At 60.7% G+C, this 56,754-nt stretch carries 52 protein-coding genes, 1 tRNA gene and 1 pseudogene (1 of these 54 only partly in view); 23 read left to right on the top strand and 31 right to left on the bottom strand.

The genetic code is table 11. The features are described 5' to 3' along the window. The 3 genes from BUE92_RS00735 to BUE92_RS00720 all read right to left on the bottom strand — a co-directional run. On the bottom strand, positions 1–305 hold the 5' portion of the coding sequence (locus tag BUE92_RS00735) for a low molecular weight protein tyrosine phosphatase family protein (protein ID WP_073521540.1). 22 nt of this gene lie to the left of the window's left edge; only the first 305 of its 327 coding nucleotides appear in the window; its start codon is at positions 303–305; its stop codon lies beyond the left edge, outside the window. 373 nt (positions 306–678) lie between these two features. Then, entirely contained in the window at positions 679–1,113 is a 435-nt protein-coding gene (locus BUE92_RS00725) for a DUF6678 family protein (RefSeq protein WP_073521538.1), read from the bottom strand. 99 nt (positions 1,114–1,212) lie between these two features. Further along, entirely contained in the window at positions 1,213–1,668 is a 456-nt protein-coding gene (locus BUE92_RS00720; RefSeq protein ID WP_073521537.1) for a hypothetical protein, read from the bottom strand. A 328-nt stretch (positions 1,669–1,996) separates the two neighbouring features. Between BUE92_RS00720 and BUE92_RS00715 the strand changes: the two genes are divergently transcribed. Beyond that, complete coding sequence (locus BUE92_RS00715; protein WP_073521536.1) at positions 1,997–3,211, top strand: aldose 1-epimerase family protein; 1,215 nt, start codon at positions 1,997–1,999, stop codon at positions 3,209–3,211. 229 nt (positions 3,212–3,440) lie between these two features. Next, the gene (locus tag BUE92_RS00710) at positions 3,441–3,956 is read left to right on the top strand and encodes a GNAT family N-acetyltransferase (RefSeq protein ID WP_073521535.1); all 516 of its coding nucleotides are present in this window, start codon (positions 3,441–3,443) and stop codon (positions 3,954–3,956) included. Positions 3,957–4,143: 187 nt separating this feature from the next. Here the strand turns inward: BUE92_RS00710 and BUE92_RS00705 are convergent, their stop codons facing one another. The 3 genes from BUE92_RS00705 to BUE92_RS00695 are packed head-to-tail and all read right to left on the bottom strand — an operon-like array spanning position 4,144 to position 5,475. Further along, positions 4,144–4,764: a LysE family translocator gene (locus BUE92_RS00705; RefSeq protein WP_073521534.1), complete on the bottom strand. Its 621-nt coding sequence runs from the start codon at positions 4,762–4,764 to the stop codon at positions 4,144–4,146. A gap of 58 nt (positions 4,765–4,822) precedes the next feature. Next, positions 4,823–5,071 carry a DUF6429 family protein gene (locus BUE92_RS00700; RefSeq protein WP_073521533.1) on the bottom strand — a complete coding sequence of 83 codons (249 nt, stop codon included), beginning with the start codon at positions 5,069–5,071 and terminating at the stop codon, positions 4,823–4,825. Between the two features lie 50 nt (positions 5,072–5,121). After that, complete coding sequence (locus BUE92_RS00695) at positions 5,122–5,475, bottom strand: VOC family protein (RefSeq protein ID WP_073521532.1); 354 nt, start codon at positions 5,473–5,475, stop codon at positions 5,122–5,124. Positions 5,476–5,661: 186 nt separating this feature from the next. On the opposite strand from BUE92_RS00695, the gene BUE92_RS00690 reads away from it, so the two are divergent. Further along, entirely contained in the window at positions 5,662–6,435 is a 774-nt protein-coding gene (locus BUE92_RS00690; RefSeq protein ID WP_032902433.1) for an SDR family oxidoreductase, read from the top strand. Positions 6,436–6,504: 69 nt separating this feature from the next. Further along, positions 6,505–7,410: a LysR family transcriptional regulator gene (locus BUE92_RS00685; protein ID WP_073521531.1), complete on the top strand. Its 906-nt coding sequence runs from the start codon at positions 6,505–6,507 to the stop codon at positions 7,408–7,410. Positions 7,411–7,467: 57 nt separating this feature from the next. On the opposite strand, the gene BUE92_RS29170 is transcribed toward BUE92_RS00685, so the two are convergent. The 15 genes from BUE92_RS29170 to BUE92_RS00610 form a co-directional block, all read right to left on the bottom strand. Continuing rightward, positions 7,468–8,955 (bottom strand): methyl-accepting chemotaxis protein, encoded by a 1,488-nt coding sequence (locus BUE92_RS29170; protein WP_073521530.1) that lies wholly within the window; start codon positions 8,953–8,955, stop codon positions 7,468–7,470. Positions 8,956–9,139: 184 nt separating this feature from the next. Continuing rightward, positions 9,140–11,287 carry a TonB-dependent siderophore receptor gene (locus BUE92_RS00675; RefSeq protein WP_073521529.1) on the bottom strand — a complete coding sequence of 716 codons (2,148 nt, stop codon included), beginning with the start codon at positions 11,285–11,287 and terminating at the stop codon, positions 9,140–9,142. Between the two features lie 220 nt (positions 11,288–11,507). Then, positions 11,508–12,269, bottom strand: coding sequence for a PIG-L deacetylase family protein (locus BUE92_RS00670; protein ID WP_057975790.1), 762 nt, complete (start codon positions 12,267–12,269; stop codon positions 11,508–11,510). Between the two features lie 388 nt (positions 12,270–12,657). After that, positions 12,658–14,817, bottom strand: a complete 2,160-nt coding sequence (gene glgX / locus BUE92_RS00665) for a glycogen debranching protein GlgX (protein WP_073521528.1) — start codon at positions 14,815–14,817, stop codon at positions 12,658–12,660. A gap of 121 nt (positions 14,818–14,938) precedes the next feature. Continuing rightward, entirely contained in the window at positions 14,939–15,208 is a 270-nt protein-coding gene (locus tag BUE92_RS00660) for a DUF2934 domain-containing protein (RefSeq protein WP_073521527.1), read from the bottom strand. A gap of 23 nt (positions 15,209–15,231) precedes the next feature. After that, on the bottom strand, positions 15,232–17,982 hold the full coding sequence (locus tag BUE92_RS00655) for a malto-oligosyltrehalose synthase (protein ID WP_073521526.1): 2,751 nt from the start codon (positions 17,980–17,982) through the stop codon (positions 15,232–15,234). Continuing rightward, positions 17,979–20,063: a 4-alpha-glucanotransferase gene (malQ, locus tag BUE92_RS00650; RefSeq protein WP_073521525.1), complete on the bottom strand. Its 2,085-nt coding sequence runs from the start codon at positions 20,061–20,063 to the stop codon at positions 17,979–17,981. Before malQ ends, BUE92_RS00655 begins: the two co-directional genes overlap by 4 nt. Continuing rightward, on the bottom strand, positions 20,060–21,805 hold the full coding sequence (gene treZ, locus BUE92_RS00645) for a malto-oligosyltrehalose trehalohydrolase (RefSeq protein WP_073521524.1): 1,746 nt from the start codon (positions 21,803–21,805) through the stop codon (positions 20,060–20,062). The genes malQ and treZ overlap by 4 nt, the downstream gene beginning before the upstream one ends. A 31-nt stretch (positions 21,806–21,836) precedes the next feature. Further along, positions 21,837–23,393, bottom strand: a complete 1,557-nt coding sequence (gene glgA / locus BUE92_RS00640) for a glycogen synthase GlgA (RefSeq protein ID WP_073521523.1) — start codon at positions 23,391–23,393, stop codon at positions 21,837–21,839. Between the two features lie 479 nt (positions 23,394–23,872). Then, entirely contained in the window at positions 23,873–24,826 is a 954-nt protein-coding gene (locus BUE92_RS00635; protein ID WP_073521522.1) for a D-2-hydroxyacid dehydrogenase family protein, read from the bottom strand. Positions 24,827–24,851: 25 nt separating this feature from the next. After that, entirely contained in the window at positions 24,852–25,853 is a 1,002-nt protein-coding gene (locus BUE92_RS00630; protein ID WP_073521521.1) for an alpha/beta fold hydrolase, read from the bottom strand. Positions 25,854–25,898: 45 nt separating this feature from the next. Continuing rightward, positions 25,899–26,342, bottom strand: a complete 444-nt coding sequence (locus tag BUE92_RS00625) for a YqaA family protein (protein WP_073521520.1) — start codon at positions 26,340–26,342, stop codon at positions 25,899–25,901. Positions 26,343–26,345: 3 nt separating this feature from the next. After that, on the bottom strand, positions 26,346–26,792 hold the full coding sequence (locus BUE92_RS00620; RefSeq protein ID WP_073521519.1) for a DUF411 domain-containing protein: 447 nt from the start codon (positions 26,790–26,792) through the stop codon (positions 26,346–26,348). 93 nt (positions 26,793–26,885) lie between these two features. Further along, positions 26,886–27,344, bottom strand: coding sequence for an SRPBCC family protein (locus tag BUE92_RS00615; protein WP_073521518.1), 459 nt, complete (start codon positions 27,342–27,344; stop codon positions 26,886–26,888). A 133-nt stretch (positions 27,345–27,477) separates the two neighbouring features. Further along, on the bottom strand, positions 27,478–28,473 hold the full coding sequence (locus tag BUE92_RS00610) for an aldo/keto reductase (RefSeq protein WP_073521517.1): 996 nt from the start codon (positions 28,471–28,473) through the stop codon (positions 27,478–27,480). Positions 28,474–28,588: 115 nt separating this feature from the next. Here BUE92_RS00610 and BUE92_RS00605 point away from each other — a divergent pair, with 115 nt between their 5' ends. Beyond that, the gene (locus tag BUE92_RS00605) at positions 28,589–29,500 is read left to right on the top strand and encodes a LysR family transcriptional regulator (RefSeq protein ID WP_073521516.1); all 912 of its coding nucleotides are present in this window, start codon (positions 28,589–28,591) and stop codon (positions 29,498–29,500) included. Here the strand turns inward: BUE92_RS00605 and BUE92_RS00600 are convergent. Next, on the bottom strand, positions 29,497–30,402 hold the full coding sequence (locus BUE92_RS00600) for an AraC family transcriptional regulator (protein WP_073521515.1): 906 nt from the start codon (positions 30,400–30,402) through the stop codon (positions 29,497–29,499). The two genes, BUE92_RS00605 and BUE92_RS00600, sit on opposite strands and share 4 nt — an antisense overlap. A gap of 103 nt (positions 30,403–30,505) precedes the next feature. On the opposite strand from BUE92_RS00600, the gene BUE92_RS00595 reads away from it, so the two are divergent. From BUE92_RS00595 to BUE92_RS00570, 6 genes are all read left to right on the top strand, one after another. Then, positions 30,506–31,066, top strand: coding sequence for a carboxymuconolactone decarboxylase family protein (locus BUE92_RS00595; protein ID WP_073521514.1), 561 nt, complete (start codon positions 30,506–30,508; stop codon positions 31,064–31,066). A 39-nt stretch (positions 31,067–31,105) separates the two neighbouring features. Continuing rightward, positions 31,106–32,167, top strand: a complete 1,062-nt coding sequence (locus tag BUE92_RS00590; protein WP_073521513.1) for an acyl-CoA dehydrogenase family protein — start codon at positions 31,106–31,108, stop codon at positions 32,165–32,167. After that, entirely contained in the window at positions 32,164–32,967 is an 804-nt protein-coding gene (locus tag BUE92_RS00585) for an ABC transporter ATP-binding protein (RefSeq protein WP_073521512.1), read from the top strand. The genes BUE92_RS00590 and BUE92_RS00585 overlap by 4 nt, the downstream gene beginning before the upstream one ends. After that, on the top strand, positions 32,954–34,153 hold the full coding sequence (locus tag BUE92_RS00580) for an ABC transporter substrate-binding protein (protein ID WP_073521511.1): 1,200 nt from the start codon (positions 32,954–32,956) through the stop codon (positions 34,151–34,153). Before BUE92_RS00585 ends, BUE92_RS00580 begins: the two co-directional genes overlap by 14 nt. Then, entirely contained in the window at positions 34,150–34,911 is a 762-nt protein-coding gene (locus tag BUE92_RS00575) for an ABC transporter permease (protein ID WP_073521510.1), read from the top strand. The genes BUE92_RS00580 and BUE92_RS00575 overlap by 4 nt, the downstream gene beginning before the upstream one ends. 162 nt (positions 34,912–35,073) lie before the next feature. Next, positions 35,074–35,268, top strand: coding sequence for a hypothetical protein (locus BUE92_RS00570; RefSeq protein WP_073521509.1), 195 nt, complete (start codon positions 35,074–35,076; stop codon positions 35,266–35,268). 10 nt (positions 35,269–35,278) lie between these two features. Here the strand turns inward: BUE92_RS00570 and BUE92_RS00565 are convergent, their stop codons facing one another. Beyond that, positions 35,279–35,659 (bottom strand): fe2+ zn2+ uptake regulation protein, encoded by a 381-nt coding sequence (locus BUE92_RS00565; RefSeq protein ID WP_073521508.1) that lies wholly within the window; start codon positions 35,657–35,659, stop codon positions 35,279–35,281. Between the two features lie 238 nt (positions 35,660–35,897). Between BUE92_RS00565 and pvdQ the strand changes: the two genes are divergently transcribed. From pvdQ to pgeF, 3 genes are all read left to right on the top strand, one after another. Next, the gene (pvdQ, locus tag BUE92_RS00560; protein ID WP_073521507.1) at positions 35,898–38,177 is read left to right on the top strand and encodes a bifunctional acylase PvdQ; all 2,280 of its coding nucleotides are present in this window, start codon (positions 35,898–35,900) and stop codon (positions 38,175–38,177) included. Positions 38,178–38,391: 214 nt separating this feature from the next. After that, positions 38,392–38,465, top strand: a tRNA-Cys gene (locus BUE92_RS00555). Between the two features lie 233 nt (positions 38,466–38,698). Further along, positions 38,699–39,430, top strand: a complete 732-nt coding sequence (pgeF, locus tag BUE92_RS00550; protein ID WP_073521506.1) for a peptidoglycan editing factor PgeF — start codon at positions 38,699–38,701, stop codon at positions 39,428–39,430. Positions 39,431–39,523: 93 nt separating this feature from the next. On the opposite strand, the pseudogene BUE92_RS00545 reads toward pgeF, so the two are convergent. After that, positions 39,524–40,094: pseudogene (locus BUE92_RS00545) on the bottom strand (DJ-1/PfpI family protein). A gap of 359 nt (positions 40,095–40,453) precedes the next feature. Between BUE92_RS00545 and BUE92_RS00540 the strand changes: the two are divergent. Next, the gene (locus BUE92_RS00540) at positions 40,454–41,173 is read left to right on the top strand and encodes an META and DUF4377 domain-containing protein (protein ID WP_256673918.1); all 720 of its coding nucleotides are present in this window, start codon (positions 40,454–40,456) and stop codon (positions 41,171–41,173) included. Positions 41,174–41,391: 218 nt separating this feature from the next. Then, on the top strand, positions 41,392–41,559 hold the full coding sequence (locus tag BUE92_RS28405; protein WP_178380668.1) for a hypothetical protein: 168 nt from the start codon (positions 41,392–41,394) through the stop codon (positions 41,557–41,559). 50 nt (positions 41,560–41,609) lie between these two features. On the opposite strand, the gene BUE92_RS00535 is transcribed toward BUE92_RS28405, so the two are convergent. Then, on the bottom strand, positions 41,610–42,551 hold the full coding sequence (locus tag BUE92_RS00535) for an aromatic alcohol reductase (RefSeq protein WP_073521504.1): 942 nt from the start codon (positions 42,549–42,551) through the stop codon (positions 41,610–41,612). Between the two features lie 96 nt (positions 42,552–42,647). Here BUE92_RS00535 and BUE92_RS00530 point away from each other — a divergent pair, with 96 nt between their 5' ends. The 4 genes from BUE92_RS00530 (at position 42,648) to BUE92_RS00520 (ending at position 45,517) form a co-directional block, all read left to right on the top strand. Beyond that, the gene (locus tag BUE92_RS00530) at positions 42,648–43,097 is read left to right on the top strand and encodes a winged helix-turn-helix transcriptional regulator (protein WP_034127533.1); all 450 of its coding nucleotides are present in this window, start codon (positions 42,648–42,650) and stop codon (positions 43,095–43,097) included. Between the two features lie 122 nt (positions 43,098–43,219). After that, complete coding sequence (locus BUE92_RS00525; protein ID WP_073521503.1) at positions 43,220–43,828, top strand: LysE family translocator; 609 nt, start codon at positions 43,220–43,222, stop codon at positions 43,826–43,828. 354 nt (positions 43,829–44,182) lie between these two features. Then, positions 44,183–44,440, top strand: coding sequence for a hypothetical protein (locus BUE92_RS28400; protein ID WP_178380667.1), 258 nt, complete (start codon positions 44,183–44,185; stop codon positions 44,438–44,440). Positions 44,441–44,533: 93 nt separating this feature from the next. Next, positions 44,534–45,517: a GlxA family transcriptional regulator gene (locus BUE92_RS00520; RefSeq protein ID WP_073521502.1), complete on the top strand. Its 984-nt coding sequence runs from the start codon at positions 44,534–44,536 to the stop codon at positions 45,515–45,517. Positions 45,518–45,627: 110 nt separating this feature from the next. Here BUE92_RS00520 and BUE92_RS00515 read toward each other — a convergent pair whose 3' ends face one another. The 5 genes from BUE92_RS00515 to BUE92_RS00490 form a co-directional block, all read right to left on the bottom strand. Continuing rightward, a complete protein-coding gene (locus tag BUE92_RS00515; protein ID WP_073521501.1) occupies positions 45,628–46,875 on the bottom strand; it encodes an NAD(P)/FAD-dependent oxidoreductase in 1,248 nt (415 codons plus the stop codon). 2 nt (positions 46,876–46,877) lie between these two features. After that, positions 46,878–48,449, bottom strand: a complete 1,572-nt coding sequence (locus tag BUE92_RS00510) for an aldehyde dehydrogenase (NADP(+)) (RefSeq protein ID WP_073521500.1) — start codon at positions 48,447–48,449, stop codon at positions 46,878–46,880. A gap of 134 nt (positions 48,450–48,583) precedes the next feature. After that, a complete protein-coding gene (locus BUE92_RS00500; RefSeq protein WP_073521498.1) occupies positions 48,584–49,531 on the bottom strand; it encodes a dihydrodipicolinate synthase family protein in 948 nt (315 codons plus the stop codon). Positions 49,532–49,569: 38 nt separating this feature from the next. Further along, positions 49,570–50,496 carry a 4-hydroxyproline epimerase gene (locus BUE92_RS00495; protein ID WP_073521497.1) on the bottom strand — a complete coding sequence of 309 codons (927 nt, stop codon included), beginning with the start codon at positions 50,494–50,496 and terminating at the stop codon, positions 49,570–49,572. Positions 50,497–50,507: 11 nt separating this feature from the next. Then, on the bottom strand, positions 50,508–52,133 hold the full coding sequence (locus BUE92_RS00490) for an APC family permease (protein WP_073521496.1): 1,626 nt from the start codon (positions 52,131–52,133) through the stop codon (positions 50,508–50,510). A gap of 187 nt (positions 52,134–52,320) precedes the next feature. Between BUE92_RS00490 and BUE92_RS00485 the strand changes: the two genes are divergently transcribed. Both BUE92_RS00485 and treS read left to right on the top strand, forming a co-directional pair. After that, on the top strand, positions 52,321–53,109 hold the full coding sequence (locus BUE92_RS00485) for an AraC family transcriptional regulator (RefSeq protein ID WP_073521495.1): 789 nt from the start codon (positions 52,321–52,323) through the stop codon (positions 53,107–53,109). Positions 53,110–53,294: 185 nt separating this feature from the next. Then, positions 53,295–55,358 carry a maltose alpha-D-glucosyltransferase gene (treS, locus tag BUE92_RS00480; RefSeq protein WP_073521494.1) on the top strand — a complete coding sequence of 688 codons (2,064 nt, stop codon included), beginning with the start codon at positions 53,295–53,297 and terminating at the stop codon, positions 55,356–55,358. A gap of 126 nt (positions 55,359–55,484) precedes the next feature. Here the strand turns inward: treS and BUE92_RS00475 are convergent, their stop codons facing one another. Next, the gene (locus BUE92_RS00475; RefSeq protein WP_073521493.1) at positions 55,485–55,907 is read right to left on the bottom strand and encodes a glycine zipper domain-containing protein; all 423 of its coding nucleotides are present in this window, start codon (positions 55,905–55,907) and stop codon (positions 55,485–55,487) included. Between the two features lie 227 nt (positions 55,908–56,134). Between BUE92_RS00475 and BUE92_RS00470 the strand changes: the two genes are divergently transcribed. Continuing rightward, positions 56,135–56,593, top strand: a complete 459-nt coding sequence (locus BUE92_RS00470) for an Hsp20 family protein (RefSeq protein WP_003191546.1) — start codon at positions 56,135–56,137, stop codon at positions 56,591–56,593. Positions 56,594–56,754 lie beyond the last annotated feature (161 nt).

Raw genomic sequence — 56,754 nt, 5'->3', positions numbered from 1 at the left:
ACGGTGTCTTCCAGGATGGAGATCAGTTCAGAGTCCATGTAGCGGTAGTCGTCGGGAATATCCAGGACGTGCAGTCGCTTGTGTTCAAGCAGACGTGAATACTCCGCCTGGAGCCGCTGCTGGTGCTTACGCTCCATGACGAATATGACATCAGCCCAGCGTATATCCGCCGGGCCGACCGGCCTGCGTGCATTTGAGCTGGTGCCTGCCGAGCGGGCTTCGAAGCCCGATCGGCGGCGCCACAGAATTTCCGCAGTAGGACTGCGCCATTGATTACGGCTGCAAATGAACAGAAGGTTGGTCATTATTGGTCCAGTAACTGGCGGGTGGTGCGAACGGGATAGCATATGCCGAGCTGGCGTGCCCCCTTCAACTTTTTGGCGCGCCTGTACGGCAGCTTCCAGTTTTTTTCTGGCTTGAACACAAGTGGTTGTGCTGCCTGGTTCTTGCCGCGTTTACGGACTTGCTGGCGTCTCCAGGCTCTGGTTCTTTCCATGATGGTTTCCTCGTGGGTACCGGGGTCAGCAGCCGCGGTAATACGAGTCCGAGACAGGATAAGAGGAATAGGGAAACGTTGCGAGGCCTGTTTGTGTCAGTAGGCTGATTTCGACCCAAAGCTGCCTTCTAGCATCCAGGTCAGATATTGTAATTACTGGGGAGACAGCAGATCTCAGACTGTCATACAGGCGGAAAGTCTTCATACGATTTTGGGAAGTATCCCCAAACTCTCAGAACGTCGGCGCGCACGTCAAACTCGAATCCAATTTGTGCAACCACCTTCGATATTTCGTCTGTATGGTCAATGGTTGTACGTGCAAGCAGCCGTCCTTTTGAGGGGACTGCTTCCGACAAGCCAATGTCGAACCATTCGACGGACGCAAATGGAAACGGTAAATGGTAAAACCACTCGACATCCCACTCCGAGACATATCCTGTGACGCACTTGGATCGGTAGGACGGACGCCACCCCTGAAGTTCGCGGAAATGATTGATCAGCTCATCCCACTTGGTATTGTTCGATGCGCTTGCCAAGTTTCTCGCAGCCACGGCAGCATTGATTTTATTTCGTGTTGCATCATCATGGCCCGCGCCGGCCCTGGGGAGTTCGCTCATATTCAGTCCTATCGATTTTTTGGTGTTCAAGAATGAATGATCGCTTCTGGCCGATTGTACCCGTTGCGAATGTCTTCAATGGGGCTGTTGAATTACCTTTTAGAAAGCCGCCGCATCGTTGATAGCTGCCTCATATGCATGCTTCTCAAATGTGAAGGGGCCAACACTGTCTATGATTTGAGGCTCGTCATAGCCGTTCTCGTAAGCAAAGGAATCCCACGTGAAACAGTCATCGTTTTGGCGAACATATACTGAGTAGGCGCCACACACTATGTCGCCGCACTCGGGGCAGATGTAAAGGAGGATGCGACCACTTTCTGTTTCAGCGTGTTCGCGTAAAAGTAGGCGAGAGTTAGATAGGCTGTTTGGCTCCGGGAAGCCCTTGACGAAACAGCCCATGAAATCTGAATGACCACCATCAGCTAAGACGAGAGCATTGAGCAACGAACGTCCGTTAATCAGAAAATCGATGGAGAATCGTTCGGCCACGGTGCAGCCATTTGAGGAGCTTCCCGGACGAAACAACTGTTGAAATGTGAGGGAACTGGTGTCCATTCCTGCGAACCATTTTATGCACTGAATGTGCGTGGGATTACATACAACATTGAAGGGGGGGCACGGCAAGCTTCATCGGGTGATTGACCGCTTTTGGCCGTTTGCAGCCAATGAGTCAACGCAAGGTTGTAACCGGCACGGATGGACCAAAGCTCATACACCGCCCACTCGCGTTGTCCCTCCAGCATGCCCGCAAGCGCATCGCCTTGACCTCCTTATCTGTTCCACCTTCTTCATGGCCTTTCCCCACACTGTCGCGTCTTTTAAGCTTGCTGAAACGTTTCATCGAGTTTATAAAGCGCAAACAACTCCAATAAAGGCGACCGCCATGACCCCGCTAAAACTCCTCGTTGCCCTCAGCGCACTCTCTGCCGCATCCCACGCCCTGGCCTGGGATTACGTGTTGCTCGACACGGACAAAGCCGCCCAGAACTGGCAGGTCACCAGCCAGCAGCTCGGCATCCAAACCGACAAGCCCTTCAGCGTTACCTTGCGCACCCTGCACGGTGGTCGGCAGGAGGGTGTGAGCATCGTGGATATCGACAACGGCACGATGAAACTCTCGGTAGTACCGACCCGTGGAATGAACGTGTTGCAGGCGTCGGTTGGCAATGTGCGCATGGGTTGGGATTCGCCGGTCAAGGAGGTGGTCAATCCGTCCTTCATCGAGCTCAATGGCCGCGGTGGTCTGGGTTGGCTGGAAGGTTTCAACGAGCTGGTCACCCGCTGCGGCTACGAATGGGTCGGGCACCCTGGCATCGACAACGGCGAACTGCTGACCCTGCACGGGCGGGCCGCGAATATTCCTGCGAATAAAGTCACCCTGCATATCGATGAAAAACCGCCGTACGCCATCACCCTGCGCGGCGAGTTGAAAGAGCAGGCGTTCAAGAAGGTCGATTTCTCTGTTGCGACCGAACTGGTCACCGAGCCTGGCAGTGTGGTGTTCGCCCTCAACGACACGCTGACCAACAATGGCGATTATCCGAAGGAATACCAGGCGCTGTATCACAGTAACTTCAGCACCCCGTTCCTGGAGCAGGGCGCGCGTTTCGTTGCGCCGGTGAAGCAGGTGTCGCCCTTCAACGACAAGGCCAAGGGCGAACTGGCCGACTGGCAAACCTACCGCGCACCGACCAAGGACTATGACGAAACGGTTTACAACGTGGTGCCGTATGCCGATGCCAAGGGCGATACCTTGACCGTGCTGCATAACAAGGCAGGTAGCCTGGGGGTTTCGGTTGGGTTCAATACGCAGACACTGCCCGTGTTTTCCCTGTGGAAGAACACTGATACCCAAGGGCATGGCTATGTCACGGGGTTGGAGCCGGGGACAAGTTTTTCGTACAACCGTCGTTATCAGCGGCCACTGAACCTGGTACCTACAATCGGGGCGAAGGAACATAAGCAGTTCCGTATCAGCTACAGCTTGTTGGCGGATAGGGCCTCTGTTGATAAGGCTTTGAAGCAGGTCAGCGAAATTCAGGGTGGGCGGGAGACTGAGGTGCGGCAGACGCCTTTGGTGGATCTGACCAAGGAGTGACATTGGCTGGAGCCTTCACGCGGGGCCCGGCGTACTTCATCGACGCCGCAACCCGCGCCCTGCAACTGTAGGAGCGAGCTTGCTCGCGAAAAACGCACAGACGCCGCATTTATTCAGGAAACCCTGCGTTATCGTTGACGTTTTTCGCGAGCAAGCTCGCTCCTACAGCAGGGCTTTCTGTCATCGACGGGCATGCATACTGGAATAACCGTATTTCAGGAGCATCTCCATGATTCGCAGGGCAGTATCCGCCGACGCAAAAGCCATTGCCCAGGTACATATCAGTAGTTGGCAAGACGCCTACCGTGACCTGATGCCTGCCCAGTTCTTGAGCGGATTGCAAGCAACGCTGGCTAGGCGCGAAGCCTATTGGGTTCGCTCGATTGCCTCAGGTGAATCAACCGTATGGGTTGCCGAGGAGGGCCAGCAGGTGGTTGGCTGGATATCCGTCGGCGCCAGCCGTGATGCAGACGCCGCGCAGGTAAATGCAGGTGAGGTCATGGCCATCTACGTGCTCGCCGGGCATTGGCACACCGGCATCGGGCTGGCCTTGTGGAATGCCGGCCTGCAGGATCTGATGGCGCAAGGTTATGAGCGTTTAACGCTGTGGGTCTTGACCGGTAATGAAAGGGCTATTGGATTTTATCGCCGGGCGGGGTGTGTCGAGGAGACCGGGACTGAGCGCGATCTTGAGAGGGGCGGTGTTGCGCTGGTGGAGGTGAGGTATGGTTTGCCGTTGAGATAGCATCGGTATCTACGCAACTTGGGCATCAGTTGGATCGTTGTCGGCTGCCAGGCCGCTATCGCAGCGATGCGGCGATCCGACAAGCCAGCTCCCACATTTGGATAGCGGGGGCGTCAGTTATGTCAGCGTCGGCTGCCAGGTCGTCACGGGAGCAAGCTCCCTCGCCACAGGAGCATTCGTGCCTCACTCATGCCCTGCGCGCCGTCAACAACACCGCCGCCGCCGCTGACAACAACCCCGCGCAGCACCGATTGAACAGGCGCTTGCCCCTTGGCTCGGCAAACCAGCGGCGCATATGCAGGCCCATATAGGCGTAGGCGCTGATGGCGACCCATTCCAGGGCCAGGAACATTGCACCCAGCAGGGCGAATTGCGCGGTGATGGGCTGGCCGGGCACCACGAATTGCGGGAGGAAGGCGGTGAAGATCAAGATCGCTTTGGGGTTGCCCGCCGCCACCAGAAACTCCTGGCGCGCCAAGGCCCATAGGCCCACCTTGCTCGTCGCGATTTCCACCTGCTGCTGCGGGTCTGCACGCCATAGTTGATACGCCAGGTAAAACAGATACGCCGCGCCGAGGAACTTGATCCCGTAGAACAACAACTCCGAGGTTTGCAGCACCACCGCCAACCCGGCAGAAGCGAGGGCGATCATGCCGGCGAAGGCCAGCAGGCGGCCGAGACCGGCGAGGCAGGAGGTGCGGTAACCGTAGCGGGTGGCGTTGCTCACCGACAGCAGGTTATTAGGGCCGGGGGCCATGTTCAGGGCGAAGCAGGCGGGGAGGAAGAGGGCGAGGGTGGCGAGGTCCATGGCGGCTCCGGGTTGGCAGGTCGTAACGCATTAATGGGTTAACAATCCGTGGCTGGTCTTAGGGCCCCGCGAGCGCTTCAGGTGCTGCGCCAAATAATCGATCGGCGATTTGCCGGCCCCGTTCCAAGCCTTCCGGCGTCAGCCAAATGGATTTGCTTTTGTTCACCGGATCTCTGATAAAACCTTGCTCATGGAGTCGGTTCGTTATCTGGAAGTCGTAACCTTTCCATGAGTTGCCGTTATCAAAGCTGAAGGTGGTCAGCAGGGCAAGTACGGCTTCCTCAATCAGTTTTTCGTCGTATTCCATAATGGGTACTCCGCTGAGTGACACAGACCCTGTTGAGTTTAAACTCAATATCACACAGCACTCCACACCGCTAACTCATACCCATCCGGATCGGTGAAGTGGAACCGGCTACCACCGGGAAACGAAAACGTCTGGCGGGTTATCACCGCACCCAGCTTTTGAAGCCGCTGCTGCACACTGTCTAGGTCATCTGCGTACACGATAACCAAGGGGCCGCCCGGTCGCACAGGCTCACCGGTGGTAAACCCGCCCGTGAGCCGACCATCGCTGAATTCGCTGTAGGTGGGGCCGTAGTCGACGAAAGCCCAGCCGAATGCGGCGCCGTAGAAGGCTTTACTGCGGGCGATGTCGCTTACGTTGAATTCGATATTGTCGATCTGTCTGTCTTTACCGCGAGTGCTCATGGGGGGCTTCCTTGGCCGGTGTGCAAGGCCGCAGTGTAGCGTACCTGACAGCTTACTCATTCATCGAATAGGGCCTTAATAATTAGGCAGGATCTCTGAACAGTGCATCCAGCCAGGATGTGCTTATCTTTGTCGAAGGTCACTCTAGAATGGCGGGGTACTTCTCCCAATTAAAGGAATGTTGTCATGCCTAATCATTCAATCAATGGCAAGGTTGCACTGATCGCGGGTGGTGCGAAGAACCTCGGCGGGTTGATCGCCCGCGATCTGGCCAAGCATGGCGCCAAGGCTGTGGTCGTGCACTACAACAGCGCTTCCAGCCAGGCTGATGCGAACGCAACCGTCGCCGCAATCGAGGCGCTAGGCGCGAAGGCTGTCGCCTTGCAAGCGGACTTGACCACGGCGGGGGCGATGGAAAAACTCTTCAATGATGCCGTCGCGGCAGTCGGCAGGCCGGACATCGCGATCAATACCGTGGGCAAGGTGCTGAAAAAGCCAATGGCTGAAATCACGGAGGCGGAGTACGACGAGATGATGGCCGTCAATTCCAAGACCGCGTTCTTTTTTATCAAGGAAGCCGGCAAGCACCTCAATGACAATGGCAAGATCTGCACTATCGTCACTTCACTGCTGGGCGCTTTCACGCCCTTCTACGCCGCGTATGCCGGCAGCAAGGCGCCGGTAGAGCAATTCACGCGGGCGGCGGCGAAGGAGCTGGGCGTTCGGGGTATTTCGGTCACGGCAGTAGGGCCGGGGCCGATGGATACGCCGTTCTTCTACCCGGCCGAAGGTGAGGATGCGGTCAGTTACCACAAGACGGCTGCCGCGCTGTCGCCGTTCTCGCGCACGGGCCTGACAGATATCGAGGATGTGGTGCCGTTCATCCGTAACCTGGTGAGTGACGGGTGGTGGGTGACTGGCCAGACAATTTTGATCAATGGCGGCTACACCACCAAGTAAACGGTCAACGCGCAGGCGCAGACGTGGTGAGCGCCGATCAATCCGTGCCCCCCCGAGCATTGAGAGCCCATGGATAGAATCGAACAGTACCGCGTCTTCGTTCAGGTCGCAGAGCTCGGCAGTTTCATACAAGCGGCACGGCTGATGAGGCTGCCACGCGCGAGCGTGTCGGCCGCCATTCAACAGCTGGAGGCCAATGCCGGCACTCGACTGCTGCACCGGACAACCCGCAAGGTCTCCCTGACCGCCGATGGCACCCAGTTACTGCTGAAGGCGCGCCAGGTCTTGCTGGACATCGATGATATCGACCAACTGTTTAACCGCCACCAGGAACAGGTCATGGGCCGTCTGGAAGTGGACGTGCCCAGCCGCATAGCGCGGCGCCTGGTGATGCCTGCGCTGGCTGAGTTTCTCCACCGCTACCCTGGGCTCCAACTCGGCCTGGGCTCCACCGATCGCGCCATTGATTTGGTACAGGAAGGCGTTGACTGTGTGATTCGATTTGGCACCCCGCAGAACAGCAGCCTGGTGGTGAAACCGTTGGGCAAGGTGTTGCTGGTCAATTGCGCGAGCCCCGCCTACTTGACGGAATTCGGGGTGCCCACACAGCCTTGCGATTTGCAACACCGGCACGTCTGTATCGGCTACAGCACGAGCGCAGGCGGCCAGGAAACGGCCTGGGAATATTGCGTCGATGGCACCGCGCTGGCTGTCATGCTGCCGAGCCGCGTGGTGGTCAACAATGCCGAAAGCTATATCGCAGGATGCTGTGCAGGGCTTGGCTTGATTCAGGTGCCGTTGTTCGATGTTCAGCATTTATTGGACAACGGCGAATTGGTGGAGGTGATGACCGCCTATCGGCCGGCCCCCATGTGCGTTTCAGCCCTGTACCCGACTCGCCGCCAACGTTCTCGTCGCCTTGGCGCGTTCATCGATTGGTTTGCCGCCTTGATGGCTCCGCATCTGGAACCTTGATGCACTGCGGCGGTATGCCCACCTATTCTCTCTGACTCGCCGCGTTTCGGGTCGGGCTCAAGGATGAAACCTGCGCCCCAACGCATCCAGCCGCACCGCGATCGGTGGCAGGCGTTCGCTGCTGCGGGCGAGTGTCTCGACGTCGTCGGCGGTGTTCTGGGCGATGCTCTGCACTGACTGCAAGCGCTCGACAATTTCCAGATTGGCCGAGGTCTGCTCGCGGGTGGTGGTGACGATGTGGCCGTTGAGTTGATCGATGTGCGCGATGTCCTCGCCCACCGCCCGTAGCATGTCCACGGCCACTTGGCTGTCTGCCACGCAGCGCTCTACGCCTTCGCGGCTGGCGTGCATGGCTTCGACGGCTTGGCGGCTGCCGTGTTGCAGGCCCTCGATGATGCCCTTGATTTCCTGGGTGGACAGCGCGGTACGCTGAGCCAGGCTGCGTACTTCATCGGCAACCACGGCGAAACCACGGCCCTGCTCGCCGGCGCGGGCGGCTTCGATGGCAGCGTTGAGGGCCAGCAGGTTGGTCTGGTTGGCGATGCTGCTGATCACTTCCAGCACCGAGCCGATTTGCTCAGCCTGTACCGCCAGGGATTCTACGGTCGACTCAGTGCCGTTGATGCGCATAGCCAGTTGGCTGATTTCATGCTGGGCGCGGCCGACGCTTTCCTGGCCGCGCACAATCTGCTGGCTGGCCTGGCCCGCATGTTCCACTGCCTGTTCGACCTGCACCGTAATGTGGCCCATGGCGTCTTCCATGCGCTGCATCGAACCGGTCATTTCGCCGATCTGCGCCAGTTGATGCCGTGCGCCTTTTTCCAGGGTGCCGCTGGCGCTGGCCAGTTCCTGACCGAGTTGGCCCAAGCCATGGGAGTCGCGGGCGACGCCGTCGATCAGGTGGGTGAGTTGCTGCAGGAAGTGGTCGAACCGCTTGGCGAGGGACACGTGGGCCTTGCCTTCACCTTGGGCGGTTTCCACGGTGAACTGCGAGGTAACGGCGAGCATCTTCTCAAGCATTTCCTGGCTCTCCACCGCTTCGGCCTGGCTATGGACGGCCAGGTAGAGCAGGGCGACGGTCTCCATCACCACATAGAAGGCGTGGACGAAGACCATCGTCCAGCCGCCGTGATGCTCCATCACAAACACAGGGAAACCCTGATGTTGCAAGGCATGGAACACCACGTGATGCACCGCGATGGTCAGTGCCGCCACCAGGATCGGCAGCCAGTCACGGTAGAAGGTCAGCACCGCCAACAGCGCGAAAATGCCGAAGTGGGATTCGATCACCCCGTGCGCCTGGTTGATGTGCAACGCCGCCATCACCATCAAGCCGGCGCCCAGTGCACAGCGCATCACGCGGGTGCCGCCGATGACGCGGTACAGCGCAGTGAGCACCACGCCGGTGCCCCCACCGACGATCACCGCCTGCATGAGGGTGTCGTGCCAGAACGCCAGGCCGAGGGAAAACAGGAACATCAACCAGATCAATGCCAGCATGATGCGGTCGGCCTTGCGATAGTGCTCTAGAAAACGGACGGGCATTCACTCTTACTCCATGAGAGGGGGGCGTCGAGGTCAAGCAAGCATGCGGTGTGCCACACAGGCGCATCGCTGTGGAGTGAAGCAGATGTTCAGGACTGTTGCCGGTTACCCACGTGTTATCGGCATGCGGGCGCGGGACTTTAAGAACGGCTGCCCGAGCGGGCAGCCGAGGTTGCGATGGGGCTCAGAAACTGTACTTGGCGGTCAGCATCATATTGCGGGGGCTGCCATAGGAGTCGCCACCATAGTCCACATCGTTGGAGATGGACTGGTAGTAGTGGCGATCGAAAATGTTGTTGGCATTGAGCTGCAAGTCCAGGTGCTGATTGACCCGGTAGCCCGCCATCAAGTCGGTGACGGCGTAGCCGCCTTGCTTGAGCCGGTAGTTGCTGCCATCGGCCAACGTGATGTCGTTGTACATGCGGCTCTGCCAGGAGATATTGCCGCCGACCCGGAGTTTTTCCAGTGGGCCCTGGAAGTTGTAGCGTGTGGTCACTTTGAACAGATGTTCCGGGATGTCGGTATCGAATTGCTTGTTGACCTTCTGCGGGTTGGCGTCGTCCTTGATGGTGTGGGTGCGCGCATAGGTATAGCCGCCGCCGACCTGCCAGTTTTCGGTCAAGGCGCCTTGCAACTCGAAGTCGATACCCTGGCTGCGGATTTCGCCCGAGGCCACAGAGCAGGACGCCTGCGGGCAGTTGGGCACCACCACGGCCACGGCGCGGTTTTCCTGGTCGACGCGGAACAGCGCCACGCTGGCATTCAGCGCGCCACCAAAATATTCGCCTTTGATGCCAACCTCATAATTTTTGCCGACGATGGGCTTGAGTGGGGTGCCGGCTGTGCTCTTTTCTTTTTGCGGCGTAAAGATGTCGCTGTAGCTCACGTAAACCGAATGCTGGTCGTCCAGGTCGTAGATCAGGCCGGCGTAGCGGGTGAGGTTGCGGGTGACCTTGTAGTCGCCGGCGGCATCACGGTTGTCGTAGTCATACCAGTCCAGGCGAGCACCGAGGATCAGCTTCAGCGGATCGGCCAGGCTCAGGCGGCTGGTCAGGTAGAAACCGTCCTGGGTGGTGACTTCGCGAACGTTGTTGGTGCGGGTGAAGTTCGGTTTGCCGGCATTGATCGGCCAGTTGAGGTCGTACGGGCTGTAGTTGTGGGTGGTCATGTCGTAGATGCGCTTGCTGGCGCCCACCACCAGTTCATGGGTACGACCGAACGCTTCGAAGGGGCCACTGGCAAAGGCGTCGAGCCCGGCCTGGTTTTCATCGTAGCTGGCCTGGTACACCGTGCGGGCCAGGGTGTCGTTGGTCCAGCGCGATTGGTAGGAACCGGAGAACAAGGCGTTCTGTTCGGCATAGTTGGCGTTGACCTGCAAGCTCCAGTCGTTGGCCAGGTGCTGGCGCAGCTCGGCGAACACGGTGTTGATTTCCTGGTCCTTGTTTTCCCAGTCGGTGCCTGGGTTATAGGAACGCGACAGGTCCAGGTGGCGGCCATCCAGGCCGACCATCGAAGCGCCCCAGAAGTAGTTGGTCTTGTCCTTCTGGTTCGAGTAACCGAGGGTCAGGGTTGTGTCTTCGCCCAGGTCGGCTTCGGTGACGGCGTAGAACAGGCCATGGTCCTGCTCGGCCTTGTCGATAAAACTGTTGGCATCGCGGTAAGAGGTGACGACGCGGCCGCGCCAGGTGCCGCTGTCATTGAGTGGGCTGGAGGCGTCGAGCTCGCCACGGTAGTCGTCCCAGCTGCCAACGGCGCCAGTGAGCGTGACTTTCTGCTCATCCAGTGGCCGCTTGCGGATCAGGTTGATGGCGGCCGAAGGGTTGCCCGCGCCGGTCACCAGGCCGGTAGCGCCGCGCACCACTTCGACGCGGTCGAACATCGCCAGGTTCGGCTGGGCGCCTACTGTCGCACCGTTGTAGCCGCTGGGGATACCGTCATACATGAGGTTGTCGATATCGAAACCGCGTGCGGTGAAGGCTTGTCGACCAGGGCCGTTGGAGTAATTGAGGAACAGCCCCGGCGTGGCGTTGACCACGTCGTTGATGCTGGTCATGGCCTGGTCATCCATGCGCTGGCGCGTGATCACGGTGACGGCCTGCGGGGTTTCGCGCAGGGTCAGCGGCAATTTGGTCGCGGTCTTCATCGAACCGGTGGTGTACGACTCGCTGCCTTCGGTGGTTGCGCCAAGCTGTTGGCCCGAGACCTGGGTAGCGCCCAGCTCGATGGTGGCTGGTGCGTCGGCGGCAATGGCCGCATTGGAGGTTGCTAAAGTGATAGTGATTGCCATCAGGCTGGGTGTAAAAACGTTGCCGCCGCGTTGTTGCACAGACATGAAAGTAGGGCTCCCCAAGTGCCGTCCGTGGCGAATAATAAATCTGTTGATAATTATTCGCATCAGTTTGGCAGATTGAGTCTGTAGGGAAAAGCCTGAACTCTGTAGGAGCGAGCTTGCTCGCGAAAAACGTCAAGTTAAAGCGGGCTGTCTGGTTCAGCGCGGTGTTCTTGAGGTTTTCGCGAGCAAGCTCGCTCCTACAGGGCGGGTAGGGTGGTGTTCAGGTGAACAGGATTTCGTAGGGCTCGCGCATGCGCTCCAGCAATATCTGCGCGAGCATCGGCGGTAAGCCTATTTGCGGGTCGCCCACCAACTGGCTGGCGTAGGCATGGGCGGCGTGCAGCTTGCGCGCGACGGTCCAGGTGTCCAGGCGAACCTTGCGTGCACGTTGCCAGGGCATTACCGCGCTTTCCCGGGCCGGCCAATGCCAGGCCCAGATCGGCAGTTCATACAGTTGCGCACCTACCAGGCTGCACGCCTTGGCACTCGCGCGACCGACGGCGTCGTGGTCGTCATTGCCGTCGTTACGCCAGGTGGTAAACACCACGTCGCCGGGTTGCAGGTAGCGCGCGATGAATTGGCTCATGGGCTGTTCACGGGCGGCCAGGGCGTCATCACAAAACCCGCCACGAATCCATTTCAGGCTGTGCAAGGGCATGCCCAATCGGCGCAGGGCCTCGGCACTTTCCTGGGGGCGCACCACGCTCAAGCGGCTGGCCGGCCATACTTGAGAGCCTGGATGGCTGGCGCTGCCATCGGTGATAGAGATCAATTGCAGTGGATGCTCGCGGGTGCTGAGCAGTTGCAGCAAACCGCCGCACGCCAGCACTTCATCGCCCGGGTGAGGGGCGATTACTACGACGCGAGCGCCGGGCGGTACCAGGGTGTTCAGGGAAATGATGGGGGTTTGCGCCAACTGCGGCGCACTGTTCCAGATTTGCACGGGGCCGCGACGGCCTTCGCTTAAGGAGGCAGGTTTCATGGGGTGTCACATCCTTGTCGGTTGATACCGGGTCGTGCTCCGTTGACGGGACGACGCTCTTGTTTTCACCGCAGGCTCCGCTGGGGTGAGTGAGTGGAATGCTGTGCGAGGCGTTAGGAGCATAGACAGGCATGGGTATCTGCACAATGTTGATGCGATGGCTGCCTGACAGCCGACGCCTAAGTACCTGATGCCCCACGATCCAACTGTGGGAGCGGGCTTGCTCGCGAAGGTGGCCTGACAGCCGACCGGGATGTCAGGCCGAGTACATATCCGTTATTCAGGCAGGCGGGCCAGGGTCTCGCCGCTAACCGGCAACGGCGGTTGAACGTCCTTCAGCGCATCACCCAGGCGGTAGCCCTGAAGAACGCCAACCCGCAACGCCATCTCACGCCTCGCCTTCGTGCTGCAGTTCAAACAGCAGCAGCGAGCGGCCGGTGACCGCATACTCGTGCTCGAAATCAAAACGTTCCTGGCCGCGCACCACCGGGTCGTTGGTGTCGAGCATGCAGGTCCAGAACTCGCCCTCCGGCACCGGTGGCAGGCGGAAATTGACCATGTCGTGATGAGCATTGACCACCAGCAGCAAGGTAGCGTCCGCACCGGCACGGCGAATCCCGGTTTCCTGGGCGCGGCCATCCATCAACATGCCCAGGCAGCGGCCCTGGCTGTCTTCCCATTGCTCGGTGGTCATCTCGTTGCCATCCGGCGCCAGCCAAGTGACGTCCTTAACGCCGATGTCTTCGTTGTAGTCGCCCACCAGGAAGCGCCCACGCCGCAGGATCGGGTACGCCAGGCGCAGCTTGATCAGGCGCTTGACGAACTTGAGCAGGGCCTTGCCGTCATCGTCCAGGTCCCAGTTGACCCAGCCGATTTCGCTGTCCTGGCAATAGGCGTTGTTGTTGCCGTGCTGAGTGCGAGCGAACTCGTCCCCGGCGACGATCATTGGCGTGCCTTGGGCCAGCAGCAAAGTGGCGAAGAAGTTGCGCATCTGGCGCAGGCGCAGCGCGTTGATCTCCGGGTCGTCGGTAGGGCCTTCGACACCGTGGTTCCAGGACAGGTTGTTATTGCTGCCGTCCTGGTTGTTTTCGTCGTTGGCCTCGTTGTGTTTGTCGTTGTACGACACCAGGTCGTGCAGGGTAAAACCGTCGTGGGCGGTGATGAAGTTCACCGAGCTATACGGCCTGCGCCCACGGTGATTGAACATCTCGCCCGAAGCGGTCATGCGCCCGGCGAAATCGGCGAGTTGGCCGTCGTCGCCTTTCCAGAACGCACGCACGGTATCGCGAAAGCGATCGTTCCATTCCGCCCAGCCTGGCGGGAAGTTGCCCACCTGGTAGCCACCGGGGCCGCAGTCCCAGGGCTCGGCGATGAGTTTCAACTGGCTCAGCACCGGGTCCTGGCGGCAAGCCACGAGGAAACTGTGGCGCTCATCGAACCCGTCGCGGTAGCGCCCGAGGATGGTCGCCAGGTCGAAGCGGAAGCCGTCCACGTGCATCTCGGTGGCCCAGTAGCGCAGGGAGTCGGTGACCATTTGCAGCACGCACGGGTGGCTCAGATCCAGGGTATTGCCGGTGCCGGAATCGTTGATGTAGAAACGCTTGTCGTCGGGCATCAGCCGGTAGTAGGAGGCGTTGTCGATGCCGCGCATCGACAGGGTCGGGCCGCGCTCGTTGCCTTCGGCGGTGTGGTTGTAGACCACGTCCAGAATCACTTCCAGCTTCTGCTCATGCAGGTGCGCGACCATCTCCTTGAATTCGGCGATCTTGCCGCTGGCCAGGTAGCGCGGGTCGGGGGCGAAGAACGCGATGCTGTTGTAGCCCCAGTAGTTGGTCATGCCTTTTTCCAGCAGATGCTGGTCGTTGACGAAGGCGTGCACGGGCAGCAACTCGACCGAGGAAATGCCCAGCTGACGGATATGCTTGAGCACGTCATCTTCCATCAAGCCTGCGCAGGTACCCCTCACTGACTCGCCGACCGAAGGATGACGCATGCTGATGCCACGCAGGTGGGTTTCGTAGATGATCGTGCGGTCCCACGGCACCCGTACCGGTTGGTCGTTGCCCCAGGTGTGCGCCGGGTCGATGACCTTGCACTTGGGCACGAAGGGCGCACTGTCGCGTTCATCGAAACTGAGGTCGTCGTCCGGGTGGCCGATGGTGTAGCCAAACAACGCTTCGGACCATTTGAGTTCGCCCACCAGTTGCTTGGCGTAGGGGTCGATCAGCAGCTTGTTGTGGTTGAAGCGATGACCATTGGCCGGGTCATAGGCACCGTATACGCGGTAACCGTAAATCAGCCCAGGGTGAGCATCGGGCAGGTAGCCGTGAAAGATCTCATCGGTGTATTCGGGCAGTTCGATGCGTTCCAGCTCGACCTCGCCGGTATCGTCAAACAGGCACAGCTCCACCTTGGTGGCGTTGGCGGAAAACAGCGCAAAGTTCACACCCAGGCCATCCCAGGTGGCGCCGAGGGGGAAGGGCAAACCTTCACGGATCCGCGACGGCTCATGAACCGGCGTCGCTGTGGTGTTGTCTGGTTTGCTCATCGAGTTGCTCCTGCAAAAGGTCTTTTTTCGGGCCGAATGCGGCCGTACTGACGGTGCTTCAGCGCATGGCGTGAACGGAAAAGGGCCTGCAGCGCGCAATGCGTGCTGCAGGCCCGAGAAATCATGGGGCGGGCGGTTTGGGCTTCTTCGGGGCGGCGGGTTTCTTCGCCGCAGGTTTGGCGGCGGCAGGCGCAGCAGGTTTGGGCTTGGCCGCAGCCTTGGGCGCGGTTTTCGGCTTGGCGGCCGGTTTAGGCTTGCTCGGCGTCAGCGCCTCGGATTCCGCCAGCTTGCGCGCCATCTCCCAGTGGCGATCATGGGCGCCATCGGGCTTGCCTTCAGACTCCCAGATCTGATGCGCCAGTTCGCGAATGCGTTTGTCTTCTTTACTCATCACAAACTCCTCACAGAAAATTTTCAGCTTTCTTGATTATCAGGATTGATAAAGACATTGACCGGGAGATCCCCCAGGGCAGCGCTGATCAACAGCTCCTTGTTGGGTGTGACTACGCCCGTTTGAAAAAGTCCCTTCCAGTGTTGTGCAGGGGCGGCGAACGGTAATTTCACCCGCGTATCGCCCCAAACCTGCGCATTGATCTGGGGAAACATCCCGTTTTCAAGCAACGGATAAGACCAGCGCGGCACCACCACCAGCAACTGCTTGCCTTGATGTTCACGGTAGAACGCAACCACGCGCTCGGCGTGCTGGCCCACCACTTCCAACGGTGTATAGCTGCCATGGTGCAGCAGCTCGGGGCAGGCTTTACGCAGGCCCAGTACCTGGGCGATCACTGCCTGTTTGATACGCCCGTCGCGCCAGTTGAACAACAGTTCGCCGATGTCCGGTTGTGCCTGCAATGCACGGTGCCGCGCAGCGAAATCCACCGGGCGCCGGTTGTCCGGGTCGACCAGGCTGAAGTCCCAGAACTCATTGCCCTGGTAAATATCCGGCACACCCGGCACGGTCAGATGAAGCAAGGTTTGCGCCAGCCCATTCAGGGCGCCGGCGGGGGCGATGGCCTGCGCAGCGCTGTCCAACGCACTGCGCAGCGGCGCACCGGCCTCACTGAGTAGCAGGCGCTTGAGGAACGCGTCCACCGCCTGTTCGTAAACCTCGTTGGGCGCGCTCCAACTGCTCTGCAACTTGGCTTCGCGCAGGGCTTTTTGCTGCCACTGCCAAAGGCGTTGCTGGTACGCCGCCAGATCGGGGTTGGGCTCCAGCGGCCAACTGCCCAGCAGCACCTGATAGAGAATCAACTCATCACCCGCCGAGGGGCTGTCGGCGCTCTCGCGCAGGGGCTCGGCCAGGCGGCGCCAGTGCTCGACCTGTTCGGCATACCAGGGGGCGCACTCACTGAGCACCGCCAGGCGCGCACGGGTGTCTTCGCCGCGTTTGTGGTCGTGGGTAGCGGTGGCCAGCAGGTTGCCGGGAAAGCTCTTCAGGCGCTGTTGATTGGCTGCATGGAAGTCTGCCAATGGCGCACTGAATTGCTCGGTACTGAAGCCCACATCGTTGCGCGACAACAGCACCGCCGAACGGTAGAACGCGGTGTCTTCCACGGCTTTGGCGGCGGCGGGCGAGGTCAGTTGCTGGAAGCGCACGCAGGCATGCTTGAGCATCTTGCGCGCGCGGCCCACCGGGCGATTGCGCCAGGGCTGGCCACCCAACCATTGTTCCAGGTGGTCGAGCACCGGCCAGTCGCCTTCGTTGAGGGTGCTGCGCGCACCCTCCATGGCGTGCTGGAACACCTTGTCGTCGGCCGCACTGCGGCCCTTGGCGCTGATATAGGTGCGGTACACCGGGAAATGCACGATCAGTTCCTGCAAGGCCCGGCGGATGGCGCCCAGGGTCAGATCGCGGGTCATCACGTCATCGCGGGCCACTTGCAGCAGCGCCTGGGCCACGCTTTCGAAGTCACCGCCCAACGAACCATTGAGGACCTGCTGGCGCGCCAGCCGCGCTTCTTCGCTGAACGCTGAGGGCCGCTCGCTGTGACGCGTCCACATCTCGGCCAGCGGTGCAAAACCCTCGGGCTGGTGTTGCAGCAATGACAACTGGTTCATGAACTCGTAGCCGGTGGTGCCATCCACCTGCCAGTCCTCACGCAAGGTTTCGCCTTCGCCCAGGATTTTTTCGACAAAGATGGGCAAGTGGCGCCGGGGTGACAGTGCGTCTACGCGGCGGCGCAATTTGCGGCAATAGCCACGTGGGTCGGCCAGGCCATCGATATGGTCGATGCGCAGCCCGTCGATCAGCCCCGCGCTGATCAGCTCGAAAATCTTGCCATGGGTGGCTTCGAACACCGCCGCGCGTTCGACCCGCAGGCCGCCCAGCTCATTGACGTCGAAGAAACGCCGCCAGTTGATGTCGTCTGCGGCTGTGCGCCAGCTGGCCAGGCGATAGGTCTGTTGTTCGAGCAGGTGATGCAGGCGCTCGAAGCCCTCGGGCTGGCGACTGTCGAATGCGGCCAGGCGTTGTTCAATAGCGGATAGCAGTTCGCTGGAGCGTTCGGCCAGGGCTTGTTTGAGCTCGGTGGCTTCGGCGTAGGCGTCGTGATGATAGGCGAGGGCGGCGAAACGTTCGGCCAGCGGTTTGAGTAACTCGTCGCTGCCCAGAATCAAGCCGTAGTCCCTTGGGCATATCGGAAAACGGTGTTCGTAATGCTCGACGTAGAAACTCCCCTGGGCGGCATCGAACTTGAGCGCCAGCGTGCCGTTCTGCAAGGCTTGGCCGTAATCGCTGCCCAGGAATGGCATCAGCAACTGGCCTTTGAGCAGCGGGTCGGGGGAGTGCCACTGGATATCGAAGAACTCGCTATAGGGACTCAGGCGGCCCCATTCCAGCAGGTCCAGCCACCAAGGGTTATCCGACCCGCCCACGGCCATATGGTTGGAGACGATATCGAGGATCAAGCCCATGTCGTGCTCACGCAGCGCGGCGACCAGGCGCCGCAACGCCGCTTCGCCCCCCAGCTCCGGGTTGACGCGGGTCGGGTCGACCACATCGTAGCCGTGCATGGAGCCGGCGCGGGCGCTCAGCAGCGGTGAGGCATACAGGTGGCTGATGCCCAGTTGGGCGAAGTACGGCACCAGCGGCACCGCGTCATCGAGGGTAAAGCCTTTATGAAATTGCAGGCGCTGGGTGGCGCGCAGGGGCAGTGCGTTCATCGGTCACGCTCATAGGCTTGGTTGCGCGCCACGGCCAGCAGCTCGAGGCGACGCGCGGCGCTGTCATTGTCGAGCAGGCTGGCGGCTTCGCCGGGCAAGCGTCGGCGCCAATTGGGGTGGGTATCGAGGGTGCCCGGCAGGTTGGCTTGCTCCTCGATGCCCAATGCATCCTCCAAGGGCAACAACACCAGTGGCGCGCGGGTATGGCCCAGGTAGCGCACGCTGGCGTCGATCATATGGTCGGTGTCGTTGCGGATCTCATCGATGAAGTTCTGCGGGTCTTGGCTCAAGGCTTGGCGCAGTGCCTGGCGCTCGCGCAGGCGGTGTTCGCTCCATTGGTCCACGGTGGGTGCGTCGATCAGGCCGAGCTGGATATTCCATTCGATATCGCGGCTGTGCCACCAGCCATTGAGGGTGGGCAAGTCGTGAGTACTGGTGGTGGCCAAGGCGTTGTCGGGCCAATCGAGGATGGGCTTGAACTGGCCGTCATGGTTCTGTTCGAACAGCAGCACACGCATGCCCAGGATCGAACGCGCGCTGAGCTTTTCGCGCAGGCCGTCGGGCACGGTGCCCAGGTCTTCACCGAGGACGATGGCCTGGTGGCGGTGGGATTCCAGGGCGAGCAAACGCAGCAGGTCGTCCACCGGGTAATACAAGTAGGCACCTTCGCGGGGGGACGCGCCCAGAGGGATCACCCACAGGCGTTGCAGGCCCATCACATGGTCGATGCGCAAGCCGCCGGCATGGGCGAAGTTGGCCCGCAGCATTTCGATGAAGGCGCGAAAGCCATTGCGCTTGAGGCCTTCCGGGGAAAAGGCAGAGATGCCCCAGCCTTGGCCTGCGCGGTTGAGAATGTCCGGTGGCGCGCCGACGGTGAGGTCGGCCAGCAGTTCATCCTGGCGACTCCAGGCCTGGCTGCCGCCACCGTCGGCACCCACTGCCAGGTCGGCGATCAGGCCGATGCCCATGCCGCTGCCACGGGCGGCCTGTTGGGCGCGCTCAAGGCTGCGGGCGATCAGCCATTGGGTGAAGGCGAAATAACCGATTTCGTCGCGGTTGTCCTCGGCGAACTGTGCCAGGGCCAGGCTCTGTGGCGTGCGCCAGGCTTCGGGCCAGTGGCGCCAGTCGAGGTCTTCGCCGGCGGCAGCGCGTTGGGCCTGCACGGCTTCGAAGCGGCAGTGGTTTTCCAGGGCTTCGCCGCCGGCCTGGCGGAAGCTTTGGAAGTCGGCATGTTGGGGATGTGCGCCGTGGCGAAAGTCTTCGTACAGCATACGCAGCAGGCGTTGCTTGGCCTTGGCGGCGGCCGGCCAGTCGATCAGCGTGAGCTGTTCCAGGGCATGCAACTCGTCAGCCAACCCAGCAGCTTCGATAGCGTTGCGCACCTCACGTTCACCGAGGATGCATGCCGGCGAAGCATACAAGCTGTTGAGAAACAGGCGGCTGGAGGGTGAATAAGGGCTGAAGCGCTCAGTGTCGGCGCTGAACATCGCGTGCATCGGGCTGATTGCCACGGCGTCGACGCCGCGCTCGGCGGCTGAGCGCACCAGGTGCTCCAGGGCCAGGGTGTCGCCAAAACCGCCATCGCCGAGGCGGCGCAAAGCATAGAGTTGGGCGCTCAGGCCCCAGGCGCGAGCGGGTTGGCTGTCGACCGCGTCGGCCACGCTGTAGCAGTGGCTGGGCGCGACGGCCAGGGTGAAGGTTTGCCCGTCGATATGCACCTGGTGGTAGCCCAGGGCAACCACGCCGGGCAATACGGCCTCGCCGTCCAGGCGCAGCTCCAGGGTTTCGCCGCCTTCCAGGCTGACGCGACATGGGGTATCCGGGGCGAAATAGCGCGCCAGGTCCAGGCCCGCACCGCTGTCGGTGGTCAGCAAGGGCGGCAGGTGTGTGTCGTGCTGTGCCTGCTCCAGTTGCTGCAGGCTGGCGTCGATCTCGGCATCGCTATCGGCCGGGTGGCCCAGCCCTTTGAGGACTGCGCGCAGGGCGTCAGGCTGCACATGCTGCGGGCGACCATTGGCATCGATCCAATCGACGGCCAGGCCCGCGCGGTTGGCGAGAGTTTCCAGGTTCGCTTCGCTCAAAGAGTTTCTCCAACAGGGGATAAGCAAACGCGTGCGCTGAAGGGCGGTAAGTGCGCGCCTTGCTGGCCAGGCGTTTGGAAAATAATCGGGTGGGATGCCGGATGATCCAGGGGCTGTTCACTCAGGTTCAGGTCGATCTGCAGCACACGGCCGTTGCCCAGGCGCCAGCGCGCGCTGACGGCGCGGTCGCCCAGCACTTGCACGCCAAGCGCCACAGTGCCGGGCAAGTGCGGCACTAGGTGCGTGTGACGCAGGCTCAGCAGGTCTCGGTAGAGCTGGGTGTGGTCGTTTTCCACGAAGGATGGCATCGACTGCAAGAAGGTTTGCAGCGCGTTGGGGTCGGGGATGCGCTTGCGTTGCTCGGGGTCGTGAAACGCCGAGAAGTCGGCAAATTCATTGCGCCGTCCCTCACGCACCGCCTCGGCCAGTTCGCCATGATGGTCGGTGAAAAACAGGAACGGCTCGGCGGCATTTACCTCGTCGCCCATGAACAGCATCGGGATCATGGGGCATAGCAACAGCAGGGCGGTCGCGGCGCTCAGTGCCTGGGGCGAACACAGCTGGTGCAGGCGTTCGCCCAGGGCGCGGTTGCCGACCTGGTCGTGGTTCTGCAGGAACGCGACAAAGGCGCTGGTGGGCAGACCCGCGCTGGGTTCACCGCGGGCATGACCATGGCGTGTGGTTTCGCCCTGGTAGATAAACCCCTCGGCCAGGCAGCGCGCCAGCTTGGCGGTGGGCTGCTCGGCAAAGTCGCTGTAGTAGGCGTCGGTTTCACCGGTGAGCAGCACGTGTAGCACATTATGAAAGTCGTCATTCCATTGGGCGTCGAAATCGTGCTGCAACAGGCTGGCCTGGTTCAGTTCGTTTTCCAGCATCAGCCACACGTGGCGCCCGCCGTCCACCTGCTGGCGTACCCGTTGTGCCAGTTCCTGCAGAAACCCAGGGTTGTCGATAGCGTGCACGGCATCCAGGCGCAGGCCGTCGAAGCGGTATTCGAGCAGCCACATCAAGGCGTTATCAAGGAAGAAATCCCGCACTTCACGGCGCTCGAAATCAATGCCGGCGCCCCAGGGTGTGTGCACGTCCTCCTGGAAGAAACCCTGGGCGTACTGGCCCAGGTAATTGCCGTCGGGGCCGAAGTGGTTGTAGACCACATCGAGGATCACGGCCAAACCGTGACCGTGGGCACTGTCGATCAGCTGCTTGAGTTGCTCGGGAGTGCCGTAGGTGGCGTGGGGCGCATACGGCAGCACGCCGTCATAGCCCCAATTGCGTTCGCCGGGAAATTGCGCCAAAGGCATCAATTCAATTGCGGTGACGCCCAGCTCGGCCAGGCGAGGCAGGTGTTTCTCAACGGCAGCGTAGCCGCCCATGGCGCCGACGTGGAGCTCGTAGATCACCGCCGTGTGCCATGGGCGCCCCTGCCACTGGCTGTGGCGCCATTCATAGGCGAGGGGGTCGACTACTCGGCTCCACCCATGCACATCCAGCGCCTGGGCCCTGGAGGCGGGGTCGGGCACCGTGTTTTCACCATCGATGTTAAAGCGGTAAAGCGTGCCGGCAGGGCACGCAACTTCGACTTCGAACCAACCACCGGCCTGGGGCAGCATGACGATGGTTTTACCCTGTTCCAATTCAACGCTGACATAAAACGCGTCTGGCGCCCATAACGCAAAGCGCGTGCGGTTCGCGTCCAGCAAGACTGCGCCGTGGGGCCAGGTTTCCAGAGTCCGTAACGGCATCTATGAAGACCTCCCTAAGTTGTTCCAATCGCTACTTGTTCGATTTCCCCAGGGCCTTGGCCACCAGTTGCTCGTAGAGTTCGGCGTAGGGCTCCACCGCCTGGCACCAGTTGAACGGCTGGGTCATGGCACGGCTGCGCATGGCATTGAGCAGACCGGGGAAGGCGAACACCTTGAAGGCGCGGCGCAGTGCCTCTTCATAACTTTGCACGGTGGATTCATTGAACAGGAACCCGGTGACGCCATCCTCAATGGTGTCCGCCAGCCCGCCGGTGTTACGCGCCACCGGCAACGAGCCGAAGCGTTGCGCATACATCTGGCTCAGGCCGCAGGGCTCATAGCGCGACGGCATCAGCAGGAAATCGCTGCCGGCGAACATGCGGCGCGCATCGGTCTCGTTGAAGCCGATGCGTACCCCCACCTGGCCCGGGAAGCGCAGCGCCAATTCACGCATGGCCTGTTCTTCTTCAGGCTCGCCACGGCCGATGATCGCAATCTGGCCGCCGTTCTCGACGATGAAACCGGCGACGGCTTCGGTGAGGTCCAGGCCTTTCTGGTAGACCAGGCGCGAGACCACGGCGAACAGCGGGCCACTGGATGGCTGCAGCTCAAACAGCTCGCGCACATGGGCGGCGTTGATGGCCTTGCCTTCCCAATCGCCGATATTGAAGTTGTGGGTCAGGTGCGTGTCGGTGGAGGTTTCCCAGCTTTCGTCGATGCCGTTGGGAATGCCGCTGAGCAGGCCTTGCTGGGTCTTGCTGGCGAGGAAGCCATCCAGGCCACAACCGAATTCCGGGGTGGTGATCTCCTGGGCGTAGGTGGCGCTCACGGTGGTGATATGGCTGGAATAAGCCATGCCCGCCTTGAGAAACGACATCTTGCCGTAGAACTCCATGCCTTCCTGTTGCAGGGCGTGGGGCGGAATGCCCAGCTCGGGCGTAGAGGCCAGGCTGACCACGCCTTGGTAGGCCAGGTTATGAATGGTGAACAGCGTCGGCGTACGTGACCCACGCCAGTGCATATATGCGGGGGCCAGGCCCGCAGGCCAGTCGTGGGCGTGCACCAGGTCTGGGCACCAGTGGATTTGGGCAAGGTTGGCGGCAATGTCCGCGGCGGCCAAGCCCAGGCGGGCGAAGCGGATATGGTTGTCCGGCCAGTCGCGACCGTTGTTGGCGCCGTACGGCGTGCCTTCGCGCTCATACAGTTCGGGGCAGATCAGCACATAGATGACCAGGCCGTCCTTGAGGTCCATGCGCCCGATCTTGCAAGGTGGCAACGCGGCATGACCACCCAGTTCACCGACGATATGAATCGGGTTGTCGCTTTCCATCACTTGCGGGTAACCCGGAATCAGCACCCGCACATCATGCAGGTGCGCCATGGCGCGGGGCAGGGCCGCGGAGACGTCGCCCAGGCCACCGGTTTTCACCAGGTCCGCGAACTCGGAAGTGACAAACAAGACTTTCTTTCGATTCGGATTCTGACTCACGACTGGCCGCACAGTGTTGGGCAGGTCGGCCAAAGACTTTGGCCCTCCTGCCGGCTGACTAAAACGCTCTCCCTGAGTATCTACTGCGGCACTGATCATAATGCACTCCCATCTGTTGGTTGGCTAATGGCCCGCTGCCATTGGCTCCGAGTGACCGCATCCTGCGGCCAGGCACACAAGCGCTATACAAGCTGGCAAGGCGTATGCCAGTTGTAACGTCGGCTTAAAAAGATTGGATGAGCGGGCATTCGGCCTGAAGCGCGGGTGCTCGCCCTTACCTAAAACTTGACCAGCGGCAGGTTTCGAAAGTTTAGATTTTTTGCGGGGTTTTTGTTTTGGAACGGACCCATCGGTCATGAGTCTAGGACAGATCCCAGCGCCTGCCGGGGTTTCGGGAGGGTTTTGTAGGACAAAAAACTTTTAACCTTATTCTCTGCCTGTCGCTGTAGGAGCGAGCTTGCTCGCGAAAAACGCCCACGATAACGCGTGCTTCCTGAATGAACGCGGCGCCTGGGAGTTTTTCGCGAGCAAGCTCGCTCCTACAGGATTAGGGCCAAGAGGCGCACTTTAATGGTGCGTCAGGCGAGCGCGCGAATGGGCACGCCGTTGGCCCAGGCTTGGATATCTTCGATCATCTGCTGATAGAACTGCCGATAATTCTGTTCACTCACGTACCCCACGTGTGGCGTAGCCAGCACATTGGGCAAGCTGCGAAACGGATGGTCAGCCGGCAGCGGCTCCTCGGCATACACATCCAGCGCCGCCCCGGCCAGGCGTCCGCTGCGCAATGCTTGCAGCAGTGCCTGCTCATCCACAATCGGCCCGCGTGCGGTGTTTACCAGCCGCGCTGTGGGTTTCATCCAGCTCAACGCTTGCGCATCCACCAGACCACGGCTGCGCTCGCTGAGCACCAGATGGATGGTCAGAATATCCGCCTGCTCGAACAGCTCGCGCTTGCTGACCCAAGTCACCCCCGATTCAGCCGCGCGCTCCGGTGTGAGGTTTTCACTCCAGGCAATCACCCGCATGCCAAACACCTGGGCGAACCTTGCGACTTTCTGGCCAATGCTGCCCAGCCCCAGGACGCCCAGTGTCTTGCCGTGCAGGTCGCCGCCCAGGCCGACCTGCCATCCGCCCCCGCGCAGCGAGTGGGCTTCGGCGAGCAGGTTGCGCGTAGAGGCCATGATCAAGGCCCAGGTCAGTTCCGGTGCGGCGTGCTTATAGCTGTCGGTGCCGCACACCTGAATGCCCAGGGCCTTGGCTGCGGGAAGGTCGATGGCGGCATTGCGCATGCCGCCGGTCACCAGCAATTTGAGCTGGGGCAGCCCTTGCAGCAGGGCATTGTCAAAGGTTGAGCGTTCGCGCATGAGGCAAATCACCTCGAACCCGTTCAAGCGCTCGATCATGGTGGCGGTATCGGCGGGGTAGTCGTGAAGAAAATGCACCTTGCCCACGCTGTCCAGCGCCGACCAATCTGCCACGTCGCTGGCCACGTTTTGCCAATCATCCATCACTGCGATCTGTATCGACATGCACGCGGGCCTCGAAAAGTGGCAATCAAAGGGCGTTCAACCCCTGCAACAGGGCTTTATGAAACTGTTCCGGCTCTTCCATCTGGGGCGCATGGCCCAGGCCGGGGAACTCCACCAACGTGGCGCGGGGAATCAGCTTGGCCACCTGCTTGCCCAGTACCTCGTAATGACCAATTTTGGCCTTGACCGCCGCCGGCGCCACATCTTTGCCGATGGCGGTGGTGTCGCTGGTGCCGATCAGTAGCAAGGTGGGCACCTGCAAGTCCTTGAACTCGTAGTACACCGGTTGGGTGAAGATCATGTCGTAAATCAACGCCGAGTTCCAGGCAACCTGAAGATGCCCCGGGCCTTTATTCAGGCCGGCGAGCATGTCCACCCAGCGTTCATATTCAGGTTTCCAGCGCCCGACATAATAGGTGGTGCGCTCATAATTGCGCACACCGTCGGCGCTCAGTTTCAGCTCGCGCTGATACCACTGGTCGACGCTCTGGTAAGGCACGCCGAGGGCTTTCCAGTCTTCCAGGCCGATGGGGTTCACCAGCCCAAGCTGTTCGGTTTGCTGGGGGTACATCAGCGCATAGCGCGTGGCGAGCATGCCGCCGGTGGAATGGCCGATCACCGTGGCCTTTTGAATGCCGAGTTTTTCCAGTAGCTGATGGGTGTTGGTTGCCAATTGCTGGAAGCTGTACTGGTAGTGATCGGGCTTGCTGGAGGTGCAAAAACCAATCTGGTCCGGGGCGATGACGCGGTAACCGGCGTCACTCAGCGCCTTGATCGAACCTTCCCAAGTGGCGCCGCAGAAGTTCTTGCCGTGCATCAGCACCACGCTACGACCGTTTGGAGTACCCGTGGCGGGGACGTCCATATAGCCCATTTGCAGGGATTTGCCTTGGGATTGGAAGGCAAAATGATTCAAAGGGTAGGGGTATGCAAAGCCCTGCAACTCAGGGCCGTAGATGTCAGCTAACACGGGTGCCGCGCTGACCGAAAACAAACCGGCTACGCACAATGTACGGATGATAGGCATGGGTTTTGGCTCCGAGACAGATGCTCGGATGCTCTTTGCCCTCGATTAACGGGGGATTAACGCCCACTGCAACGTCAGCGCTGCGAGTACGCCATACCGCAGGCTTTTCGCCAGGGTTACCAGCAGTAGAAAACGCCACAACGGCTCGCGCATCACCCCAGCCACCAACGTCAGCGGATCACCAATGATTGGCACCCAACTGAGCAACAACGTCCAGTGCCCCCAGCGCGCGTAATGGCTGCGAGCCTTGTCCAGCTGCCTGGCGCTCACCGGGAACCAGCGTCGCTCCTTGAAGCGCTCGACCGAGCGCCCCAGCAGCCAATTGACCAGCGAGCCCAGCACGTTACCCAGGGTGGCGATACCCAGCAGCAGCCATAGGTTGTAATGCCCGCTGAGCAGCAGGCCGACCAACACGGCTTCTGATTGCAGGGGCAATAACGTCGCGGCGCCAAATGCCGCGACGAACAGCCCCAGGTAACCCATCAGCACCGGTCAGTGAGCCGGGTAGTGCGCTACCACCACGTCTTCGCCGTCTCGGGTCAGGCCAATGATTTGATACGCCTCGCTGCGTCCGTCTACTTCCATGCCTGGCGAGCCCAATGGCATGCCCGGTGCGGCAAGGCCTAGCAGGTCGTTGCGCTTGCGCAGAGCCAGGACCTGCTCGGCGGGTACATGGCCTTCGACGAATTTGCCGTCGATGACCGCGGTGTGGCAGGAGCCGAGGCGTGGCGCGACGCCCAGGCGTTGTTTCACCGCGCTCATGTCGGCTTCAACGTGGTCGTTGACCTTGAAACCGTTGCTCTCCAAGTGGCTGATCCATTTCTTGCAGCAGCCGCAGTTGGCGTCGCGGTGTACGTCGATGGGAATCAGTTCGGCGGCCTGGGCCAGGGTGGTGGTGAACAGGGCACTGAGCAGGGCCAATCGCAATGGGGTTTTCATCGTGGGTCTCACTGAAGGCGCGGCAATAAGCCGGGCATTCTCCCTGCTTTTGCAGGCATGTTTGCAATGTGACGTCGTTGTAATGTTTCTAAATTATACGAAACCCTGATTGTCCAGCCGCTGCTTGAGCCGGTCCAACGCAATCGACGACAACGCGACCATGCGTTCGTGCAAAGACGCCAGTTGCAGTTCGGTCTCGTAAGTCAGCACCCGCTTGAACAGGGTGCCGCCCTGATGAGCGCGCAAGCAGTAATGGATGCAACCGTCAACCGCCAGGGAGGTGAACACGGTCTTGAACTCGCTGGGGCGGCGGGCGATTTGTACGCGGTAACTCATGGGGAAGCGTATGCCCAGCAGGTCGATGATTTCGGTAAAACGCGCGCCGACCGGTAATGAGCCGGTGGTGCCGGTGTCGGCGCTGAGGGAGGTGGGGTGCCATTCGTGCCAGCGGTCGGGCTGGGTCACATAGTCATAAACCGCCTCGATCGGCGCCTGGATGACGCGTTCCTGACTGATCTGCTCCAAGCGGACCGAATGCTCAGTCGCGTGCATGACACACCTCCTGTGTGGCGGTTTTTACACTAGGAGCAGTGAGAGTAGTCTGACTCCCGTGCTTTGCACGGGAGTCGGCAGACCGTTGATCAATCCCGCTGAGTACGGCCCGCACAAGGGTTTTCAGCAGGCGCTAGATATCCAGCATGGCCAGCACTTCCTTGGGGTAACGCAGCCCTGCGGTTGCATCGGCAGGGAAGATCGCATCCAGCGCAGCCAGTTCGTCAGCGCTGAGGGAAATCGACAGCGCCTCCACATTCTCTTGCAGATAGGTGCGCCGCTTGGTGCCGGGAATCGGGATGATGTAATCGCCTTGGGCCAATACCCAGGCCAGCGCCAGTTGCCCGGCCGTGACACCTTTGTCTGCCGCCAGGCTCTTGACCTGTTCTACCAGCAGCAGGTTTTTCGCAAAGTTCTCACCCTGAAAGCGCGGGCTGAAGCGCCGGTAGTCATCAGCACCGAAATCATCCGGGCTCCTCAAGGCACCGGTGAGAAAACCTCGCCCCAACGGGCTGTACGGCACAAACGCGATGCCCAGGCGCTGGCAGGCGGCGAGGCAGCCGTTGTGTTGCTGGTCACGGCTCCACAGCGAATATTCGCTTTGCAGGGCGCTGATGGGATGAACCTTATGCGCTCGCTCCAAGGTCGCCGCGGACGCCTCGCTCAGGCCCAGATAGCGCACCTTGCCCTGTTTCACCAGGTCGGCCATGGCGCCAACGGTTTCTTCGATGGCCACGTCGGGGTCGATGCGGTGTTGGTAGTAAAGGTCCAGTGTATCCACCCCCAGGCGTTGCAAGGTGCCGTCGATGGCGTTGCGGATATAGTCGGGCCGGCCATTCACCCCGCGCACTACGGGGTTGGCAGGGTCGCGCACAATCCCGAATTTACTGGCCAGGAAGACCTGGTCGCGCTTGCCGGCAATAGCCTTGCCGATCAGTTGCTCATTGGTGTGTGGGCCGTACATGTCAGCGGTATCAAGAAAGTTGACGCCCAGTTCCAGGGCGCGGTGCAAGGTCGCGGTGGCTTCCGTGGTATCGGTGGCGGGTGTGTAGAAATCGGTCATGCCCATGCAGCCAAGGCCGATGGCGGACACATACGGGCCGTTTTTACCGAGTTGTCGAGTGTGCATAGGGAAGTTCCTTGTGATGAGGGCCCATTGTTACCCTTGAAAAAATGCAGATAAACCCGCTAAAAGTGCTATCACTGTTCGTAATATCTAAACAATCTTCCACAGGAGCATTCTCTTGGATCGTTTTAACGCCATGCGCGTGTTCACTCGGATTGTTGAATTGGGCGGGTTTGCCAAGGCCGCCGACAGCCTGCAATTGCCACGCGCTTCAGTGACAATCCTGATCAAGCAATTGGAGGCGCATCTTGGCGTGCAACTGTTGCAGCGCACCACGCGCCACGTCAGCCCGACCCTGGATGGCGCGGCGTACTACCAACGTTGCGTGCAACTGCTGACTGATCTTGAGGAAACCGAGGCGGTGTTCTCCACGCGGCGCCAGAATCCCCGGGGTACATTGAGCATCGATATGCCCTCAGGCATTGGGAGCTTGATTGTGATTCCGGCCTTGCCAACGTTCACCGCGCTGTACCCACAGATCGAGTTGGAGATCGGCCTCAATGACCGGCCAGTGGATCTGATTCGCGAAGGCGTCGATTGTGTGTTGCGCGGTGGTCCGGCCTTGGACGAATCGCTGGTGGCGCGCCCCTTGGCGATGATGGAACAACTGACCCTGGCCAGCCCCGCGTACCTTGAACGCATGGGCACGCCCACTTGCCTGGAGCAGTTGGCTGGACACCAAATGGTCGAGTACGTTTCCAGCGCCAGCGGTAAACGTTTTGGCCTGGAATTTCTGCTGGGCAGCGAGTTGCATCCGATCAACCTGCCGAAAGTGGTTGCCGTGAACAGCTCTGCCGGTTACTTCGCTGCGTGCGAAGCCGGCTACGGGCTGATCCAGGCACCTCGTTATCACGCCCTGCGCCAACTGGCCGAGGGCACGCTGGTGCAGGTGCTCCCTGATGTGGCAGTGCCGAAGATGGCGCTGACTGCGTTGTACCCGCCTCATCGGCAGTTGTCGCAGCGGGTGAGGGTGTTCGTCGATTGGCTGGTGCAGTTGTGCGTTCGGCCCGGCACCGGCTTACAAGGCTAGGCTCGCGCCCTGCGATAGGCGCCAGGCTGTTGCCCGGTGACTTTATGGAAGGCTCGGGTAAACGCCGCCACCGATTGATACCCGGCCGCCAGCGAAACCTCGGCCACGGTCTGGTCCGCCTTGAGCAACCCACAGGCGTGGCGCATGCGGATCATCAGCAGTACTTGCCCGGGCGACTGCCCACACAGTTCGCTGAAGCGCTTGAAAAACGCCGAGCGCGACAACCCGGTACAGGCCGCCATGCTTTCCAGGCTCCAGGGCTCGGCGGGGCGGGCGATCAATTGCTCCAGCAAATGTGCGAACGCCGGTGCCCGGCCAAGCGCCGCCAGGCCGCCAAGCTCGGTGTTGTCGAGCACTTGCTGGCGCAGCACATACAGGAACAGCAGGTGGCACAGGCGCTCAAGCAGCGCGGAAGAGGGCGCTGGGGGGCGTGCGCATTCTTGCAGGATCAATTCGAACAGGTTGCGTGCAGCCATCAGCGACGGGTCGCCGGCGCGCAGGATGATCCAACTGGGCAGGGTGTCGACGATCAGTGTCGACAAGCCGGATTGAAAGTGGAAGAAACCGCAGACTAATCCTACGCCGTCCGTGGCCGTGCTATCGAGAGGCAGCATCGAGCGGCGTGGGCACTGCTGGGCGCCGGCCGCCGTGGCTTGGCCGGAAAGCCTGAAGGCAAAGTCACGCAGCAGGAACACCGCGTCACCATTATTCAGGTGTTGGGGTGTTGGCTCACCGTCGATATGCAGCCAGCATTCGCCTTGCACAATCAAGTGGAAGCTCGCCTGTGCCAGGCCGTGGGTGCTCGCGTGCCAGTCACCGCAATAACGGCCGACGTGAAACAGGCTGGTGTTGAGTTCGAGGCTATCTAATAACCAATCGACAAGTACATCGGACGAATTCATCTAATGGAAAGACTCAGGAGCAAGTAATCGCTACTTTAGCCTATTGAGCGCTTTTTTTAGAACCAACAGACTGGGGCATTCAAACCCAACAGGAGTCCACTTCATGTCCCGTGTACCGTTGCTCACGCCTGAAACCGCACCGGAAGCCGCCAAGCCCTTCCTGGAAAACGCGCTGAAAGGCTCGGGTTTTATCCCTAACCTACTGGGCGTACTGGCCAATGCACCGGCGGCGCTGGAAACCTACATCACCGTCTCCGGCTTGAATGCCAAGGCCGAGCTGAGCCTGGCCGACCGTGAAGTGGTGCAATTGATTGCCGCCACTGCCCACGGTTGTGATTTTTGCGTCGCTGGCCACACTGCCGTTGCCCGCAACAAAGCCAAGTTGCCTGAAGAGGTGATCGAGGCCCTGCGCCGCCGGGGTGAGTTGCCTGACGCACGCTATGAGACACTTGCCGCGTTTACCCGTGAAGTGATCGCCACCCGTGGGGATGTCAGTGACGCGGGCTTTGAGGCGTTCCGCGCCGCCGGCTACACCGACGGCCACGCGCTGGAAGTCATCCTGGGTGTCAGCCTGGCAACCCTGTGCAACTTCGCCAATGTGTTTGCCCGCACCCCGCTGAACCCGGAGCTGGCGCAATACCGTTGGGAAAAACCGGCCAACTGATTCGGCGTTGGCCCACCTGCTGTAAAAGGAGAGACATGAATGCTTGACCCAATCTTGAGCCGTTGGCTCGATGTTCAAGCGCAGGCCCTGGACGTGGGCAGTTGCGATCCACAGGAAGTGCTGCCGCGGCTGGCAGAAGCCAATATTCTGAGAATCGGCGTGCCCACCCAACTGGGCGGCCTGGGCGGTGATGTGGCGGGGGCGGTCGAGGCCATCGCCAATGTGGCCAGCCATTCCCTGGCGGCGGCGTTTGTATGCTGGGGCCAACGCTCGTTTATCGAGTACTTGCTGCAGAGCCCCAATCAGCGCCTGCGCGAGCAACTGATGCCAGACCTGCTCAGCGGCAAGTTGGCCGGCGCCACCGGGCTGTCGAATGCGATGAAGTTTCTGTCGGGCATCGAGACGTTGCAGATCAGTGCCGAGCCCAACGACCACGGTTGGACCCTCAACGGTCGCCTGCACTGGGTGACCAACTTGCGCAAAAATGGCTTTGTCGCTGCGGCGGCCGTCGAGCATGCAGGGGGCGGGGCGCCGTTTATCCTGGCGATTCCGGATTCGGTGGCCGGGTTGCAGCGCTCCCGCGACCTGGAGCTGCTCGGGCTGCAATCGAGCAACACCGCAGCGCTTGGCCTGGAAGGCGTGGAGCTGAGTCGCGAGTGGTTGCTGCACGAGGATGCGCGCACGTTTTTACCGGCGGTACGCCCGGCGTTTCTGGGCTTGCAGTGCGGCATGTCGATTGGTTTGGCGCGGCGTTCCCTGGCCGAAGTAGCCCACCATCTGGGCGCCAGTCGTACCGTGTTGCGCGACGAGTTGGAAGCCCTGCGCGCGACGCTGGATCATCTGGTCAACGAGCTTGAAAAGGGGCTGTTGGCCGGGCGCTTTACCGCCGAGCCCATACCGCTGTTCAAACTGCGTATCGCCCTGGCTGAAACCGCCGCCAGCGCTGTACAGCTTGAACTGCAGGCCAGTGGCGGAAAGGCCTACCTCACCGCCCACGGCAGCGGCTTTGCCCGGCGCTGGCGCGAGTCGGCCTTTGTACCGATCGTGACGCCCAGCCTGGTGCAACTGCGTACCGAGCTGCACCGCCAGGCCAGTCTATGAGCCAGGCGGTATTGACGGCCCAGGGCATTTGCCTGGGGTATGGCAGCGGGCCGGTGCTGCAGGGGTTCGACTTGCACTTGCAACCGGGTGAAGTGGTGTCGATCCTGGGCCCCAGCGGTGTTGGAAAATCCAGCCTGCTGCGGGTATTGGCCGGTTTGCAGGTGCCTCAATCTGGCCATGTGCAGGTGTTGGGCGAGCCATTGAGCGGCCCGCATCCGCGAGTGGTGGTGGCCTTTCAAGACCCGAGCCTGTTGCCTTGGCTGACCCTGGAAAAGAATGTCGCCTTTGGTTTGGATTTCGCCCGCCAACCGCACTTGAGTGTTGAAGAACGTCGCCGGCGTGTCGACCACGCCATTGCGGCGGTAGGGCTGGAACCTGCGCGCCAGCAGTTCCCGGCGCAATTGTCCGGTGGCATGGCACAGCGCACGGCACTGGCCCGTTGCCTGGCGCGTCAGCCGCAAGTGCTGCTGCTCGACGAGCCCTTCGGCGCGCTGGATGAAGTCACTCGCGCTGATATGCAGCACCTGTTGCTCAAGGTCAATCGTGAGCAGGGCTCGGCCGCGGTATTGATCACCCACGACATCGACGAAGCGCTGTTGCTGTCGGACCGCATCCTGCTACTGGGTAATCGCCCGGCGCGGACGCTGGGCGAGTGGGCTATCGACTTGCCGCACCCTCGGGAAGAACAGGTCGAGGCCATCGGCGCGCTGCGTATCGAGATTTTGAAAACCTTACGGCAGGCGAGCCGCACTCAACCCAACCCCCTTGAACAACAGGAGTTTACTTATGTGTCTGGATGACCTGGCCCACTCGCGCCGTGACTTTCTCAAGCTCTCCGCTGTGCTCAGTGCCGCCGGCGCCTTGCCTCTGCTGAGCAGCCTGCAGGCGCGTGCCGCCAACGAGCCCGACGCGCCGGTGCGCATTGGCTATCTACCTATTACTGACGCCACGCCGCTGCTGGTGGCCCACAACAACGGCCTGTTCGAAGCCGAAGGCATCAAGGCCGAGCGCCCAGTGTTGTTGCGCAGCTGGGCCCAGGTGATCGAGGCGTTTATCTCCGGCCAGGTCAACGTGATACACCTGCTGTCGCCAATGACCGTATGGGCGCGCTACGGCAGTAAAGTGCCGGCCAAAGTCGTGGCGTGGAACCATGTGGGCGGTTCGGGCTTGACCGTATCCCCAGGCATTACCGACGTGAAGCAACTGGGCGGCAAGTCGGTGGCGATTCCGTTCTGGTACTCGATCCATAACGTGGTGGTGCAGCAACTGTTTCGCGATAACGGCCTCACGCCGGTCACTCGTGCCACCGGCAGTTCGATTGCCGCCAATGAGGTCAACCTGATCGTGTTGCCGCCCTCGGACATGCCTCCGGCGCTGGCCAGCAAACGCATCGACGGCTACATCGTCGCCGAACCGTTCAATGCCCTGGCAGAAAACCTCAAGGTCGGTCGCGTGCAGCGCTTCACGGGTGACGTGTGGCGCAACCACGCGTGCTGCGTGGTGTTCATGCACGAGCACGACCTGACCAACCGTCCGGAGTGGTCGCAGAAGGTGGTGAACGCCATCGTCAAGGCTCAGGTGTGGACCCGCGACAACCGTGAAGAGGCGGTGAAGCTGCTGTCCAAGGACGGCCCGAACCGTTACACGCCCCATGCCGAACCGGTGTTGAGCAAAGTCCTGGCGCCGCCAGCCAGCGACCGCGCCTCCTATGTGGCCGACGGCGCGATCCAGCACGCCGACTGGGACGAGCATCGCATCGACTTCCAACCGTACCCGTTCCCCAGCTACACCGAAGAACTGGTGCGGCGCTTGAAGGACACCTTGATCGAAGGCGACAAAAAGTTTCTTGCAGGCCTGGACCCAGCCTTCGTGGCCAAGGACCTGGTGGACGACCGCTTCGTGCGCAACGCGATCGAAGCCGTGGGGGGCATGCAGACCTTCGGTTTGCCGGACGGTTATGAGCGGCACGAGGAGATCGGCGTTTGAACAACAGCAGAATCCCCGGCTGGTGGCTGGGGCTTAGTGGCTTGGCGGGTTTGTTGGTGCTGTGGTGGCTGGGCGTGAAAGTGTTCGGCGAGGCCGATGGCCTGTCGGCGCGCTTTTCCCTGGCGGCCACCGCCAGCAGCCTGTGGGAATTGCTCGGGCGCGGGGAGTTGTACCTGCATATCGCCGTGAGCTTGAAGCGTATTTTCGTCGGGCTGTTTATCGCGTTGTTGGTAGGCGTACCCCTCGGGTTGCTGGTGGGCAGTTCGCGTAACCTGGAGGCAGCGACCACGCCGGCGTTCCAGTTTCTGCGGATGATTTCGCCGCTGTCCTGGATGCCGATCGTGGTGATGCTGATGGGCGTGGGCGACCAGCCAATCTACTTCCTGCTGGCCTTTGCCGCTGTCTGGCCGATCATGCTCAACACCGCAGCGGGCGTGCGTCAGCTCGACCCGCGCTGGTTGCAACTGAGCAAGAGCTTGAGCGCCACGCGTTGGGAAGCCTTGCGTCGGGTGGTCATTCCTGGCGTCGTCGGGCATGTGCTGACCGGCGTGCGCCTGGCCATCGGTATCCTGTGGATCGTGTTGGTGCCGTGCGAAATGCTCGGGGTCAGTGCGGGGCTGGGGTATTACATCCTCGACACCCGTGATCGGCTCGCGTATTCGGAGTTGATGGCGATGGTGGTGGTGATCGGGGTGCTGGGGTTTGCGCTGGATGCGTTTGCGCGTTGGTTGCATCGGCGGTGGGTGCATGGCGGCTGACGGGACGAAGCTTCACAAGCTTGTCAGGCGCCGAACAAGCCAAAACTTTTCATCGCCTGTAACATAAGACCTTGCCGAAACCGCGCCATCCCCTGACTGGGTATGTGCTTGGCATGCACGGCGATACACAGTGGATACATTCTTCAGGTTCAGGAACTCGTCATGACCCAAAAGCAACGCTTGAAATACTCGCTTCTGATTGCCCTGGCTGTACTGGGCGCGATGTTTGGCCTGTCTTATCTGCAGAACACAGGCGTGATCAGCGAAAAAACCTTCCAGTACCTGGCCATCGCGATTGCCGTGGTCGTCGTCGTGATCAACGGCATCATGCGCCGCAAGGTCAAGCCTGGCTTCTGACGGGCGTCAGTCAGGCACGACCTTCGAGTACCTTGGCAGCCTCTTCATGGAGGCTGTAGCTCTTGTCAGCGTTGAGGGTGATGACGCCCTCGCTGCATAGACGCTTGAGTACCTCGCGCACGCTGAGAAACGACAACGGTATGCCCAGCTCCAGCAAATGGCTGTGCACGCCGCGTACCCCGAGGGCGCGCTGGTTGTCGGCGGCGGTGAGGAGGGCGTCGATGACCTTCAGCCGGATCAGGCTGGTGCGCAAACCGAAACACTTGAGCAAATGGCGAATGCGCTGGTTGCCCTGCTGTTCCGGCGCGTTGCCGAATGCCCGTGTGTCGTTGCCATAGTGGGTATCTGCGGCCTTTGAATGTCCGTCCGTGGGCGCTTGCGGGTTATACATGCAAAAACTCCTTTTCAGAGCCTGATCAGGAAAAAGATGGTGCTCTTGGGTAATAAGACGAACGAGTGACGCAAATCATGAAACGATGAATGTAGAAAATTTGTCGGTATCAGGTTTGTCACATCCCCTGCGCCGTCGATAGGCAACCTTGTGCGGCTAAATTTTTCCGGTCGATGTGCGTTCTTACGGTGGGGTAACCATCCCTCGTGAGGCTGTTCAATTTGACTGTGGAGTCGGCGTGATTATTTCCAAGGGGTTGTCCAGAGTGAGCACGGCAGGGCTGTTACTCGCCTTTAGCCTGGCCGTATCGGCACGCGAGCAAGTGACGCAAACGTCGGCGGATATACGGCGTACCAGTTATGGCGTGCCGCATATTCGCGCCTCTGATGAGCGGGGCCTGGGGGTGGGTATGGGTTACGCCTATGCCCAGGACAACCTGTGCCTGCTGGCCAATGAAATAGTCACGGTCAATGGCGAGCGCGCCAGGTTTTTCGGGCCGGACCAGGCGACCCTGGAAGAGCGCAACAACCTTGCCAGCGATGTGTTCTTCAACTGGCTGAATACACCCGAGGCCGTTGCTGCATTCTGGAAAGCCCAGACGCCCGAGATGCAACAGCGCATCGAAGGGTACGTGGCCGGCTACAACCGTTACCTCAAGGATAAGGGCGCACCCGCACAGTGCCAGGCCGCGTGGGTACGGCCCTTGGTAGTGCAAGACCTGGTGAAGTTGACCCGCAGGCTATTGGTGGAAGGGGGCATCGGCCAATTCGCCGAAGCCTTGGTCGGGGCAGCACCACCCAAAGCCACCGCCAGTGTGCAGCCCGGTGCCAAAGCCTTTGCCATGGCCGCCGCCAACCAGCAGCGCTTCACTCTGGATCGAGGCAGCAATGCCGTTGCCGTGGGCCGTGACCGCTCATTCAATGGCCGTGGCATGCTGCTGGCCAACCCGCATTTCCCGTGGGTGGGCGGCATGCGTTTTTACGAGATGCACCTGACCATCCCTGGCCAGTTGGATGTGATGGGTGCCGCACTGCCAGGGTTGCCCGTGGTGAACATCGGTTTCAACCAGCATGTGGCGTGGACCCATACCGTGGACACGTCCAAACACTTCACCCTGTACCGCCTGACCCTCGACCCCAAGGACGCCACCCGTTACCTGCTGGACGGCAAGTCCATCCCCCTGGATAAAACCGCCGTAACGGTACAGGTCAAGCAAGCTGACGGCAGCCTCAAGGCCGTGACCCACACCGTCTACAGCTCGCAGTTCGGCCCCGTGGTGCAATGGCCGGGCAAGCTCGACTGGGACAGCCACTACGCCTTCAGCCTGCGCGACGCCAACCTGGGCAACGACCGGGTGCTGCAACAGTGGTACGCCATGAACCGCGCCGGTAGCCTCAAGGAGCTGCAAACCTCAGTGCATACCCTGCAAGGCATCCCCTGGGTCAACACCCTGGCCGCCGATGACCAGGGCCAAAGCCTGTACATGAACCTGTCGGTAGTGCCCAACGTCAGCGCCGCCAAGCTGGCAAAATGCAGCGACCCACGGGCCGGCCTGCAAATGATCATGCTCGACGGCGCCCACAGCGCCTGCGCGTGGGACATCGACCCGCGAGCGGCCCAGCCGGGTATCTTCCCGGCCGACCAGCTGCCCCAACTGCAACGCACCGACTACGTGCAACACTCCAACGATTCCGCCTGGATGGCCAACCCCAAGGCGCCGCTAAGTGGCTTTTCGCCGGTGATCAGCCAGGACAACATCGGCCTCGGCCCGCGTGCGCGCTTCGCGCTCCAGCGCCTGCAAACCCTTGAGCAGCAGCCGATCACCGTCACTGATCTGCAAGACATGGTCATGGACAACGAGGTGTACCTGGCGGGCCAAGTCATGCCCGACCTGCTGACGTTCTGCGCCAAACACCTGGGCGCTGACGCCGCTGCGCTACAGCCGCTGTGCACCAGCCTGAAAAACTGGGACCAGCGCGCCAACCTCGACAGCGGCGTCGGCCTGGTGCACTTCATCAACCTGGTGCAGCACCTGCAGCAAACCCCTGACGCCTGGCGCGTGGCCTTCGACCCGGCCCATCCCCTGACCACCCCTAGCGGCCTCGCCATCGACCGCGCCCCGGTCGCCAAAGCCCTGCGCGCAGCCATGCTGGCCTCCAGCGCTGAGGCCAGCAAACTGGGGCAGACCCGCTGGGGCGATATCCAAGTCTCCGGCCAAACCCCCATCCACGGCGGCCCGCAAGAGCTGGGTATCTACAACGCCATGCAAACCGTGCCCCGCGCCGACGGCAAACGCGAAGTCGTCAGCGGCACCAGCTACCTGCAAATCGTCAGCTTCGACGACAAAGGCCCCAACGCGGTCGGCGTCCTGGCATTCTCCGAGTCCAGCAACCCAGCGTCCGCCTACTCAAAGGACCAGACCCAAGCCTTCTCCGAGAAAAAACTGCGCCCATTGCCCTTCACCGAGGCCCAGATCAAGGCCGACCCGCACTACCAAATCCACACGGTGAAGGACTAGGGCGGAGGCGCAACCCCTTGATGACAAGGCAGAATATTTTTTGAAATCAAGGGGTTGCAGGCATAGGCAAATGAGTACATAATGGCGCCCATCGAACGCAACGAAGCATTAAAAACTTCATTGTATTCAATGAGTTAGAGTAGAGGCAGGCTTCACGTAGCCCACTCAAGTTTGTTTGCGGTGAATGTCAGCAACAAGGGCATTGATCGTTTGAGGCCGAGTAGCAAAATGGTTATGCAGCGGATTGCAAATCCGCCTACGCCGGTTCGATTCCGACCTCGGCCTCCACTCTTGGAAACCCCGTAGATTAACGTCTACGGGGTTTTTTAATGCCTGCGATTTAGTCATCGCTTCCGCAATTTTCCGGATCGCTTGCGTAACCCTGCCTTTTTTCAGCAAATTTGAGACGCCGTTAAACGTGGGCTCACCTCATCCGAAACATAGAGTTCTAAGCGAACTTGACCCATCCCTCTTACGGATGATATGCCGGTACCCGGGTTGCCATCGATAGGATCTGCTCTATGACCTACCTGTCTTCGTTGCTGCTCGAAATCCCCGGTGTGGACCACGGTTTCGAGACTTCGGGAAATTTAACGCTGCCGGAAGGAACACTTTACTGTGCTCAGGTTCACGGTACGCACATCGTCGATGCTGACAGGAAAGGGCGAGATGAACGTCCTGTCGCCGATGCACTATTCTCAAGAGGAGTCCAGGGTGCGATAGCGGTCATCACTGCCGATTGCTTGCCTGTTCTGGTTGCTTCGGTTGATCAACCACTTGTAGCGGCAATCCACGCCGGATGGCAGGGTTTGAAAGCAGGTATTCTCGGTCATTCGATCGGCCGGCTAGAGAAAGAAGGTGCTTCTCTTGCGGGATTGAGAATAGCGATAGGCCCATCTATCGGCCCCTGTTGTTATGAGGTGAGCAGGAAGTTTGTCGAAGGTATTGAACATGTCGACAGCCATCTTTGGCAAAACGATTCTGCGCCGTGGACCCCCTATCGCGTGCCACCGGCAAGTGTGCCTTGGGTCGAACCTGAGATCACACATAATGAAGCCTGGTTTGATCTACGAAAATATGCGCTGCGCCACTTGGTGGCGAGCGGTGTGAGTATTGAACAGATTCAGGTGCTCGAACATTGTACTTATTGCCACAGCGCTGATCTGGGCAGCTATCGGCGGCGGAGCCATCAAGTCGAGCCTAAATCCTTCCAGTATTCCTGGATAAGACGTTCTCGGGATCCGGTTCATTGAATGGCGATTTCAGCCGTTCACAATAGGCAAAAATCGTCCATGGGCGGCGACTCGAACACATCACCTAACCGGCTGTTTTGTAGGACGACGCAGTCACCGATGTTCCGCTGCCAACATTGATCTTGAATTGAGAAGTGGTCTCGCAAGATAGCCCGGCAGCTTCGAACACTGCGCAGGTGAAGCTAACGGGTGCAGGGCCTGGAGCAGTTATGATGCGGTCTGCAACCACAGCCACTGGACTGCTTCGATAAAGCGTGCCCCCCTTATAACCCACGGCATTCTGTTGCAGGAAGTCAGCGCTGTTCGATGTATGAGGAACGGTGTCGAGAAGGCTGGCCCTGGCGAGTGCCAGCGTTCCTCCACAGATACCGGCAATTGTCGCTCCACTTGAACGACTAGCATGAAGAAACGCTCGAATATCGGGCGCTTCTGCACGCTCCCAGACCATTCCTCCAATTACGGCTACAACGTCCGGCTTCCAGTCCAGACATTGTTGCAAACTGCTATCGACCGTTACCGCCAATCCACCCTGCGAGCGAAATTGCCCCGTAGCAGAAGCGAAAAACCTGACGTCGATCTCGTAAAACACAGACGCAGTTCCAGCAATGAAAGCGTATTCCCAGTCCGAAAAACCGGGTGTCAGTATCAATCCCACGCGTGGCATCAGTCAGAATCCTCCATGAATGCCAATAACATAGGGCGACAACACACATACATCAAGGGCAGTCGTGGGTTGATAACGGCGCGTCATGCGTGAAACTGATCGAAGCAAATGATGTCCGATTGCTATCGGCCAAGAACGAGGTCCGCCAAGCGCGCATTGGGTCTATGCTCAGTAAAGCCTCACGCGACCTCCTCATGCCGGTCTAGCCGCGCGCTTATCCTGCCAGTGCAGGATAACGCCCGCACTCATCAAAGCTGACAGAGTGACCCATGAAACAAAAAATTCTTCTTGTAGCCGTGTGTGCTGCACTCATCCAAGGCTGTGCCGCCCCTTCCAAAAGCCATGAAGAATCACCTTCAATGCCTACTACCTCAGCGGCTGTAGCCCAGCCAACCTTATCCGCTTACGACTGGAACCTGGTCTCGGCAACGGATGCGTCGGGCAAGCCTCTCGTGGCGATGAACAAAGGCATCGAGCGCAAGTTGCGTGTTGCCTTCGGTGACAAGAACCTGAGCATCAGCGGTGGCTGCAATCGTCAGTTCGGCGGCTTTCACTATCAGGACGGGGTTCTGAAGGTTCAGCCACTGGCCTCCACGCTGATGGCCTGTGACAAGAGCCTGATGGACCTTGATGCCCAGGTAGGGCGGCTGTTCAAGGGTGATCTGCGCGCTGCGATCACCGGCGATAACGTGGCGCCGATGCTGCAACTGACGACAGCGGATGGCTCGGTGCTCAAGCTGCAAGGCGAGGCCACCCCGCAGACCCGCTACGGTAGCGAGGGTGAGGTCAAGTTTCTGGAAGTGGCGGCCAAGACGGTCAAGTGCAGCCATCCTTTGATCCCAGGTTATCAGTGCCTGCAAGTGCGCGAGCGTCGCTATGACGACGCGGGCCTGCAACTGGCGACCCAAGACACCTGGCATCCGCTGTACCAGCCTATCGAAGGCTTTGTGCATCATGACGGCGTGCGCACTGTGCTGCGGGTCAAGCAGTACGAATGGAAGAATCCGCCAGCGGATGCGCCTTCGACGGTCTACGTGTTGGATATGGTGGTCGAGCAGGACGCTTCTGGCAGCAAGTAAGCGAACACAAGCCCCGTAGATCAGCGTCTACGGGGTTTTTTATTGCCTGTGATTTATGCGTTTTTTCGACGAGTGACATGTCTAGATCAAGGGTTCTGGGCCGATCAGGGGTTGTCACGTGCGGATTTGCCGACTACCCTGAAAATGTTTGAATTATTACAAACAATTTCGGTGTGGCTGTTTTTTAGGTCATACGGCTTCAGGACGAGGAACGAAAAATGTTTTCACATGAAGGTACTGCACTAGAGCTGTTGGTCTTGGTTTTCGGTGTCACTGGGTTGTTGTTGGTCGCCTGGTTTATTCACCATCAATACGAGCTCAGGTCGCGCAAGCATGTAAAAAAACAACATGCCTCTGGTCAGCAGCGCGAAGCTCAGAGCCGCTGACTGTCCATTCACCTGTGCCAGCCTTTACGGCTGGCTTCAGCATCCGGTTTTCAATGAACTGCCAGGTTTTCCCGAGCCCACTGCTCAGCAGTGGTGACCGGAATCGATTGTTGCTCGTTGAACGTGGCCGCCTTAGGCCAGGCCACACCTTTGCCTTGTGCGAATACAGCACGGTACTTCTTGATGTGGTGCGTGGGGTCTTTTTCCAGTGCCTGCATGAGATAGTCAACCGTCCACACGTTGCGTTTGAACGGGCGATCCAGAACGCGCTCCAGCATGCTCGCAACCTGCCCATACGTGACGGTGTCGCCGGCGAGATAGACAACCTGATTGCGCATGCGCGGTTCGAAGAACACGATTTGCGCTGTCAGCGTACCGATGTCGTCCGGTGTCGTGAGCGTCACGCTGTTCTCGAGGCTGCCCAGGGCGTTCACTGTGTTGTTGTCGAAGTCGACGACCTCGAACACCGGCTCGAACAGGAAGCTGGTGAACATGCCTGTCGAGATGATGGCCCATTCAGTGTTGTCCTGGGCGCGCAGCAACTCACGCACATCCAGTTGGGCATCGAACAGATCCTGGGGGCTGCCCCGGCCAATCACTTCGAAATCCACGCCAAACTGCCAGGGGAAGTAGCGCTTCACGCCGGATTTGAGTGCGGCGGTTGCCAGCTTCATCGGGGTTTCTCGGCCCGCGACCATGCCCGCGCAGCCGATCACGGTATCGAAGCGTGCGAAGACCTTGGCAAGTTGATCGATTGAGTCGTTCACCAGATCTGCGGCGACCATCTGGATGCCCAGGCTGCGCAGCTCATCGATGTCTGCCTTTTTCTCGGGCGCTTGAGTGTTGATGGTCGATTCCCTGAGTAATACGCTGATGGTGGAACCGGGCGCGCGTTTGGCCTCCCGCGCCAGGTTGCGCAAAACCGGCAGGCCGAGTTCGCCGGCACCTAGAACGAGGATCGATTGAGGGGGAAGTAGGGTCATTTCAGGCATGATTTCTCCGCAGACCTGTTGGCGATAAGATGAGCCCATGCTGGCACGATTCGGCAGCGCTCATAAGAAGGCACACGTGTGATACCAGGGGTAGAAATGACCGATCAGGAAACGCTCAGCCAGGCAGAAGTTATCTGCCAGTCGCTCAGGGAGGAGGACGATGGCGTCAGGCGTGAAGTCCTTGCTCACGCCGGTAGCCGCTGGGCATTGGGCATCCTGCATGCGCTGGGTGTATACGGTGCGATGCGTCATGCCGAGATAAAACGGCAGATGACAGGTGTGACTCAGCGCATGTTGACCAAGACGCTTCGCGCCATGGAGCGCGATGGTTTGTTGGTTCGGCGCGAGTTCGGTGAAATTCCGCCACGCGTCGAGTACGAGCTGACGCCCCTGGGCCGAGAGCTTTTGATTCGCATGTCGCCTATCTGGACCTGGGTGGTGGAAAACGTGGAGGACTTTCGCAAGGCTCGGCGTATTTTCGACAGTCAGGAGGGCAAAAAACCGGCATGGCAGGTTCCCACACCGGTTCCCGATGCGCCTCGGTAAGCGCTACTTCCCGATGAGCTCCGTGCAAGTGTATGCCTCGATCCATCCCTAGCTGTACGGGGCGCAGCGCGCCATAACCCCCTACTGTCGCAGGCACATCACCACCGCTTGGATGCCGCGCTATGTTCATGTCTACCAGCCTGTTATCAGCCTTCGTGCTGTTCGCTTTTGTCTCTTCGATCACCCCAGGGCCCAACAACACCATGTTGCTGGCCTCAGGCGTGAATTTCGGCTTTCGCCGTTCGATGCCCCATGCGCTGGGGATCAGTATCGGCTTCATGCTGTTGGTGATCTGTGTGGGGCTGGGCTTGGGCGAGGTGTTCAAGCTGTTCCCGTGGGCCTACACGCTGTTGCGTTATGTCGGCGCCGCGTATTTGTTGTACCTGGCGTGGAAGATTGCCAATGCGGGCGGCATGTCTGATAACCAGAATGAACATGGCAAGCCGATGACCTTCCTCGGTGCGGCGGCCTTCCAGTGGGTCAACCCCAAGGCGTGGATCATGGCGCTGGGGGCGATCACTACCTACACGCCGGCCGAGGGTTATGTCACCAATGTGCTGGTGATCGCCCTGGTGTTTGCGGTAGTCAACCTGCCGAGTGTGTGCGTGTGGGTGGGGTGTGGCAGCGGTTTGCGCAACTTGCTGCGTGAGCCGCGCTGGTTGCGGATGTTCAACTGGTCCATGGCCGGGCTGTTGGTGCTGTCGCTGTATCCGATGCTGTTTGTGGGCTGAGTAAGTAACCACGATGCGAAGCGAGCCGCTTTTGATCTTGCTCTTGATCTGAAGCGCCCCGTTAGACCCCTGCCGTCAGGGCGGAACCCTAAGTGGCCGTTACCGCAGGAATGGATATGCACACAATCCAACTGTGTTGCCTGCCGGGCCGCCTTCGCGAGCAAGCCCGCTCCCACAGTTTGATCGCGGGGTGTCAGGTAGATAGATGTCGGCTGGCAGGCCGCCATCGCAGGCAAGCCAGCTCCCACAGTTGGATCGTGGGGCGTAAGGTAGATCTGCGTCGGGTATCAGGTCGTCACGGGAGCAAGCTCCCTCGCCACGATGCGGGCTTAGACCGGCGAGATGGTCGCCAACATGCCGATGCCAATGGTCAATACCAAAAAGCCGAACAGGAAAATTGCCATCTTGGTCATAAGGCCTCCGAGGGGAAGGGGACGACAGGAATGTCGGGATGGGGCTATTGTCCGCCTCACGCGGTTTTCAATACAGGCGCAGATCGAAAAGAAAAAACCGTATCAGATCATCGCGCAGCGCCTGGGCCGTGGCTTTTCAAGCGAACAGTTTTTATCAAGATCAGTGCAATGGCCGCTGCCAGCCTTGAGCGTCACCTGAGACAGGCACTGCATTTGCCCCTAAGATAGCGCCCACTGCACAACAATAAGCGTGGGCCGACCCTCGATGGAAAGACGCCAGTTCAGCGGTGGCATGCAAGGCAAGAACCTGCGCTACCTCAGTGATAATCCCCAGCAATCAACCTCGGTCACCGGTGTCGGTTTTTTGCTGCTCGAACACTTCTCCTTGCCGGCCTTTACCCAGACCCTCGACACGCTGGTGACCGCCAACCTGTTGCGCCCCGATCTGTTCGCCACACGGACCTTCGGCTGGGGTGAGGGCGAAGTGATCAGTGACCTGGGCCTGGTCATTCGCCCGGATGCGAACCTGGCGCTGGCGAGCTTGCAGGGCTTGGACCTGTTGGTGATCTGCGGTGGTTTTCGCACCGAACTCAAGGCCAGCGAGCCATTTATCCAATGGCTGCGCAGTGCGGGTGAAGCGGGCGTGCGCCTCGCCGGTTTGTGGAACGGCTCCTGGTTCCTCGGGCGTGCGGGGCTGCTGCAGGGTTACCGCTGTGCCATCCATCCCGAACATCGCCCGGCGCTGGCCGAAGTGTCCAAGGCGGCGCAGGTCACCAGCGAACCCTACGTGATCGACCGCGACCGCCTCACCGCGTCCAGCCCCTCGGGGGCTTTCCATATGGCCTTGGACTGGATCAAGAGCCTGCATGGCAAAGCCTTGGTCGAAGGCATCGAAGATATCCTGGCGTTCGAAGAGTCGCGCTACCGCCGCATCAAACCCACTGAAAATATGTGTGTCAGCGCGCCGCTGCGCGAGGTGGTGAAGCTGATGGACGCCAACCTCGAAGAGCCCCTGGAACTCGATCAACTCGCCGTCTACGCCGGCCGTTCCCGCCGCCAATTGGAGCGCCTGTTCAAAGAACAACTGGGTACCACGCCGCAGCGCTACTACATGGAACTGCGCGTCACTGAGGCGCGACGCCTGTTGCAGCACACCGAGTTATCCCAGGTGGATGTGCTGGTGGCGTGCGGGTTTGTCTCGCCGAGCCATTTCAGCAAATGCTACAGCGCGTATTTCGGCTATCGCCCCTCCAAGGAGAAGCGGTTGGTCAAGTAGCAGGTCGAGCCCAAGGCGATACAGACGCTGCGGTGCTTCAGGGGCTGCGCGGCGATCCCTTCGCAGCCTCGCTGGGGCTCGACAGCTCCCACATTTGGTTCTCGGTATTGTCAGAATCGCTCCAGGCGGTAGAGGTGCAATTGCGGCACCTGTTTACCCGCCGCAAGCTGGCCAACCCTCTCGGCCGTCACCGCCGCTTGTGTCAGCCCCAGATGCTGGTGACCAAATGCAAGCAGTACTTTGCCCTCGCATACCCGGTCAATGATCGGCAGCGAGTCGGGCAGGGAAGGGCGAAACCCCATCCAGGGCGTGGCTTCGCTGTCGCTCAAGTCGTGTCGCAACAGCCCTTTGCTCAACCGGTGCAACTGCCAGGCCCGTTGCATATTGGCCGGGCGGTCGAGGCCGGCGAATTCGACCGTGCCGGCCAGGCGCAGGCCACCGGCCATGGGCGTCATGATGAATTTGCGCTCCAGCGAAGTGACCGCGAAGGGCAGGCGCTGTTGTTCGTGGGGCAGCATCAGGTGGTAACCGCGTTCGGTGTCCAGTGGGACCTGCTTGCCAGTGAGTGCGGCGGTGAGTTTGGCCGAGTGGGCGCCGCAGGCAATCAGCACGTGCTGCGCTGTCAGTACGCCTTGGTCGGTCATCAGGGAAACGCCGCTACCCTCCAGGCGGCCGTCCAGAACGCGCTGCTGAAGAAATTGCACCCCCTCAGCCTTGGCCGCGTTCACCAGTTCGCCAACCACCGTGTACGGGTCCAGAAAGTGTCCGGTAGCGGGGAAGAACAAACCGCCTTGTATGGCGTCGCTCAGTTGCGGCGCAGCCTTGCGCACCGCATCGCCGCTCCAGAAGTCCACGGCGACGCCTTGCTGGGTCATGCGGTGCTGCAATGCATCCAGTGCAGGGCGGGATTCGGCACGCTCATACACCAATAGCGAACCGTCTTCACGCAGCAATTGCGCTTGCCCAATCGATTGCAGCAAGCGTTGCCACGCGCCCAGGCTGCCTTCGTTCAAGGCGCGAAGGCCTGCCACGGTGCGCTGGTAAGGCGCTGGCCGCAGGTTGAGCAACAGGCGGATAAACCAGGGCAGGGCGCGGGGCAGGTAGGTCCAGTCCAGGCGCAGCGGGCCCATGGGGTCCAGGAGCATGGCGGGCAAGCGCTTGAGGATCGACAGGTCGGCGATGGGAAACACCTGTTCCGTCGCCAGGTGGCCGGCGTTGCCGTAGGAGGCGCCCATGCCAGGCGCCTGCGCGTCGAGCACGACGACTCGCCGGCCTTGGCGTGCCAACTGCAAGGCGCAGGCGACGCCGATAATGCCGGCGCCGACCACCACGAGGTCTGCTTGATTGGGATCGGCCATGGTTATGCTTCTTGCTGGCCGTCGAGCAGCCGCCGCAGTTGCAGCGGGTTGTCGTGCTGCAGGGCGGTGGGCAGCAAGGCGTCCGGGAAGTCCTGGTAACACACAGGGCGCAGGAACCGCAGGATCGCCGCCGTGCCGACCGAGGTGCTGCGCGCATCCGAAGTCGCCGGGAAGGGCCCGCCATGCACCATGGCGTCGCACACTTCTACGCCGGTCGGCCAGCCGTTCACCAGCAGGCGCCCAGCCTTTCGCTCCAGTACCGGCAGCAATGCCCGGGCCTGTGGCAGGTCGTGGTCATCCATGTGCAGGGTGGCGGTGAGTTGGCCTTCCAGGCGCTCGCACAGCTCGCGCATTTGCTCGACATCGCAGCATTCCAACACCAGCGACGCGGCGCCGAATACTTCGGCTTGCAGGTGTTCGTTGTTCAGGAATGCCTCGGCCTGGGTCACGAACAGATGGGCCTGGCCCTGGTTCGGCCCGGTCGCTGGCAAGCCCTTGGCGGCGATCTTGGCGTGCTGGGCCAGGGTGGTCACGCCGGTTTCGTAGGCGCTGAAGATGCCCGGTATGAGCATGGTCTGGGACGGGCAACGCGAGAGACGCTCACTGGCGGACTGGACAAAACGGTCCAGAGCGGCGCCTTGCAGGGCGATCATCAGACCAGGGTTGGTACAGAACTGGCCGGCGCCTTGGGTCAACGATGCCACGAACCCTTCGGCCAAGGCTTCGCTCCGAGCTTCAAGCGCAGCAGGAAACAGGTACACCGGGTTGATCGAGCTCATTTCCGCGTACACCGGGATCGGCTCCGGGCGTGCCTGCGCCGCTTGGCACAGGGCAATGCCGCCACTGCGCGACCCCGTGAAGCCCACGGCCTTGATGCGCGGGTCGCGCACCAATGCGATACCCACCTCGTTACCCGCACCATAGAGCAGTGAAAACACACCCTCTGGTAAGCCACAATCTTTAACCGCCTGGGCGATGGCGCGGCCCACCAGCTCGCTGGTGCCGGGGTGCGCGTTATGCGCCTTGACGATCACCGGGCAACCGGCGGCAAGGGCCGATGCGGTATCGCCGCCCGCCACGGAGAAGGCCAGAGGGAAGTTGCTGGCACCGAACACGGCTACCGGGCCCAGGGCGATATGGCGCTGGCGCAGGTCGGCACGAGGCAGGGGTTGGCGCTGGGGCTGTGCGGTATCGACGCGCACATCGAGCCATTCGCCCAGGCGCACGGTGCGGGCAAAAGCACGCAGTTGCCCGCAGGTACGGCCGCGTTCACCTTGAATACGTGCGTGAGGCAAGCCGGTTTCGGCGCAGGCGCGTTCGATCAACTCATCACCCAAGGCTTCGATGTGGGTGGCGATGGTTTCAAGCAACGCGGCGCGGTCTGCCAAGGTGGTTTCGCGGTAAGCGTCGAACGCGGCCCACGCGAGTGCGCAGGCCTGATCGACGTGCTGCTCATCCCCGCCAGCGTAGGCGGGTTCCAGTGGGGTGTTGGTGGCGGGGTTGATCGCGCGGATCGCATCGCGATGGCCGCAAATGGATTGCTGACCGATCAGCATTTTGCCTGTCAGAGTCATGGTGACATCCTGGAAAACAAAAGAGGTGTTGTAGGAGCGAGCTTGCTCGCGAAAAACGTGCATACAACGCGTTCATTCAGGCTGAGCGCGTTATCGTTAACGACCTTCGCGAGCAAGCTCGCTCCTACAGAAAATCAAGCGACGTTCTGTTCGGCCGACCAGTTGGCATACCACTGGCGGAACAGCGCGTACTGCTGCTCGGCATAGCGGCGCTGGGCAGCGCTGAGCCCGTCGGTTTCGTTGAAGTGCAGGGCGTAACCCTGGTCGCCGTTGAGCACCATCAAATGCTTGTAATACAGCACCAGGTCGCAGCCTTCGTCGAACGACGACAACACCGCCAGCGCAGCTTCCAGCTCGCGGGCCTGGCGACGCGCCTTGGCATCGCCCTTGGCGGCTTTTTTGCTCAGCGCCACCAGTTGCAGCACCTCGCGCGGCAGTGCATTGCCGATGCCGGTAATGGCGCCGGTGGCGTTGCAGTTGACGAAGCCGTGTACCACTTGGGTATCGACGCCGACCATCAGGGTCACATCGTCATCCTGGGAGGTGATGTTTTCGGCGGCGTAGCGCAGGTCGGCAGCGCCGCCGAACTCCTTGAAGCCGATCAGGTTCGGGTGTTCGCGGCGCAGTTCAAAGAACAGGTCGGCGCGGGTGGCGAAACCGTAGTAGGGGCTGTTGTAGATCACCGCCGGCAGGTTGGGGGCGGCGTTGAGGATCGCCGCAAAGTGGGCCTTTTGCGCAGTGACCGAAGCACCCCGGGACAGCACGCGGGGAATCACCATCAAACCATGGGCGCCGACTTTGGCGGCATGGGCTGCGTGGGATACGGCTTCGCGGCTGTTCACCGCACCGGTGCCGACGATGGTCGGCACACCCGCAGCCACCAGGCGCGCCACGCCTTCCTGGCGCTGGGCCTCGGTGAGCAGCGGCCAGTCGCCCATGGAACCGCAATACACCACGGCGCTCATGCCGATGTCGATCAGTTCGCGGCCCTTGGCCACCAGGGCGTCGAAGTCCGGTTGGCGCTCGGCGGTGCAAGGGGTCATCAGGGCGGGCATGCAGCCGGTGAAGATGTTGTCGCTCATGGTGCTAACTCCGGTTTCAGTTGAATGAAATAATGGGCTCAGATGCCCCAGGCAAACGGGTCTTGTTCGTCGATCAGCAAGGTGCTGTCGGCGGTCATGTAGGCGCGGCCGGTGATGAATGGGCGAACGCGTTCGCCGTCCCACTCATAGCGACCGAGGAATTGGCTGCCGGTGATGCTGGCTTGTACCCAGGGTTCTCCTGCGGCCAGTTTTGCGTCGGCGGCCAGGCAGGCGAGCTTGGCGCTGGTGCCGGTGCCGCAGGGGGAGCGGTCATAGGCTTTGCCGGGGCACATCACGAAGTTGCGGCTGTCGGCGTGGGCGTCGTCGGCGAACAGTTCGATATGGTCGATCAGCGCACCGTCTGCACCACGGATGCCTTGGGCTTCGAGGGCCTTGAGCATGGCCCAGGTGAAGTCGGTCAGGGCCTCCACGTTATCCATCTGCAACTCATGGCCGTGGTCCGACACCAGGAAGAACCAGTTGCCGCCCCAGGCGATGTCGCCCAGCACCACGCCATGCCCGGGCACTTCAACCGGCACCTGCTCGCGATAGCGGTAGGCGGGCACATTGCGCAGGGTCACGCTGCCGTCCTCGTGCAAGGTGGCCGCGACCGGGCCGACCGGCGTGTCAAGGCTGTGCACGCCCGGTTGGATCAGCCCCAGGTGGTGCAACGAGGCAACCAGGCCGATGGTGCCGTGGCCGCACATACCGAGGTAGCCGGCGTTGTTGAAGAAAATCACCCCGCAGGTCGCCCCCGGCGTGACTGGCGCGCAGTACAGCGCGCCCACGAGCACATCGTTGCCCCGTGGCTCCAGCAGGCAGGCGCGGCGCCATTGATCGTGATGGGTGCGCAGGTGCTCCAGTTGGTCGGCGATCGTGTCGCCAACCAGCGCGGGGAAACCGCTCATGACCAGGCGTGTAGGTTCCCCGCCGGTGTGTGAGTCAATCACGTGCAGCCGTTTCATAGGGCGCTCCATCAGTGGGTAGTCGGGGACAGTGGGGCGCTGTAGTGCGCGTCGCTGACGGCTTCGCTTTCGTCCTCTTCCTGCTCCAGGCGCACCAAGTGGGCGGGCACGCCGGTGGCGGCGCCCCAGTAGTAAATGCCCAGGGCGCAGGCCGCCACCACCAGGGTGTCAAACGGGTGGCTGATCACACCGATACCGCCAAAACTGCCGAGTTTGGAGAGCAGGATGGTCACGGCGTAGAAGCCGATCAGCCAGGCCGAGGAGCGCACTTGTTGCTTGAGATTCAGGTGCGCGGTCGGCACCCAGCGTGCACACAGCAGGTACACCACAAACATCAGGATTTGCAGGCCCAGCAGCCAGGACACGGTGTTCCAGCCCGACCAGTACACAATCAGCGCAGCGATGATGAATGACAGCGGACCCAGCACCGCCATGCCCTTGACCCGAAACGGGCGCGCCATGTCGGGTGCATTGCGGCGCAGGGCGGCGACCGTCACCGGGGCCACGGCATAACTGAGGATCAGGGCGGCGGACACCACGTTGATCAGCGCTTCCCAGGACGGGAACGGCAAGGTCCAGAACACCGACAGGCCAAAGGTCAGCCACAGCGCCGGGCGCGGGATGCCGGACTTTTCATCGATGCGCGTGAAGATCTTGAAAAAGGTGCCGGTCTGCGCCCAGCCATACACCACGCGCGGGGTGGCGTTCATGTAGATGTTGCCGCAGCCGCTGGGGGAGATCACCGCATCGGCCACCACCAGGTAGGCCAGCCAGCCCACGCCCAGCGCCAGGGCGATATCGCGATAGGGCAGGGCCAGTTCCTTGCTGATGCCAGCCCAGCCATTGGCGAGCATTTCGGTAGGCACGCCGCCGAGGAACGCGGTTTGCAGCAGCACATAGATGGCCGTAGACAACAGTACCGAGAGGATCAAGGCGATGGGGATGGTGCGCTGTGGGTTTTTCACTTCGCTGGCCACCGAAATGATCGGCGTGAGCCCCAGGTAGGCAAAGATTACCCCGCCTGCCGACACGGCCATCTCGATGCCCGACAAGCCGAATGGCGCGAAGCCATGCACCTGGAAGTTCTCCGGCTTGAAGAAGGTGAACAGCACGCCGATCACCAGCAACGGCACGATGAACTTGAACACGCTCACCAGGTTATTGGCGATGGCAAAGGTCTTCACGCTGCGGTAATTGAGCACAAAGAACAGGCACAGCAAGGCAAATTGCACCAGCCAGCCCAGGGTGGTCGGGTCGCTGGAGCCGGCCTTGGTCAGCTCGGGAAACCAGGCTGCCGCATATTGGCGCGAGGCGACCACTTCAATCGCCACCAGGCTGGAAAACGCGATCAGCGTGATAAAGCCCATCAGGTAGCCCAGCAGCGGGCCATGGGAGTACACCGGATAGCGCACCACGCCGCCAGCGCGGGGCAGGGCGGCGCCCAGTTCGCAGTAGACAATGCCCAGCAGCAGCACGGCGAAACCACCGAGCAACCAGGAAAAAATCCCCGCAGGGCCTGCGATGGCAGACACGTGACTGGCGGCGAACAACCAACCCGAACCGAAGATGGCTCCCAACCCGATAAAGGTGAGGTCCATCAGTGACAGCTGTTTCTTGAACTTGCCTTGGCCTGACATAACGGCGCCTTCTTGTGAGTTATTGGATAGGCATGCGGTGGCGCTATCCTGAACCCATCAGCCAGGCTGACGATTGATGTTTTGCGCAGGGATGGATGACGAATTCAGCACAATTTGCCGCGCTCGACAGCGCTCGCCCCATGGCGCAATCTGCTGGCTGTCGACGAATAAAGGGGCTGAGAAAGTCATGTTGCAGAGCGCGTTCGCGAGCCTTTTCCAGGGCAGCCGCCCCCACAGCATCGAGCAACTATTGAGTGGGGTAGAGCAGTTGCTGCCGATGCTCGATGTACTCCCCAACGCCGCGATTTTCATCAAGGACATCGACGCTCGCTACGTGCTCGCCAACCGCACCCTGGTGCAACGCTGTGGCCTCAAGCAGCTGCAACCGCTGCTGGGCAAGACCAGCACCGAAGTGTTTCCCGCACAATTGGGCCCCGGCTATACCGAACAGGACCGGCGTGTGCTGACGCAGGGCCTGGTGTTGGAAGATCAACTCGAACTGCACCTCTACGGTACCCGCGAACCCGGCTGGTGCCTGACCCACAAGTGGCCGCTGTACAACCAGCTCGGCGCGATCATCGGCCTGGCGGGGATTTCGGTAGACCTGCAATCAGCCAGTGAAACCCACCCGGCCTATCAGCGTCTGGCGGCGGTGGACGAACACATCCGCAGCCACTTCAACCGCCGCGTCACCCTGGGTGAGTTGACCCGCATCGCCGGGATTTCCGTGGCGCAACTGGAGCGCTACTGCAAGCGCGTGTTTCACCTCACGCCTCGGCAGATGATCCAGAAAGTCCGGCTGGAACATGCCCGGCGGTTGTTGCATACCGAACTGCAGATTACCGAGGTGGCATTGCAATGTGGGTACACCGATCACAGTGCGTTTACCCGGCAGTTCAAGTCTTCAACCGGGTTCACCCCGAGGCAGTACCGGCAAGCGACGCAAGGCGGCAGCGCAGGTGAAAGTCTTATGTAGGAGCGAGCTTGCTCGCGAAAAACGTCAACGATAACGCGTGTTTCCTGAATGAACGCGGCGCCTGTGAGTTTTTCGCGAGCAAGCTCGCTCCTACAAGGTAAGCGCCCTATTGCAATGCAACGAATGCCGCCCACGCCCCTCATATGCTTACACCGACCCTTTTCACCACCACAGGTACCGAGCTTATGACCGCGGCGAACAACGACCATGTGAACTGGCTGGTGCAACATTCCATGCTCCACGCAGCGCGGCAGCGGGCCAAGCTCTATTCGGGGCAAGGCCGCCTGTGGCAGCAGCCTTATGCACAGACCCGGCCGCGTGACGCTTCAGCCTTGTCGTCGGTGTGGTTCACGGCCTATCCCGCCTCGATTGTCACCCGTGAAGGCGGCACGGTACTGGAAGCGCTGGGGGACGAAACCCTGTGGCATACCCTGTCCAAGATCGGCATCCAAGGCATTCACAACGGCCCGTTGAAGAAGTCCGGTGGTTTGTCTGGCACCGAGCACACCCCGACCATCGACGGTAATTTCGACCGCATCAGCTTTGACATCGACCCGCAACTGGGCACCGAGGCGCAACTGCAGGCCTTGACGCGCATGGCTGCCGCGCACAATGCGGTGATCATCGACGATGTGATTCCGTCGCACACCGGCAAGGGCGCGGACTTTCGCCTGGCAGAAATGGCCTATGAGGACTATCCCGGCCTGTACCACATGGTCGAAATCCGCGAGGAAGACTGGCCGTTGCTGCCCGAGGTGGCCGACGGGCGTGATGCGCAGAACCTCAGCCCATCGCAGGTAGACGCGCTGCGCGACAAGCACTACATCGTCGGCCAATTGCAGCGGGTGATTTTCTTCGAGCCCGGCGTCAAGGAAACTGACTGGAGCGCCACCCCGGTAGTGCTCGGCGTAGATGGCAAGCCGCGGCGCTGGGTGTACCTGCATTACTTCAAGGAAGGCCAGCCGTCGCTCAACTGGCTTGACCCTTCGTTTGCCGCGCAGCAGATGATCATTGGTGATGCGCTGCATGCCATTGATGTGATGGGCGCGAAAATCCTGCGCCTGGACGCCAACGGCTTTCTCGGCGTAGAGCGCAAGCTCGATGGCACGGCGTGGTCCGAAAGCCATCCGTTGTCGATCACCGGCAATCAGTTGCTTGGCGGCGCAATTCGCAAGGCGGGCGGTTTCAGTTTTCAGGAGCTCAACCTCACTGTGGATGACATCGCGTCCATGTCCCACGGCGGCGCCGACCTGTCCTATGACTTCATCACCCGCCCGGCTTACCAGCATGCATTGCTGATGGGCGACACCGAATTCCTGCGCCTGATGCTGCGCCAGATGCACAGCCTGGGCATCGACCCCGGCTCGCTGATTCACGCGCTCCAGAACCACGATGAACTGACCCTGGAGCTGGTGCACTTCTGGACGCTGCACGCCCATGACAGCTTCCTGTTCCAGGGCCAGACCTTTCCCGGCAACATCCTGCGCGAGCATATCCGCGAGCAGATGTATGAACGCCTGGCCGGTGAGCATGCGCCGTATAACCTCAAGTTCGTCACCAACGGCGTGTCTTGCACCACCGCCAGTATCATCACCGCAGCCCTGGGGATTCGTGACCTGGAGATGATTACCCCGACGGATATCCAGCAGATTCGCCAGATCCACTTGCTGTTGGTGATGTACAACGCCATGCAACCTGGGGTGTTTGCCTTGTCCGGCTGGGACCTGGTGGGCGCGCTGCCGTTGGCGGCCGAAGAAGTGGCGCACCTGATGGCCGATGGCGACACGCGCTGGATCCATCGTGGCGCCTACGACCTGGTAGACCTGAACCCCGACGCCGAGCTGTCGGCGGGGCAGATGCCGCGCTCAAAGAGCCTGTATGGCAGCCTGAACAGCCAACTGCAGGACCCGGAGTCCTTTGCCTCGCAACTGCAAAAAATCCTCGCCGTGCGTCGTGCCTACGACATTGCCGCCAGCCGCCAGATCCTGGTGCCGGACGTCGAGCATCCCGGCTTGCTGATCATGGTGCACGAACTACCGGCGGGTAAGGGCACGCAAATCACTGCGCTGAACTTTGGTGCTACGCCGATCACCGAAACCCTGCACCTGCCCAACATCGCACCGGGGCCGGTGGTGGATATCATCAATGAGCGTGTGGAAGGCGATTTGACCGAGGAGGGCGCGTTCACGATCACGCTGGACGCTTATGAAGGGCTGGCGTTGCGGGTGGTGAGCAGCACGCCGATGTAAGTCGCGTGTAGGAGCGAGCTTGCCCGCGAAAAACGTCAACGATAACGCGTGCTTCCTGGATAAACGCGGCGTCTGTGAGTTTTTCGCGAGCAAGCTCGCTCCTACAAGGCAAGCCGTGCTAGACGATCAGTGGTGCTTGTTCTTGTGCTTGTTGCCTTTGTGCTTGCCACCGCCTGAACGATGACCGCTCTCGTCATCGGCCAGGTTATTACCCAGCGCGCCACCGGCTGCGCCACCCACGCCGGCGCCGATGGTCGAACCGGTGGTGCCGCCCAGGCGGTTGCCAATCAGCGAACCGCCTGCCGAGCCCAAACCGCCGCCAATCGCCGCTTCGGTCTTGTTGCCCTTCTGCGCACCCACCGCACTCCCGGCTGCGCCCCCCACGCCGGCGCCGATGGCCGCACCGGTCGAGCCACCGAGCTGTTGGCCCACCACATTGCCCAACACACCGCCGACACCGCCTCCCAGCGCCGCCGTACCATCTCCAGCGGCCAAGGCCCCTTGGGAGATCAGGATGCCCAATGCCAGGGCCGGGAATGTCATTTTCATTTTTTTGTACCTCAAGGGCTGTCTCAGGCGCTCACGGGGTAAAGCACGCCTGGCATTTTGATTAGAGCACACGCCATGACACTTGGGCTTTGGTGATCGCCCCTTGCACAAGAAAATTTTTTTCCAGCCCTCTTGAATTCCTTTTGCGCGTCCATAAATTTTTGATCACGCGATGCCGAATCCGGGTCGCGTACTAAATCACTTGGAGAAACTCAGGAGATTTTAAAATGGCTACTACCCTGTCGTTGGCCCCACTGTTCCGTCAATCGGTGGGCTTTGATCGCTTCAATGACCTGTTCGAGTCGGCGCTGCGCAGCGAGGCTCCGAATTCCTATCCACCTCACAACGTGGAAAAGCACGGTGATGACGCGTACCGCATCGTGATCGCCGTCGCTGGCCTGACCGAGGAGGATCTGGATATCCAGGTCGAGAGGGGTGTATTGACGGTTTCCGGCGGAAAACGCGAAACCGACGATAAGGTCGCTTACCTGCACCAGGGCATTGCCCAACGTGCGTTCCGGTTGTCGTTCCGCTTGGCGGACCATATCGAAGTACGTGGCGCATCCCTGACCAACGGTTTGCTCAACATCGACCTGCTGCGTGAAGTGCCTGAAGAGGCCAAGCCAAAACGCATCATGATTGGTGGCGAGGCCAAACCCGAGCTGCGTCAGGTCAGCTTGCAATAAAACAATTGGCGGTAAAAAGGCGCTCTACGGAGCGCCTTTTTTGTGTGCGCCCAGCATGGGCGCAATCTTGTGGGTGAGAGTCCCGCCGTGAGCTGACCACAGCGAACGAAGTGAAGCGCAACTGCATGAGGGCGACCGAGTGTGGGGAGGAAGCGTGAATC

This window comes from Pseudomonas fluorescens (assembly GCF_001902145.1).
GTDB lineage: Bacteria > Pseudomonadota > Gammaproteobacteria > Pseudomonadales > Pseudomonadaceae > Aquipseudomonas > Aquipseudomonas fluorescens_BV.
Note: the sequence above shows the minus strand (reverse complement) of the source record. Positions and strands in the feature narration are given on the sequence as shown.

Bases quoted from the DNA above. Each gene is read 5' to 3' on its own strand.
- BUE92_RS00685 (WP_073521531.1), top strand. From the start codon at position 6,505: ATGGATAGAATCGAACAGTACCGCGTCTTCGTTCAGGTCGCAGAGCTC.
- glgX (WP_073521528.1), bottom strand. From the start codon at position 14,817: ATGAGCAAACCAGACAACACCACAGCGACGCCGGTTCATGAGCCGTCG.
- BUE92_RS00670 (WP_057975790.1), bottom strand. From the start codon at position 12,269: ATGAAACCTGCCTCCTTAAGCGAAGGCCGTCGCGGCCCCGTGCAAATC.
- BUE92_RS00570 (WP_073521509.1), top strand. From the start codon at position 35,074: ATGACCCAAAAGCAACGCTTGAAATACTCGCTTCTGATTGCCCTGGCT.
- BUE92_RS00700 (WP_073521533.1), bottom strand. From the start codon at position 5,071: ATGGAATACGACGAAAAACTGATTGAGGAAGCCGTACTTGCCCTGCTG.
- BUE92_RS00600 (WP_073521515.1), bottom strand. From the start codon at position 30,402: ATGAATTCGTCCGATGTACTTGTCGATTGGTTATTAGATAGCCTCGAA.
- BUE92_RS00615 (WP_073521518.1), bottom strand. From the start codon at position 27,344: ATGCACGCGACTGAGCATTCGGTCCGCTTGGAGCAGATCAGTCAGGAA.
- BUE92_RS00525 (WP_073521503.1), top strand. From the start codon at position 43,220: ATGTTCATGTCTACCAGCCTGTTATCAGCCTTCGTGCTGTTCGCTTTT.
- BUE92_RS00585 (WP_073521512.1), top strand. From the start codon at position 32,164: ATGAGCCAGGCGGTATTGACGGCCCAGGGCATTTGCCTGGGGTATGGC.
- BUE92_RS00620 (WP_073521519.1), bottom strand. From the start codon at position 26,792: ATGAAAACCCCATTGCGATTGGCCCTGCTCAGTGCCCTGTTCACCACC.
- BUE92_RS00535 (WP_073521504.1), bottom strand. From the start codon at position 42,551: ATGCCTGAAATGACCCTACTTCCCCCTCAATCGATCCTCGTTCTAGGT.
- pgeF (WP_073521506.1), top strand. From the start codon at position 38,699: ATGACCTACCTGTCTTCGTTGCTGCTCGAAATCCCCGGTGTGGACCAC.
- BUE92_RS00565 (WP_073521508.1), bottom strand. From the start codon at position 35,659: ATGTATAACCCGCAAGCGCCCACGGACGGACATTCAAAGGCCGCAGAT.
- BUE92_RS00610 (WP_073521517.1), bottom strand. From the start codon at position 28,473: ATGCACACTCGACAACTCGGTAAAAACGGCCCGTATGTGTCCGCCATC.
- BUE92_RS00515 (WP_073521501.1), bottom strand. From the start codon at position 46,875: ATGGCCGATCCCAATCAAGCAGACCTCGTGGTGGTCGGCGCCGGCATT.
- BUE92_RS00720 (WP_073521537.1), bottom strand. From the start codon at position 1,668: ATGGACACCAGTTCCCTCACATTTCAACAGTTGTTTCGTCCGGGAAGC.
- BUE92_RS28400 (WP_178380667.1), top strand. From the start codon at position 44,183: ATGCCGATGCCAATGGTCAATACCAAAAAGCCGAACAGGAAAATTGCC.
- BUE92_RS00660 (WP_073521527.1), bottom strand. From the start codon at position 15,208: ATGAGTAAAGAAGACAAACGCATTCGCGAACTGGCGCATCAGATCTGG.
- BUE92_RS00470 (WP_003191546.1), top strand. From the start codon at position 56,135: ATGGCTACTACCCTGTCGTTGGCCCCACTGTTCCGTCAATCGGTGGGC.
- BUE92_RS00590 (WP_073521513.1), top strand. From the start codon at position 31,106: ATGCTTGACCCAATCTTGAGCCGTTGGCTCGATGTTCAAGCGCAGGCC.
- BUE92_RS00495 (WP_073521497.1), bottom strand. From the start codon at position 50,496: ATGAAACGGCTGCACGTGATTGACTCACACACCGGCGGGGAACCTACA.
- BUE92_RS00715 (WP_073521536.1), top strand. From the start codon at position 1,997: ATGACCCCGCTAAAACTCCTCGTTGCCCTCAGCGCACTCTCTGCCGCA.
- BUE92_RS00675 (WP_073521529.1), bottom strand. From the start codon at position 11,287: ATGTCTGTGCAACAACGCGGCGGCAACGTTTTTACACCCAGCCTGATG.
- BUE92_RS00485 (WP_073521495.1), top strand. From the start codon at position 52,321: ATGTTGCAGAGCGCGTTCGCGAGCCTTTTCCAGGGCAGCCGCCCCCAC.
- BUE92_RS00655 (WP_073521526.1), bottom strand. From the start codon at position 17,982: ATGAACGCACTGCCCCTGCGCGCCACCCAGCGCCTGCAATTTCATAAA.
- BUE92_RS00530 (WP_034127533.1), top strand. From the start codon at position 42,648: ATGACCGATCAGGAAACGCTCAGCCAGGCAGAAGTTATCTGCCAGTCG.
- BUE92_RS00595 (WP_073521514.1), top strand. From the start codon at position 30,506: ATGTCCCGTGTACCGTTGCTCACGCCTGAAACCGCACCGGAAGCCGCC.
- BUE92_RS00635 (WP_073521522.1), bottom strand. From the start codon at position 24,826: ATGTCGATACAGATCGCAGTGATGGATGATTGGCAAAACGTGGCCAGC.
- BUE92_RS00580 (WP_073521511.1), top strand. From the start codon at position 32,954: ATGTGTCTGGATGACCTGGCCCACTCGCGCCGTGACTTTCTCAAGCTC.
- BUE92_RS28405 (WP_178380668.1), top strand. From the start codon at position 41,392: ATGTTTTCACATGAAGGTACTGCACTAGAGCTGTTGGTCTTGGTTTTC.
- BUE92_RS29170 (WP_073521530.1), bottom strand. From the start codon at position 8,955: ATGCCCGTCCGTTTTCTAGAGCACTATCGCAAGGCCGACCGCATCATG.
- BUE92_RS00520 (WP_073521502.1), top strand. From the start codon at position 44,534: ATGCAAGGCAAGAACCTGCGCTACCTCAGTGATAATCCCCAGCAATCA.
- BUE92_RS00690 (WP_032902433.1), top strand. From the start codon at position 5,662: ATGCCTAATCATTCAATCAATGGCAAGGTTGCACTGATCGCGGGTGGT.
- BUE92_RS00705 (WP_073521534.1), bottom strand. From the start codon at position 4,764: ATGGACCTCGCCACCCTCGCCCTCTTCCTCCCCGCCTGCTTCGCCCTG.
- glgA (WP_073521523.1), bottom strand. From the start codon at position 23,393: ATGATCAGTGCCGCAGTAGATACTCAGGGAGAGCGTTTTAGTCAGCCG.
- treZ (WP_073521524.1), bottom strand. From the start codon at position 21,805: ATGCCGTTACGGACTCTGGAAACCTGGCCCCACGGCGCAGTCTTGCTG.
- BUE92_RS00500 (WP_073521498.1), bottom strand. From the start codon at position 49,531: ATGAGCGACAACATCTTCACCGGCTGCATGCCCGCCCTGATGACCCCT.
- treS (WP_073521494.1), top strand. From the start codon at position 53,295: ATGACCGCGGCGAACAACGACCATGTGAACTGGCTGGTGCAACATTCC.
- BUE92_RS00630 (WP_073521521.1), bottom strand. From the start codon at position 25,853: ATGCCTATCATCCGTACATTGTGCGTAGCCGGTTTGTTTTCGGTCAGC.
- BUE92_RS00710 (WP_073521535.1), top strand. From the start codon at position 3,441: ATGATTCGCAGGGCAGTATCCGCCGACGCAAAAGCCATTGCCCAGGTA.
- BUE92_RS00510 (WP_073521500.1), bottom strand. From the start codon at position 48,449: ATGACTCTGACAGGCAAAATGCTGATCGGTCAGCAATCCATTTGCGGC.
- BUE92_RS00490 (WP_073521496.1), bottom strand. From the start codon at position 52,133: ATGTCAGGCCAAGGCAAGTTCAAGAAACAGCTGTCACTGATGGACCTC.
- BUE92_RS00475 (WP_073521493.1), bottom strand. From the start codon at position 55,907: ATGAAAATGACATTCCCGGCCCTGGCATTGGGCATCCTGATCTCCCAA.
- BUE92_RS00695 (WP_073521532.1), bottom strand. From the start codon at position 5,475: ATGAGCACTCGCGGTAAAGACAGACAGATCGACAATATCGAATTCAAC.
- BUE92_RS00725 (WP_073521538.1), bottom strand. From the start codon at position 1,113: ATGAGCGAACTCCCCAGGGCCGGCGCGGGCCATGATGATGCAACACGA.
- BUE92_RS00540 (WP_256673918.1), top strand. From the start codon at position 40,454: ATGCCTACTACCTCAGCGGCTGTAGCCCAGCCAACCTTATCCGCTTAC.